Origin of the sequence: Elizabethkingia miricola, assembly GCF_001675285.1 — a bacterium.
Classification (GTDB): domain Bacteria; phylum Bacteroidota; class Bacteroidia; order Flavobacteriales; family Weeksellaceae; genus Elizabethkingia; species Elizabethkingia miricola.
Genome location: NZ_LSGQ01000030.1, coordinates 460587 through 518257 on the forward strand (window position 1 = coordinate 460587; position 57671 = coordinate 518257).

The following is a 57671-nucleotide window of genomic DNA, read 5'->3' on the forward strand; positions in this document are numbered from 1 at the left end:
TATCTTCAAATATCATTTTCATTACCGCAGGATCAGAAGAATTATGATCTCCATATTTCTTCAGTACTTTGCTTTTAATGTCAGGACTTGTATCATGGACAATTTCATATATTTTAGGCTCCTGTCCGAAGATACGGGCATAAACGATTAATTTTCCATCTATACCAGTAAAGCCTTCTTCCATCTGGTTGAGATTAGTATAGGCATCCGATGCCAGGCTGTTATTAGCAGCCATATACACCATTACGGTGCGGGTGGCAACGGCATTGTTACCTGAAGGACTGTCATCATCTCTTGAACAACTTGTTACAACAAGCAGTGTAAAGAAAAAATATATAAGTTTAATTGTACGCATAATTCCTACAAAAATAATAATCTACTTTAATTCCTTTACCAAATAAATAAGCGTAGGGAAATGGTCTGAAAATCCATTCTGGAATACATTTCCTGAAAATGTACGGAATGGATAGCCTTTATAACGCCCTTCCTGTGTAATCAGAAATTCGGGATTGAAGATTTCAGATTTCCAGAATTTAAGAGACGTTTTATCTTCTCCTAACAAAGGCTCCGAAACGATAATCTGATCAAAAAGATTCCATTTTCCCTGATATCCCAACGAACCTATACCACGGTCATAGTGCTGCCACATGGTATTAAAAAGCCCGCCTTTTTCTACTTCATTCTGGTATTTTTTTGCTCCTAATACTACACGAACGCTTTTATCTGTCGGATCATCATTTAGGTCACCCATAATAACAACCTTTGCTTTGTCATCCGCTGCATATAGAGAGTCAACAACTTTGCGCACTATCGTTGCAGCATGTTCTCTTAGCTCAGAAGATTTGCCACCGTAGCGGGATGGCCAGTGATTGACAAGCACATGCAGATCTTCACCTGCTAATTCTCCTTTTACCAAAAGAATATCTCTTGTTCTGTACTCTGGTATATCTTTAATATGGTAAGCAAATGTTTTTGAATCCTTTACTTTAAACAATGCAGGATTATACAATAAAGCAACATCTACCCCGCGTCGATCCGGAGAATCGTAATGAACAATACCATAGCCTGTAGCTGCTAAAGCCGGCTGTGCTACAAGATCTTCAAGAACCCTCCTGTTCTCCAGTTCACACAAACCTATAAAAGCAGGTCCTGTCTGACTGTACTTTTTGCCCAGACGCGAAATTACTTTCGCCATATTTGCCTGCTTTTTATTGTATTTTTCAGTAGTCCATCTGTTAGATCCTGCAGGTGTAAACTCTGTATCATTGATTGCAGGATCAGCTTCTGTATCAAAAAGATTTTCCAGATTATAAAAAGCCGCAGTGTATACCTGATACTGTTTTTGCTGAGCAGTCATCAGATTTGACTGCACCAGAAGAATCAGAAAAACTAATGCTGCTTTATATGATTTAGTCTTTATCATTGTTATTCGTCTACTTTGTTGGCGTTACAATAATAGGCCCACCGGGATTACCACCATTGGAAGAACCTCCGGTTAATTCAATATTATCCAGCCTGAAACCTACTTTGTTAGAGTCTGCTGCAGAAATAAATTCAAGTGTCAGATTTGCTGCCTGAGCAATTCCCGGTATTGTTACCGTATAGAATTTACTGTTATCTCCACCAGCATTCGTCAACGGCTGATTTGGCAACGCTACAACTACTCCATTTACTTTTAGCTGAATATTATTAATATTTGCTGCACTTCCGGCATCGAATAAGTTGGCTGCCAACTGGAAGCTCAAACTTACATCACCTTTATTCTGAGTATTTATTCCCGTTACTTTAATTATAACATCTTTGGTGGCCGGAAGCCATATATGTGCACCATTATCCCCAGATACACTACGAATATCTGCCACACCGGAATCATCTGTATAAACAACAGGCGCCTTCATATCAAAGTCTTTGAATTCATTGATTTTCGGTCTGTTTCCCGACGGATATGTTCCTGTACCAAATGTTTCTTTAAAGAATGATCCTGTCTGAGGTTTTTCAGGCTCAATAGGCTTGCCATCGAAGTTTTTAACGTCTGCTTTTGTACGCAGTGTCAGCTGCCATGTTCCGTTATAACGTCCCAGCATTCCGACAAGTGTTCCTTTACCTACCGGAAGTATATCTTTTGCAAAATCAGAGAAATTACTCGTACGTACATCCAATGTCGTTCCGGATGCATCTTTTACCTGCTCACTTGTAATAGCATCTCCGGTTGTAAATGCATTTTTGCCTCCTTTCACAAAGTATACACCTCTTATCTCTACCAGTTTATACACCATATCACTGGTTAGTTTATTCAATTCTACTATTTGTGGTGTTGCATTTGCTACATTCGGCCAAGAATTGCGGAATGCTTTCGCTTTAAACATTTCCCAGCTTATACGGTTTGCATTAGTAGATCCCATACCTATTTGCAGTTCACCACCGTATTTAACCATGAACAAGTCTTTCAGCTGAATGTAGACTTCCTGCCCTACCTGATAGCTGGCATATATAGAATTCTGGTCTACTCCCAGGTAAATGCCACCGGAAGCATCCTGTACAAAAATCTGTTTATATATATTTCCGGACTCATCGTTCCCCGTAACAATTCCTTTGATAACAAGGTTATCTTCGATTAGCTGGGGTGTTGTAATATTAGTATAACGTTGTTTTAGTTGTGCAATGGAAATATTATCCAAAGGACCTGTATACTTAGCCTCATTAAGTGGTGGTGGTGTATAATCCCGCTCGCACGATACATGAAGTACCAGCATACATATTGCAAAAAACAAATATTTTATCGTTTTCATATTCATAGCGTATTAAAATCTATAACTTACATTAAAAAATACATTGATTCCCTGCATATAGAAATAGCGGGAAGCGAAGCGATTCGGATAGGTTACATCCAAACGCCCCTGTTCATATCCGCCTGTACGGATATTTTTGTTATTCAAAAGGTTCATCACCGACAAGCTTAAGTTAAGAGCCTGCTTGTTTTTAAGGTACACCAGCTTTCCAATAGAAGCATCCATTGTTACAGCATCACTCAGGCGTTCCTGAGTTGTAAGCTCTTTGTAAGCATTGTAGCTGGCATCGTCATTAGGGTTCACGTTTTCATAGTTAGATGCCAACCTGCGCATTGCTGAAGCCGATATATAATTTCTTGCAACAGCATTAGCACTTAGCTCAAAAAACCAGTAATTATGAAAATAACGTGCAGACAATACGCCGGCAAATTGTGGTGTTCCGGATACATGAAGGTTTTTCATGTATACTTTTTCTTCTGCATCTACTACTTTTCCATTCTCTGAGTTCATAATACCCGTCGGATTATTATTGTAATAATATTCCGCCATTGTACCCATAAAATCAAAGCTCCAGTTATCATTTAGTCGATACGTGGCAGCGGCTTCGATACCATGATGCACTTTGTCTACTCCTACAAGGTTATGGTATACAAACGTACGCTGAGAATCGTGATAAAAAGCCATACGCTCCAATTGGTTATAGAAATTGGTCTGGAAAAGTGAAACCCTTCCCGATAAACGCGGCATAGAGAATACATAGTTAATATCTGTAGCAAAAATTTTAGAACTACTTAGTCCTTTAACAACCTGTTCTGTAACCCTTGGCATAACATAAGCTCTGTCTGGTATAGGAGCCTCTGTTCCGTAACTAATGTTAGCCGTTAAGAAATGTCTTCCGTTAAATTTGTAAGTTGCTCCTCCTTTAAATACAAAGTCCGTAAAGCTATATTTAGCCCCTTTTCCGTAAGAAGTATCTGGAAAACGTCCGTTCATCATATTTCCCTGACGCTGAAAATCTGTATAAGTGAATTTTGCACCATAAAAGAAATCTAAAGCATGTGTCTGGTAACTGTTCATTACCCAGGCATTAACAGCATTAATATCCAGGTTGAAATCGTAGCCAAAAATATCATCTACATAGGCTTTACGATCCGGAAACAACAAATCATTTTGCTTTGTATCATTATTTCCCGGAAAATCTCTTTCTGCAAACTTATCCCTATCCAGTACATAGTCTGCTCCAAGCAGATCAGCTACTGTCTTATATTGATACGATCGGGACCTGCGGGCTTCTACTCCCGCTGTAAGACGCATATTATTATCGTACAACTTATTGAAAGTTGAACTGATCGTTCCTTCCAGTAAATCTGAATGACGTTTCTCTACCATATAAAGTGCAGCGCCATTATATTTTCTCCTGTTCTCAGGATCCATATTCTGGCGGTACATTTCTGCCCAGTTTACCTGTGTTACATTCGGATCTTTAGATCTCCAGAGATTCTGATAATAATCGAATGTTGTTGTATCTGTTTTAGAGGCATCCATACTAAAATAAGATGGCAGATACCTGTAATAATCCGGACGGGGATCCATAGCATTATACCAGTTCAAAGCCGAACCTGCATAACGCCCATAATGAACTAAAGCTCCGGAAGTAAGAGATGTTTTCTCATCGATTTTCCATATGTGTGAAAGAACTGCAGTAGGATCATAAGCTGTTACTATACGTGAGTTTCTAACTTTTCCGTCCTGATAACCCCAGTTAGGGTTATACAGGTTATTACCTGTCAGGTCATAAGCTTCCTGAAAAGAAGCTCCTTGCTGTCCTCGTACTACAGGAGATCCATAAGTAACAAGTGACAGGGAGTGCGCACCTTTTGCCCACTGTTTTTCTATAGATAAAGCATAAGATATATTCTGATAAGATGTTCCGTCTATAAAACCTTCATCGGAATAACGCCCGCCAATAGCACCTGTAAAGGCCCAGCCGTTATCCATAAGCCCTGTGGAATAGCTGAACATTGTACGGGCATAGTAATTTCTGTTGGTATAAGATCCTGTCACCTTTCCACCTTTCGCATAAGAACTGGCGCGCATATTAATATTTTCTGCTCCGCCAATAGCTCCGAAAGTATAACTTCCACCATTATTATAATTAACCGCATCTCCGTTGCGTGTAAGATCATTCAATGCTCCGATAGAAGCATAATTGAATACTCTGCGGTATTGATCATTTGCTACGACTCCATTTACATAAGTCTGCTCAAATAAAGGTTCATAACCTCTTACCCTGAAACGAAAAGGAGAAAGTTTAAATCCTGCTTTGTTCAGATAAAGATCATTTGACATAATAACTGTTGACCGGATATCCTGACCGTTAACATCTTCATCGTCCCTTAGCACATCATCATTAATAACCCCTAAAATAGACTGTACATCAATTTGGTTTTCCTGCACCAAAGATATTACAGGTAATTTTTTAGATTCTCCGGTATTTATCGTTATTGTCGTCCTGTATGGCCTGATGCCTGCTGAGTTCACCACAAGCTGGTCTTCTCCGGCATCAAGATTTACAAAAACAAATCCGCCATCGGATCCAGTTGTGGTTCTCTGCTTGCTTTTTTCAAGCGAAACCACTGCTCCGATGATCGGTGTTTTACTCTTTTCATCCACCAGCGTCCCGGACAATTGCGCTTTTTGCTGCGCATAAGCCATCTGAACACAAATGGGGAGAAGAGACAATACGTATAGTTTTTTACGCATAGTAATTGTTTAAGATAAAAATACAAGGGAGTCTAAAAGAACCTTTAAGATTTTCATCAACACTGTTTTCAGATGTATCAGAAGTAATGGTTCTCTTTAACCCCCTTGCAAAAATGTTATTAATCTTCTCTAATAATGATTATTTTGTACCTAGTACTTTTATATCGTCTATACGATAACCAGCTGTATTATCTGTTGCCGTTGAATAGAATTCTATAGTCAGACTGTTGCTGTTAGCAATTCCTGTAAGATTAACTGGAACATATGTATTAGACGTAGTTATTGTTCCTGTAGGTAATGTCTGATCTACACCATTTACTTTAACCTTAACTGCAGCGATTGGAACAGCGCTACCGTTTGCAGTAATATTATAGGATAATTTAAGATTAGTTGCACCTGTTGTATTAATTCCTTCAATTTTAAATCCTGTTGTTTTACCTGAAGGCAGCCATACATGTGAGCTCATCGTTGCACTACTACGAATATCTGCAAAATCAGTATAAAGATCTGAATAAGTAACTCCCTTTTCAGAGAAATCAGTATATGTTCCCATTCTTGCTCTAGGATTAGCTGTTGGTCCAGAGTTACCAAACGTTTCTAAGAAAAGCGTTTGTTCAGTACCCGTTCCAGGTCCTGGCCCCGGATCTGTTCCGCCATCTTTATCTACATTAACTGAACCTCCTGGTACATTCGTCCAATCAGTGATCGTACCAGCTCCTGTTACTGCTACCTGATTACCTGTAGATGATGTTTGTAATGTAATGTCAAAAGTATATTTTTTGTTTACATCAAACGTTGTATTTGCAGGTAAAGTCCATGTATATGTTCCTGAAGCTAATGTAAATACTACTGTTTTTGCAGAGTAATCTCCCGGAAGCAATATAGCTTCTACAAACTGACCAGGAGCTTTTGCTGTAGTTTTAGCCGTTACATCTTTTGGAGTAGCTGCACCACTTAATGTTCCTGTTGCAAGATCTAATGAAGCTGTTGTATTTACATTTTTGTAAGCTACAGACAGCCCATTAACATCCGCTACTCCGTTTCCGGCTTTAACCGTAAACTCAATTTTAGCTAATTTGTGAGCGAAGTTCAGGTTAGCTGTTCCTGAAGCTTTGTTTAAACCTGTTGCATTGTTGGAATACAATACATCGATAGCAGAAAGATTGGTTTGTGTAGCAACAGAAACAGGCAATGTAGTACCTGATAAGTTTGCAGTATACGGATAGTATGCAATAAAGTCTACTGATCCTGTATCAGGGTAGTTGATAACTTCTGATCCGTCTCCGGAGAAATTACCATTCCCTTCTGTTGTATATTTTTTATTTGAAGCCAAAACATTGGATAAACCAGTTCCTTGCTTCATAAAAACACCAATAGCATCTTTACTATCCCAGGTATTACCTGTTACACGTGTTGTAGGGGTTCCTCCGATAGAAGAAGTAAACTGAGCTTTCCCATTTCCTCCCATTCCCGGACCCTGATCACGATAGTCATCATTCTTACATGATTGCACAAGAAGTGCCAGGGCAAAAGCTGTGCTTAGCCCCAAAAGTTGATTTTTTCCCATTTTTAAAGGTTGATTGTTACTAAATTTATTATTTACGCCAGATCTGTGTATTTATCGTTCCTTTAACATCCTTACTTAGTGCCGGGAAGAAAGTAAATCCTGTTTCTTCCTCTAGCGCACTAACAGTTGTTGTGTACTGCATGTAATCCGAATTAGCCGGTGCTGCATTATCCATTCTGAAGCCTATGGTATAATAGCTCCCTCCCTGCTTCATGGCCAGTACTTTATAGTAATATTTAGGCTTTGCAACCTGTTTGTTACTATTATCCATTACGAAGTCAACGTTTTTATCCGTCTTTGTTGTAACCATAGCACCTGTTACAACATATAGTGTGTCGGTCTGTGCAGACCATACTCTAATCTTTCCTTCAAGATTTGCCCAGATTCCTTGATTCAAGGTACTGTTTTGCGGAGTCATGTTCGTATAGTAGAAAGTTGTTGCATTTTCAGCAGTACTTGCCGTACGGTCAGCACTTGGCATTTGATGCCCACGGTCTAATCCTTTAGTAGGATATCCTTTAGATAAGTTTGCCTGATAAATAGGATTAATAGATGGGTCATACCCCCATGCATCTGTTCTTTTCGCAGATCCTAAATAACTACTGCTTATTGGATAAGCCACCCAATATGCAAGTTTATAGTTAGTATCATATAACATTGAAAAGTTTCTTCTTCCCGGAGAGAACATTTTCAGATTGTATTGTATATTTTCTCCTGCAGTGATAACGGGTTGTTCCATATATTTCACAGTAGGAACAGGATCTACTCCATCTTTTCCTAAAGTTACATCATACTGATAACGGTAGCTTTTCTGGAATGCGGTATTCGCAGCAAGCTGCCATGTATAAGTTGATCCGTCTGCTTTGGTAAATACTACTTTCTGTTGTGCACTTATTGCGCCCGGGAATAATGTCCATTCAACAATAGTTTCATTAGATGCATTTAAAGAAACTTTCGCAGGAATATCTTTCACATCAGCTTTAGGCTGTAATTCTCCTGATGAAAGGTTAAAAACTGCTGAAGTTGGCATGGCAGTGAAAACAGCTTTCAATCCACTAAGATTAGTTCCTTTTATTTTAAGTTCCAGTTTAGCCATTTGTCTGTCAAACGCCAATTTCACAGGTCCCTGACCTGCTTCGGACCCCGTTGAATTTTTAGCATATATAAAGTCGAGAAACTGTTGATCTTTCTGATCGGAAACATCAAGATTCAGTGTTAATCCACTCGTATTTCTATATGGATAATAAGCTACAAAATCAGCTTTTACTCCTGTCGTAAATTCCAAACGGTCTGTTGCCTTCTTTGGAGAGAAGTTTCCATTACCCGATGTAATAAATGACTTATTAAATCCGTTATTTATAATAGATGATTCATTTAGTGTACTTCCGTTTTTAAACATAAAAATACCAATAGAATCGTTCTGGCTCCATTGTGTACCCTGAGCTTTCGTATTATATCCTCCGGCTATCGAGCTCGAAAAATAAACACCCTTTTCCGTATTACCATTATTAGAAACGGCTTCATATTCTTTACTACAGGAATACAGAGATAATACTAAACCACCCAGCATACAAAGCCATCCTCTTTTCATCAGCTTTTTAAAATCACTAAATAAACTATTCATTCTATTTATAAAAAATTATCATAATTAACTCAGCGAAAATAAGCCAAAAAGAAAATATGCATGTTAACTCTCTATTACAAATGTGTTAACAAAGAAAAAAAATACACCAATAAGCAATTTAAGTTTACATAAATTAAAATATTGAACCATAAACGAAAATAATTACATCATTTTCATTTTACCAACTCTAGAAGGGATTTCAGAATATTCACAATTAAAATAGATAATCCACTTGTGAGTGAAAAAAACCAATGCATTTTTCTTGTTATAAAAATTTAATATTGGTTGCCCTGCCAAAGACCGATTATGAAAGATTAGAAAATTTTAATATTAAAACATTTGCAGTAAAACGCAAGAAATTTTGTTTTTTTGCGTTAAATTTATGCTAAAATTATTGTAGCAGGCAGAAAGTCTGCTTGTTTAATTTGTATCTTTGTCAACTTAAAAATCAGAAGAAAGAAATGGGTTTATTTGATATGTTCACGCAAGAAATTGCTATTGACCTTGGGACAGCGAATACGCTGATCATCCATAATAATAAAATTGTAATCGATCAGCCCTCTATCGTTGCAATAGAGCGATCCACCGGAAAGCCAATTGCCGTTGGAGAGCAGGCTAAGCATATGCAGGGTAAAACCCACGAAGATATCAAAACTGTCCGCCCACTTAAAGACGGAGTTATTGCTGATTTCCAAGCTTCTGAACATATGATCAAGGAATTCATCAAAAAAATTCCCGGAATCAAAGGAAAATTATTCCAACCAGCTTTACGTATCGTAATCTGTATCCCTTCTGGTATTACTGAAGTTGAAAAACGCGCTGTAAGAGATTCTGCCCAAAAAGTGAACGCTAAAGAAGTTCGTCTGATTTATGAGCCAATGGCCGCTGCAATAGGAGTTGGTATTGATGTACAAAAACCTGAAGGTAATATGATTATCGATATAGGTGGTGGTACTACCGAAATTGCTGTTGTTGCATTAGGAGGTATTGTTTGTGATAAATCTGTAAAAATTGCAGGTGATGTATTCACTAACGACATTGCATATTACCTGAGAACTCATCACAATTTGTATATTGGTGAAAGAACCGCTGAAAGAGTTAAAATTGAGGTTGGTTCTGCAGTTGAAGAACTGGATATGCCAATTGAAGATATTCCGGTACAAGGTAGAGACCTTATCACTGGTAAGCCTAAAGAGATTATGGTAGGTTACAAAGAAATTGCACGTGCATTAGACAAATCTATTATCCGCATTGAAGATGCTGTAATGGAAACGCTATCTCTTACTCCTCCGGAATTGGCTGCTGATATCTACAAAACTGGTATTTATTTAGCTGGTGGTGGTGCCTTACTAAGAGGCCTAAGCGACAGAATTCACAGAAAAACAGGTTTACCTGTATTCGTAGCAGAAGATCCGCTTAGAGCTGTAGTTCGTGGTACTGGTATCGCGTTAAAAAATATGGATAAATTTAACTTCCTGATTAAGTAATTATAACCCTATATTCCCTCTGAAAATTAAATGAGCTTTCTGATAAGATTATTTTCGAAGAATGGATTCTTCGTCTTCTTTATCGTCTTGCAGATTATTGCTGTAATCTTAATTTTCAGAAAAAATTCTATGCAGCAGTCTTTTATTGCTGCACAAACTTCTGCTTTTAACTCCAGGATTTCCGGATATATAGACGAAGGAACCAATTATCTGAAATTAAAACAGATAAATGAAGATCTCGTTGCCCAAAACAAAGCCCTTATGATAGAGCTTTACGGAAAAGATTATTCGGGTCCTGCAAAACTTACAAAAGTAAATGACTCTGTAAAAGGAGAGCAGGTTTACACATTTGTAGATGCCGATGTTGTCTTTAACTCTATTAACAGGAGTGACAATTATTTTACAATAAACAGAGGATCTCAGCAGGGAATTGCACCAGAAATGGGTGTAATTTCACCACAAGGGATTGCCGGAATTGTTATTAATACAACGAGCAATTATTCTCTTGTACAATCTGTACTGAGCATCCACAAAATAAGAATTAATGCCTCTCTTAAAAACTCGGGGTACTTTGGTACACTAACATGGAGAGGTGAAGATTCCAGAACGATGCATCTTTCGGATGTACCAAAATATGTTCCGCTGAAAATTGGAGATACCGTTGTTACCGATGGTAAATCTTCTATTTTCCCGAAAGGCATTATGATTGGAAAAATTGCCGGTTATGATGTAGATCCAAAAACCGGTTTCTGGGATATCTCAGTAGAGCTGAGTGAAAAACTGGGGCAGACCCAGAAGGTGTTCATCGTGAACAACCTTAAAAAAATGCCTGCAAAACAAATTCAGGATACTTTAATCAAAGTGCAGAATGGTAAGTAGAAATGTTATTACAGACCTTTTAATGATTGCATTGCTTATTGCGTTGCAGATATTTCTGTTTAACAGACTTTCAATTTCCGGATATATCCCCGTGGTATACCCTATTTTTGTAATGTTCTACCCATTCTACCGTAATAATTATATTTATTTATTTTCAAGCTTTTTATTAGGCCTTGGTATTGATGCTTTCCTTGGAACATGGGGAATTAATGCATTTGCTACATGCCTTATAGCTTATTTCAGAACACAATTATTTCAGTCTTCTATATCCAATGAAGCTGATAGCTTTTCTTTTCAGTCCATCCAATGGACACAATTTTTGTTTTTTATATTTATCAATATTTTTATCCATCAGCTATTGGTACAATATCTTGAATTTTTTAAATTGAGCAGAATTCTGGAAGTCTTTATAAATGTTATTTTTACTACAATTATTTCATTTGTATTTATCCTCCTGTATGCCTTAATTTTTAGAATCAAACAAAAAGTGTGAAACCGTACTTCAGAATATTGGCCTTTATTAGTATTATCGCGTGCATTTTCGTAGCGCGCTTGGCCTATTTACAGTTGTTTACCGACAGGTATGCATTGAATGCAGCCAATACCTCTATTAAAATCGAATATGTTATTCCTCAGCGCGGTGTTATATTTGACAGAAATGGAAAAATTATGGTAGGCAACCAGCCTTCCTTCGAAATATCTTTTACCCAGGCACTTATGAAGCCTGATTTTGATACTATTTCTTTCTGCACTCTGGTAGGAATGAACAAAACACAGTTTATTCAACGTATAGAAGAAGTAAAAGCTGAAAAATATTATTCGAAGCTCACTCCAATGACCTTTATCAAGGATTTAGGAAGAGAGGACATTGCCAGAATTCAGGAGCGTATTTTTAAATATCCCGCATTTTCAATTGTTTCGAGGCCACAAAGACAATATGAAATAAATACTTCTGGAAACCTTTTAGGTTATACCAATCAGGTAAACCCTTCTTATATCAAAAGAGACTCTACCTATTATCTTCCGGGTGATATTGCCGGTATGACCGGAGTCGAAAAATCTTATGAAAAGCAGCTTCGTGGTGTTAAGGGGATGAAATATATCCAAAAAGACATCCGTCTGAGAAATATTGGTTCTTATAAAGATGGTAAACTGGATAAACAAGTTGTTCCCGGAGATGACCTAACATTAACCATAGATTATGATCTTCAGAAAATAGCTGAAGAAATGCTGGTTAACAAACATGGTGCTATTGTCGCTATAGATCCTAATAACGGAGAAATTCTGGTTTTAGCTTCCGGCCCGGATATCGATCCGAATCAGTTTACAGGTCCTGAGAAAAATAAAAATCTGTACAGACTACAGGTAGATACACTTTACGATAACAAACCAACCTTCGACAGATCATTACAGGCAGCTTATCCTCCGGGGTCTACATTCAAACTGCTTACAGCTTTGGCCGGGATGCAGATGGGTGTAATGGATGAAAAGACAGTATACCCTTGTGGTGGAGGCTTTAATTACAGAGGTCTTAGAATTAAGGGACATGGTGGTGCAGATCCATTGATTCCTGCAATACGGGTTTCCAGTAACTGTTATTTCTCCTATGCTTTTATTTCAATTATGAATAAATATCCGGGAGACCCTACCAAAGGTGTTGACGAGTGGAAAAAAATAATGAATAGCTTTGGCGTTGGTGAATTCCTGAACAATGACTTAGCCGTTGGTTCCAAAGGGCGTATTCCATCCGGAGAGTTCTATGAAAAAAGAAGCGGTACTAAAAACTGGTTCTCTGATATTACCAGAAACGGAGCTATATTCAATGGTATGGGACAGGGAGATGTACTTCTTACACCTCTTCAGATGGCAAATGCAGTTGCTGCAATTGCCAACAAAGGCTGGTATATAACACCACATATTGTAAAACTTGTTAACGGAAAACCTAATCCAGACCCTCGCTTTAAGGAAAAGCACAAAACTCTTGTAGATCCTAAGTATTTTGAACCAATTCTGAAAGGTATGGAACAGGTGGTATTAGCAGGTACTGCAAGAAGTTTGAGATCTTCGGACTTTACACAGCTGGCCAAGACAGGTACTGCACAGGTTCCACAGGGTAAGGATAATTCTATTTTCGTTCTGATTGCTCCTGCTGATAAACCAAAAATTGTAGTCGCTGCGGTAATGGAGCATGCCGGATTCGGTGCCACATGGGCAGGTCCTGCTGCAACAGTGGTTGCTGAAAAATATATAACCGGTGAGCTTAAACGGGAACATCTGTATAAAAAAATGATAACTTCCAGCTTTATGCCGGAGTATAAAAGACAATGGATTGTTGACCTGAAGAGAAAAGGCCTTTATGTAGAGCCAAGCAAACAGGATTCTATCCAGAAGAAGAAAAAAACAGAAGACAGCCTGAAGGCATTGAGAATATCAGCGGAACAACCGAAGCCGCAACAACAACAAAATAAAACCAAAAATTAGTATGAAGTGGGCCGAAGGAATTGATAAGCTGGGACTAGGACTATACTTCCTGCTTTGTATTTTCGCTATTGCAAATATCAATAGTGTAGATGCTGAATTAGGTAAGAAGCAATTGATATTCTTTGGTCTTTCAGTGTTTGTTGGTATTATCATATTTTTTACCCGGAATAAGTTTTTCGAAAACATGGCTTCTATTATCTATGTTGGTGGGGTATTACTACTTATTGGATTATTCCCTTTCGGAAAAGAGATTTTAGGACAGAAAAACTGGTATAAATTCGGGAGTTTTACCATGCAGCCCGTAGAATTTGCCAAAATTGGTACAGCACTTATGCTGGCCAACTATGTTGCCGGGCCCGATTTTAATATAAAAAATAAGAAATCTCTGTGGACAGCTCTTGCTATTATTGCTATTCCTGCTGTTGTCGTTCTTGCGATTCCGGATGTAGGTTCTCTTTTGGTATTTGGTGCTTTTTTTATTGCTTTATACCGTGAGGGGCTTAGTGGATGGCTTTTTGGCTTAGGTTTCCTTTTTGCTGTGGTTTTCCTCGTATCACTTGCCATAAATCCACTTTATGTCGTTTTAGGAATTCTTATTATTACCGGATTACTCATCTTCTTTAATTATTACAAAATCCCATGGAATATTATTTCCATTGGTTCTATTGTAGGCTCAGTGCTTATTCTTAGCGGATTGGCTATGGCTTCTCCAAAAATCCTTGAAAAACTGCCTAAGCACCAGAGAGAAAGAATTGAAGTGCTTTATAAGGGTGAAAGAATGTTTCGTGATACCTCTGGTTACAACCTTTTATATTCCAAGACCGCTATAGGTTCTGGTGGACTATGGGGCAAGGGTTACAAGGAAGGTTCTGTAACTCAGGGTAAGTTTGTACCAGAACAGCAAACCGATTATATCTTCTGTACAGTAGGTGAAGAATGGGGCTTTATAGGAAGTGCTACGCTTATTATTTGTTATGTTTTGTATATCGGACGGATATATTATCTGGCAGAAAAGCAGAAGAGCACCTTTAACAGGGTTTTTGGCTACAGCTTTGCCTCTATACTTCTTTTACACTTTTGTATCAATTTAGGCATGGTTATGGGCTTATTTCCGACGGTTGGTATCCCTATGCCCTACTTCAGTTATGGAGGCAGTTCCTTATTGGCCTTTTCTATGATGACATTTATATTCTTCAAACTGAACTACGCAGACCGCAATAGTCTGGTATAAATCATTTTATTTCAAGCTTATATTACATTCCTCGACAATCGGAATTAGCTAATCCTGCTTACATATGCAGGATCATGGCTGTCTGTTAATATACTTTTGTAAAGAATTCTAGTTATTCGTTAATCGCCAAATGAGTATATTAAGATTATGACCTATAATTATCTCAAAGCTTAATGACGAACATAAAAGCCATTTACAATCAATAACATTGTTTTTCTGGGAGAAATATCAACTATAAAGATTAGAGCTTAAATACACCCCATAAAAAACAAAGCCTTTAGAAATCTAAAGGCTTTGTTTTTGTTATTTTCATTTATTCTACAAAATACTAGTTCTCTGCAATAATTCTTTTTGCTGATCTGTATTTTCCTCTCCAATATGAATCATCCAGTGAAGATACCATTACTCCTCTTGATGTAGAAGCATGGATAAACTTGATTTCACCAGAAGATGTTACTTCTTCAACAATTCCTACGTGAGAAATTCTTCCTCTTCCTGAATGTGCAAAGAAAATAAGGTCTCCCTTCTGTAAGTTTTCTTTTGCTATAGCTTCTCCTTCATGAGCCTGAGATGCCGCTACTCTTGGTAATTCTACACCTGTAGCTTCTTCATATACTGACAAAACAAAAGCAGAACAATCTATTCCGCTTCTAGTTGTACCGCCTAAACGGTACGGTGTACCAAGGTATGTATATGCCTGCTTCAGGACATTATCGATTGTATTATTTCTTTTTACTGATGCGTTTAATGCTTCTTCCATTCCCGCCTTCTCTAAGCTCGCAAATGTAGCCACAGATTCGCCTACATTTTCTTTGATTTCTTTTTTAGCTTCCGCTATTTTTTTCGGGCTTAGTTTCGCCAGTTTGGCATCGGTTTTGTATTGTACAGGGCTGGAAACAACATAATTAGAAACACACGATTGTAGTGACATAGCTCCTACAATTGCTATTAAATAAAGTGAAATTCTTTTCTTCATATATATTTAATTACTGTGTTAAAATGTACTCTTTTTTTGAAAATTGCTTCACAAATTTAGACAAAGGTGTTTTTCGAGCACTGCTCAACCACCATGCACCCTGTACATTTTAACACTTTTTAACGTTTATATAGAGAGTGTTAAAAAAAAAGAAACCGCAAACTGCCTTTTTTGGCGATTTGCGGTTTCTTTTTATTAAGATTCTTTAACAAATTTATTCCAATCTGTCTATAAATACCATTGATACTAGAAATTAAAGGTATATGAAAGATTAAATGTTCTTCCTCTTCCTTTATAATAGAATAAGTCCGGAACACCGTAAGCGCCATACAGAATCTGCGAACGCTTGCTCCATATCGTTTGATAATCGGTATTGAAAAGGTTCTGAATACCGAGGTTAAATTTACCCCATGGCAGCTGATAGCCAATCATAAGATCTGCTGTATCGTATGCGTCGATCACATTTCCTAGATCGTCTTTAAGTTTAAAGTTTTGTAAATGCTGGTATCTGAAGTTCCAGTTTTTAATCTGATAGCCTATATAAGATACCATTTTGGAAGGTGAAGCATTGTAAACCTCTTGTTTGTTCCACGCTCCTTTGTTATCTACTTCAGACTTTATTAAAAGTCCACTGGCTCCAAAATATACTCCGTTAGGCATGTAATAAGATATTTCTGCCTCTATTCCCATATTTCTAAGCTTCAGATCATTGACAATTAACTGAAATGTTTGTTTGTCTACTGTTATGCTTTTATCGGAATTGCTTAGGAACCCTGAAACCTGGGCTTTAAAGCCATTACTGTTAATACGGTAACCAACTTCATACTGATTTGTTTTAATGCCCTGTAATGGTTGCTCTTTAACGTTAATACTGGATACTACATTCCAGTTTCCCGTTTTCTGATCCAGAGCGTAAGTTCCGGCACCATAATACTTGGACGGGTCAGCAAGACTCACACCTTGAGAGAAAGTTCCCCATACCTGATTCTTTTCATTAATCTTATATAAGAGTCCTGCATTGGCAAGCGTCATATTGTAATCGCTTTTCCCACCAGGAATAGCTGAAGCAGATTTACCATAGCCCATTGCTACCTGCACTTGCTGCGTTGCACCTACAAAATCGTCTACCTCTACATTAATTCTCTGATAACGCACCCCTGCATTAAGTTGTAATTTAGGAATGATATCATATTTTACCTGAGCATATCCTGCATAACTTCTGGAATGGTTAGTTGGATACCTGCCAAGCTCGTATTGCGTTGTGTTAATTAACCCGCCGCTTGACATTGTTTTTTCAAGATTGTATACCGACTGATTTGCATCGAATTTTTCAAAATCTATATCAACCCCGTAAGTAATATTTAGCTTATTCCAGTTTTTAGAAAGCAATGCTTTTATACCTGTATAATAAGTATTCTGTTGGGAAGACGACATATAGCTTATTGTACCCGTCTGTAACTTCAGATTACCCGGAAAAGGGTAAAAGCCTAATTTCTCACCTCTTGTAGCAACCTGCACATAAAGGTCCTGCCCTCCTAATATATTGTTTCCGGTATACGCTAAAGTTCCCATATAACGTTCCGTTCCGATATTTTTATCTGAAGAGAATCCGTCTCTCATAGATAAGATTTTAGGATCTCTTTTTGTAAAAGCACTAAGATTCTCACCCAGAAAAACACTTCTGTCACCATTGAATTTGGAATTATAATACTGTACAGATGCTGTAATCTTATGCTTGTTGTTAAATTTGTAGCCTCCTGTTGCAAGGATGTCTATTGACTGGTTATACTGTAAATCTGTCTGGGTGATATCAGTAATCAGCTGCTTCTGGTCGGCTCCATATACACCACCATTCTGCTGGTAGGCAACACCAAGTCTTCCAAATAACTTTTCGCCTTTCCCTGCGATAGATTGAGCAGCACGATAATCGTGATCATATTTCCCCATAAACCCGGTACGCACTCCTAATTCAGTCTCACCACTTAAGCCTTTTTTAGAAGGCGTTTTGGTAATAATATTAATAATACCACCGGTTGCATTACCTCCGTAGATTGCACTTGCTCCAGAAAGAACCTCAATTCTTTCGATATTAAAAGGATCTATAGCATCCAGCTGACGGCTGATTGTTCTTATACTGTTTAGAGAAACCCCATCAATCATTACCAATGCCGAACGGCCACGCATATTTTGACCGTAATTGGTTCTACCCTGTGGACCTATGTCTAAACTCGGTATGAGAATAGAAAGCATTTCTTTAATAGGAACTCCGTTTTTAGCCTGTAGTTCAATTTTATCTTTTGGCACTACCCAAACTGTTCCGGGAATATCCGATATCTTCGTCGGCTTTCTGGAGGCTACAATTACAACATCATCTATATTCTTAGTATTTCCGGAATCTTTTACACTTTGTGCATATCCCGGGAAATAAGCCAATACAGCTATAGCAGGCAATATTATTTGTTTTTTCATAAACAGAAATAAATATATTTTAACTGGCAGCAAATATAGTTTTTATTAATTCTAAATTAAAACAAAATAATAGTGAAATTTGTCAGGAGAACTATTCTAAGAATAAGAAACAAACCGATAACATCAGTTAATTAGATTCTGAAGCAATAAGAACAGAAAGGTTAAAGAAATACAGAGCATAAAAAAAGCACCTACATTTCTGTAAGTGCTTTATAAGAAGCTCCTCCTGCTGGGCTCGAACCAGCGACCCTCTGATTAACAGTCAGATGCTCTAACCAACTGAGCTAAGGAGGAATGTCCTTTGTTTTAAGTGGTGCAAATATACACACATTTTATATTCACTGCAAATATTTTTTTACATTTTTTTGCAATAAAATCTCTATCAATTGAAAATCAGCTTATAAATATCACTACCGAATATAAGAATCATAAGCCCTAACAGGAATATCACCCCTATCATCTGTGCATTTTCTAATACTTTCTGAGGGACAGGCTTTCCTGTTACCATTTCCCAAAGTGTAAATAAAACATGGCCTCCATCCAATCCTGGAATAGGAATAAGGTTAAGGAATGCCAACCATACAGAGAACATTGCCGTAAACGACCAGAATGCAACCCAGTCAATCTGTGCAGGCATTTGCTTTATAATACCTATAGGCCCTGAAACTTTAGTATAACCTTTTGTTTTTTGGTTAAAGATAATTTTAAACTGCTTTATCTGCATTACCAGTACATCTATAGTTCTGGTAAATCCTCTCGGAATAGCCTGAAGGAATCCGTATTCTTTTGTTACACTAGTTTTTTCAAAAGAAGCCATCATTACTTTAAAATCTGGTGTAAAGCCTATTTTTCCTTTAGCATCTACATTTACCGGAAGTTCAAGCTTTTCACCTTTTCTCTCTACTCCTATAGTAATAGTTTTGTTTTTGTTAGCCGTTACCTCTCCCGAAACTTCATCGAAGAAAGGAGCTGGCTTTCCGTTTACAGAGATAATTCTGTCTCCTTTTAATAATCCAGCCTTTTGTGCCCCCATATTTGGTGCAACAGAATCTATAACGGCAGGAAATCTTGGAGAGAAATAAGCTTTTGCTTCGTTAGATTTAATAACTTCTGCAACTCCGTTCTCATTAACCGGAAAGGTTACTTCTTTTCCATTACGCAATACAGTAGCCTCATTCGCGAAAAGCATATTGATCATGGACGTCTCCATTCTTTCAGCAGGCTTTCCGTCAATTTTCAGGATTTTATCACCTGTTTCAAGTCCCATTTTGCGGCCTTCTTCGGAAACAGCTATACCGTTTTCAAATTTAGCATTATCATGGTAAGTTTCTCCATTAAAGAAAGAAAGACATGAATATATTAACCAGGCCAAAAAGAAGTTAACTGTTACCCCGCCAAGCATGATAATAAGACGCTGCCAAGCCGGTTTAGATCTGAATTCCCATGGTTCAGCAGGTTTCTTCAATTGTTCAGTATCCATACTTTCGTCCACCATTCCGGCAATTTTCACATAACCACCGAAAGGAAGCCAGCCTATACCATATTCTGTTTCTCCGATTTTCTTTTTTACTAGAGAAAACCAAGGGTCAAAGAAAAGATAAAACTTTTCAACTTTGGTCTTGAAAAGTTTAGCCGGAATAAAGTGCCCTAATTCATGTAGGATCACCAAGATTGATATACTTAAAACGAATTGAAATATCTGATTAAATAACTCCATTTGTAATATTTGAAATGCAAAAATAGGAATAATATTCGAGCCTGAGGGGAAATAAAAAAGTTGCCTTATAATAAGGCAACTGTACTATTTTTTGTTGTTTATGGATTACAATGTAAACTTGAATCCAAATCCGAATCTACCTACATTAGAATCTCCACCATTTGAAAGCCAGAATGCTGGTCTCCAGTCGAATGAAAATGCAATAGGTGCTCCGTTAATCTTGTACTCTAAACCTGCCATCGGACGGATTGCAAACTGAGTATCTCCACCTTTAACAAAACCTAAAGCCGGTCCGATACCTAAATACCAGTTAAGACCTTTAGCTCCGGAAATACCTTTGTTGTAAGAGTACATTGCCTGTAGCATAGTAACGTGGTTACCAAATACTACTTCTGCCTGTCCGGCATTGTTAGCGTCGAAGAAGTGCTTTACAGCCGGCCCTACCAAAGTAGATCCATCTCCAAAATCTACAGAAAGCCCTAAGCTCGTTTTGTAGATCTGTGCCTTTGCCTGAGTTGCTCCAATTGCTAAAAAAACAACAGCAAATAAAGATTTCAATAAATTTTTCATAATCGTCAATAGTTTATATTTATTTGTTTTTACTTTTCTTTTTATTATTTCAGGTTGAATACTACACCGATCCCACCTCTGTTACCTACTTCAGCAAAAGCTCCGATCGTAGGTGTAAAGAAATATCTGAATCCTATATGTGCTCCAAAATCAAATGTATCACCAAGAACTCCCATTGTTATACCTGGATAAATATCGAATTTATCCGGAAGCTCCAATACATCCTTCAGATGGTAATTTGCGCGTGCATATACAGATATCGCTGTTTTTTTATTTCCGTCAACCGTTTTACCTTCAGAATAAATACCAACTCCGGCACCTATAGAGATTGCATCAGCAATTCCGTAATCATAAGACCCTTTAACACCAAAACCTCCTTTTCCCCATACATTCATGCCTGCTTGTATTTTTTGGTCACCTTGCCCATTCCAAGCCTGAGCACTGGTCATCTGAATAGCAAACATTCCTATTATAGAAAACAATACCTTTTTCATAAAATAATCTTATATTCCTTTATTATCAATAACTTTACTAACGCAATTTTAATAAATTTATTCTTACTGTTTATGAAAAATTTAAAAATATTGGGCTTACAGCATGATATTCAATGGAAAAATAAAGTTAAGAATTTTGAAATAATCGAAAATCTTTTGCCAAAAGAAGATAAACCGGATATTTTTCTTCTCCCTGAAATGTTTGCTACTGGCTTCTGTATGGATGTAGAAGAAATTGCCGATCAGGATGGTGAAGTTCTGAACTGGATGACATCTTTAGCTGTAGATAACAATATTGCTGTAGGCGGAAGTGTTGCTGTAAAAGAGAATGGCAAATTCTACAATCGTTTTTATTTTATAGAAAAAGATGGAACTATACATCATTATGATAAAAGACATCTTTTTTCCTATGCAAAAGAGGATCAGTTTTATACACCGGGAACAGAAAAAATAGTTATTGAATATATAGGCTGGAAAATCTGTTTGCAGGTTTGTTATGATCTTCGCTTTCCTGTCTTTGTAAGAAATACGGAAAATTACGATCTGATCCTGAATGTTGCCAGTTGGCCATCTTCCCGAATAGATGCCTGGGATACACTGCTAAAAGCAAGAGCAATTGAAAATCAGTCTTATGCTTTTGGCCTAAATCGTGTAGGAGATGACGGCAATAAGCTACATTATAACGGATCCTCTCATTGCTTCTTTGCAGATGGTTCAGAAATAGCACTTCTAAAGGATAATCTTATTTATGCCGAATTAGATAAAGATTTATTAACTGAATTCAGAAATAAGTTTCCGTTTTTAACCGATCAGGATATTTTCAGCCTTTCTTTATAGGGCGAAACCATTTATTATAATAATTTACTGAAAATCAATTTAATAAAACCCGTGCTATCAACTTGATTGTGCTATAATTTTCTGATTATTAACTGAAAAATAGACAAAATTAAATTAGCCTATAAAAGTGATAGATTTTTTCATTGGATTTTGTTTATAATCGTTCTAAACAATACCGTTTTCTTCCCGTTTGTGTTAAGAAAATTTAATATTTTTGCATCATAAATAAAATGAAATGGGACTTATTCTTAAACCGATTGATGTTGTAGACGACATTTCACAGGAAGATTTCCGCGAAAAATATCTAAAGCCACGTAAGCCAGTGGTAATAAAAAATATGGCTAAAAAATGGCCTGCTTATCAGAAGTGGACCATGGAATATATGAAAGAGGTGGTTGGCGATGTAACTGTTCCTTTATATGACAGCTCAAAAGCTGATCCTTCTGCACCTATTAATTCATCAGCTGCAGAAATGAAATTTGGCGATTATATCGACCTTATTCAGAAGGAACCTACTGACCTCAGAATTTTCCTTTTTGATCCGATAAAATTCGCTCCGAAATTACTGGATGATTATATCTCTCCAAAAGATTTAATGGGAGGATTCCTGGATAAATATCCAAACATGTTCTTCGGAGGTAAAGGTTCTGTAACCTTCCTACATTTTGATATCGATATGGCTCATATCTTCCATACACACTTTAACGGACGAAAACATATTCTGCTTTTCGACTACAAGTGGAAAGAGCGTTTGTATCAGATTCCATATGCAACATATGCACTGGAGGATTATGATATTGAGAATCCTGACTTCAGCAAATTTCCGGCATTGGACGGTGTAGAAGGAATTGAATGTTATCTGGAACATGGAGATACTTTGTTTATGCCAACCGGATGGTGGCACTGGATGAAGTATCTGGATGGTTCATTTTCTATTTCACTTCGTGCATGGGATAAGAGCTGGGGTGTAAAAGCCCATTCTCTTTGGAACCTTACCGTTCAACGCAAGTTTGACAACTTCATGAAATCGCGTTATAAAAAACGTTATATGGATTGGAAAGAAAAAAAGGCTTTCGAAAGAGCGAATACCGCACTGAAAAGAGGCCTTCCGAAATAAAATAAAAATCCCAGCAATGCTGGGATTTTTTTGTTAGTTTTATTATATGAAAATTTTCCGGATTCTTTTACTTTCAGTCTTATTTCTTCAATGTAAAAAGGAAGAAAAAATTTCTGACGGAGTTACTTTTCAATATGATAAAAGTGTTCCCATGAAATTTCAGGATTTTAATGAAGGGCTCGATGAATATAATGGCTCGGTAGTATATATAGGTCATATGCCGAAAACTATTTTTATAAAATACTATTCAAAAGGTATTATGATTCCCCCTCCTCCCTCTCCGATAGAAAATAATTTTCAGGAAAAAAAATACAAACAGGACGAAAGAAAATATGATTTAATAAAGCAAAAATACTTCAACGGCTACCTCCCTGTATTTATATCACAAAAAGATATAAAGAAAGATTCTATTGGAAACCATAATATAAGGATTGAAGCAAATACACATGATACAATCCCATTTTACTCAATTCCATTTAGCAATTATCAAATAAAAGCTTACAAAGCCTTCCCTGTTTATATAAAAAATATTTCCTCCCATAATTTGATACTTCCTGTTGGGCGCTTAGGATTATCATATGAAGTTTTAAACCTGTCTAATAAATGGCAAATATTATATAATAATAATTGGTTTATTTGTGGTACCGGCTCACTTCCTAAAAGGTATTACTTCTTTAAAAAAGAAGATATGGTAATTTTCGGAGTTCCATATCTTAAAGGCAATTTTAAAACAAAAATGCGTATCCGATTTGAATACGCAATTTCTAATGAATTCGATGCTTCTGTTAATCCTGAAATTTTCAAAAAACAACGCTAATCGATTTTATAAATCAGTCATTATAATATCCTGTAAATCGGATACTGTCTGTGAGTTTTTTTCTCGTAATAAGGAGAGTTTTCATACACCCAATCCAGCTGTGCCTTTCCTTCTTTCGCAAAGTCCTTATCTATTTTCTTTTTAGCTTCGAATGCTGTTCTTAATGCCAAATCATTTTTCATAAGCTCTGCTGCTGTATCTTCAAATATATACGCAGAATAATATTCTTTTTGTCCCAGCATGGCATCAAAGAAATTCCAGTTAAAGAAAGAATCTAAAGCTTCAGGCTCTAATGTTTCTAATATATATTTCACGCCTGCCTGCTGTGTTGGCACCACATAATCTCCAGCCAAAAACTTAATTTGTTTATTGGATTTCCCTACAACTGTTTCATAATGGGTATAATGACCTTCGTAAGGATTCTTCACTGTTTTAAAATCATTGATTTTATATGTCTCTACAGTAGCTACACTATCACGCTTCAGTACATTCATGCGGATATGATTTCTTTTCAACTCTTCTATTACACGGTATTCCGATTGTGGAATTACATAATACCTCGGGATGCTTACAAATCCGGTTGGGGCATAGGTATTGAAGAGTTTTATCTTTTTTGTAAAAGGCTTATTCCGGTCATAGTACAACCTTTTCTGTCCGGAAATTCCACTTGGTTTATACCCTGCCTCAAAACCTTTAAAATCCATTGTTGAATACTTAGTAGAATCTACTTTCCAACGAATAGGATATTGTTTCCCGGCTGTATATTGCTTAAGATTTTCTTTACGAAGCTCTTTTATTTTCTTATAATTATTATCAAGATTTTCAAGATTTACCAGCATATATTTGTAGGTAGCATCTACTCTTTTATCATAAGGCTTTAGCATATGGGTTTCCACAACCGTTCCGATAGAGTTAAATAAGCTGGTATATCCTGTTGCATAACGGGGAGAATCTTCGAAAGAAGCAAAGCCAATTTCCGGAACATCTCCATGAATATTAACATAAGGAGTGCTTTCGTATCCCAATGCCTGCATTTGCTTTAGATTGTCAGCCTGAAATTCGTTGAAAAAATAATCACCAAGTGATTTTCCAAGCCTTTCTTTATGTGTGGAAATATAAGTGAAAGTATACTGATAATCGGCTCCGTTGCTTACGTGATTATCAATAAATACATCGGGATTTAGCCATTGGTATATCTGCTGGAAACTTCTGGCATTTTTTGTGTCTGCTTTTATAAAATCCCTGTTCAGATCATAGTTTCTGGCATTTCCGCGGAACCCATATTCTTCCGGTCCGTTCTGATTTGCTCTGGAATAAGATCCTCTGTTCAGCATTCCGCTAACATTATAAGCCGCAATAGCTGCTATAACAACGTTCTTAGGAGCCTTTACCTTCTGCATTGCCAGATCTCGCATCAGCATCATGGTAGCATCTATGCCATCGGGTTCTCCGGGATGAATCCCGTTATTAATCATCAGGATAGTTTTGTCCATACCTAACTTTTCTATTTTCTCCTTAAATGGATTAAAAACAACCACATAAATTGGCTTTCCATTATCGTCTTCTCCCTTTTGCAGGTATTGAATATTTTTGAAATTTTTAGACAAATCCCTGTAAAAAGTATTCATCTCATCATAAGTAACGGACTGGTTACCGTTTCCTTTTTCATAAGGTGTGAGGTAAGTATTCTGTCCAAATACCAACCCTGAAAAGCAAGACAATAAAAGAAATTTAAGCTTCATGAGTTTATTATTTTTCAAAACTTAAATTTACAACATTGTCATCATAATTTATTTACAGATCAGGGATTTCTTCCCTTTTCATACGGATATAGATCCGGAAGTAGCTCACTTTGCCAAAATTCCTTGGTATCGATATCCATAATAGATACAGCTCCGGTAAAAGCTGCTCCAGTATCTACATTCCAGATATTAGCCTTATTCAGAGGATATGTTACTCCTAAATGCAATGTAGGTGTATGGCCTATAAAGATTTCGCTGAATAAAAGTAATCGCTTTGGATACTGCAAAGAGTCTTTCTCAATTCTTGTATCCAAAGCTACAGCGGTCTCCCACAATGTTCTGTCCCATCTGTAATTACTGGAATGCATTTCTTTCTCGGGTCCATGCATAGAAGAATAGCCTGCATGTATAAAAAGCCGGTTCTGTTCATCTGTATAATAATTATGCATCTGTCCAAAAAATTCCAGATGCTTATCAATTTCTTCGTCAGAATAATCAGCATAGCTTTCCATAGTTGTTACACCACCGTTTAGCAGCCACATTTCGGGTTTATGACCAAAGCTTAACCATTCTTCACAATAAAGATCATGATTACCTTTAACAAATATACATTCCTGTTTCTGTGAAAGCTCTATAAGAGCATTGATTACTTGTGAGGATTCGCTCCATCCGTCTACATAATCTCCGAGAAAAATCAGTTTATCTTTATCTGTAACGTTTGCACGTTCTAATACTTGTTCCAGAGCCTTAAGCCCACCATGAATATCTCCTACAACTAATGTTCTGCTCATTTATTTCGAAATGTATTTTGTACCAACACTATTATTCGGCTCTTTTGCCCTTGACAGTACGTTCTGTAACGAAATTAAGCAAAATATGATAGCTATAAGACTAATCTTTTTCTATTGTATCTATATTTGTTTATAAATAAAAGACATGATTATAAAAAGAGTTAATTCAACTGATAAGGACTTTCAAAACCTTGTCAGGTCATTAGATGCTGATTTAGCCATTCGCGATGGTAATGATCATGCTTTTTACCACCAGTTCAACAAAATAGATTTACTAAAAAATTGTGTTGTAATCTATATGGATAAGCATGCCGTAGCATGTGGAGCCTTCAAAGCATTTTCTGAAGACAGTGTGGAAATAAAAAGGATGTATACCAATCCTGAAAAGCGGAAATCCGGATTGGCTTCCAGAATATTATATGAGCTGGAGATTTGGGCTAAAGAAAACGGATATAAAAAGTGTGTATTGGAGACAGGAATAAAACAACCTGAAGCAATTGCTCTTTATCAGAAAAACGAATACTATAAAATACCTAATTATGGCCAATACATAGGTATTGAAAATAGTATATGTTTTGAAAAACAATTATAATTATTTAATAAAAAACAGACTCAAATTTTATATAAATTAAATAAATAAACAACTTAATGATAAAAATTCATAATTTTAATATTGAAATATAAACCTTTTAAAATTAAACAATTATGAAAAAATTATTATTGATTTTTGGCACAGCAATGCTATTTATTGCCTGCGATAAAATGAAAAATACCAGCGAGAAGGAAAGTGAGAAAACTGCCCCTTCTACAGCAAAATCTGACTGGAAGCCTGTAGATTCTGCTACAGCAAATAAAGCATGGATGGAATATGCTGCTCCCGGCGAACTGCACAAAGTACTTGCAAAATATGTTGGAAACTGGACTGGTGAAACAACTACATGGATGGAAGAAGGCGGCCAGCCTGTAAAAAGTACTTCGGATTGTACTAACAAAATGATTTTTGGTGGACGCTACCAACTAAGCAATTACAAAGGAAATTTCATGGGAATGCCTTTTGAGGGGATGAGTATTATGGGATACGATAATGCCAAGAAAAAATTTGTAAGTACCTGGATTGACAATATGGGAACAGGAATGATGACGGCTGAAGGAGAATGGAATTCTTCAAAAAAATCTATAGAATTTAAAGGGAAAATGACTGATCCTACACAGACTAATAAAGAATGTGAAATAAGAGAAGTCTACACCTTTAATGATGACAATACACATACTCTGGAAATGTTCGGACCGGGATCTAAAACTGGTAAGGAAATAAAAACAATGGAGATTAAATTTGTCCGCAAGAAATAACAATAAATAAAAAGACCGGAACTATTTCCGGTCTTTTTTTATATTTAGTCATTAAGCTTTAATACTGCCATGAACGCTGATTGTGGCACTTCTACCCTACCAATCTGCTTCATTTTCTTTTTACCCTCTTTCTGTTTTTCCAAGAGTTTACGTTTTCTGGAGATATCACCACCATAACATTTTGCTGTTACGTCTTTTCTAAGCGCTTTAATCGTTTCTCTTGCGATAACTTTAGTTCCTAATGCTGCCTGAACCGCAATATCAAACTGTTGTCTAGGGATCAGTTCACGCAACTTCTCACACATTTTCTTTCCGATGTGGTATGCGTTACTATCGTGAATCAATGAAGATAAGGCATCCACCATATCACCATTGATCAGAATATCCATTTTTACAAGCTTAGAAGCTCTGAATCCAATTGGATGGTAATCGAATGAGGCATAACCTTTAGAAATTGATTTCAGACGGTCGTAGAAGTCAAATACAACTTCTGCCAATGGCATATTGAAGATTAGCTCAACTCGCTCTGAAGTCAAATAACTTTGGTTAACGATTTCACCTCTTTTCTCAATACATAGAGTCATTACTGAACCTACAAAATCCGATTTAGTAATGATAGATGCCTTAATATAAGGCTCTTCTACCCTGTCCATAATCGATGGGTCCATCATTTCTGAAGGGTTATTAATCAGAATCGGAACTTCAGGCTCCTTTTTAGAATATCCAAAATAAGACACGTTCGGAACCGTAGTAATAACGTTCATATTAAACTCCCTATCCAAACGCTCCTGAACAATTTCCATGTGCAGCATTCCAAGGAATCCGCATCGGAAGCCGAAGCCTAATGCTGCTGAACTTTCTGGTTCAAAAACCAGAGAAGCATCATTAAGCCTTAATTTTTCAAGTGAAAATCTAAGCTCTTCGAAATCTTCAGAGTCAATTGGGTAAATACCCGCAAAAACCATTGGTTTTACTTCTTCAAATCCTTCAATCGGTCCTGATGCAGGTCTGTCAAAGGAAGTAATGGTATCTCCTACTTTTACCTCTCTTGCGTCTTTAATACCGGAAACCAGATAACCAACATCACCACACTGAATGGTTTTCTTTGGTACCTGTTTTAGTTTCAAAGTTCCTACTTCATCTGCACCATATTCTTTACCAGTAGCAAAGAATTTAATTTTTTCATTTTTAGAAATACTTCCGTTTACAACTTTAAAGTAAGCTTCAATACCTCTGAATGGGTTGTATACCGAGTCAAAGATCAATGCCTGAAGTGGTGCTTCCGGATCTCCTACAGGTGCAGGAATTCTTTCAACAATCTGCTCTAACAGGTTATGAACTCCTTCTCCTGTTTTACCTGAAACACGAAGTACATCTTCATATTCACAACCGATAAGATTCATAATCTCATCCGTTACTTCTTCAGGGTTTGCAGAAGGAAGGTCTATTTTATTAAGAATAGGAATAATTGTAAGATCATTCTCCAATGCCAGGTAAAGATTGGAAATAGTCTGAGCCTGAATACTCTGTGCAGCGTCTACAATAAGCAATGCTCCTTCACATGCAGCGATTGAACGGGAAACTTCATATGAAAAATCCACGTGTCCCGGAGTATCAATAAGGTTAAGGATAAACTTTTCCCCCTTATACTCATAGTCCATTTGAATTGCGTGGCTTTTAATAGTAATTCCACGCTCTTTTTCCAGGTCCATATCATCAAGAGTCTGCGACTGCAATTCTCTTTGTGATACAGTATTTGTATATTCTAAAAGCCTATCAGCCAAAGTACTTTTACCGTGGTCGATATGGGCGATAATGCAAAAATTTCTTATATTCTTCATCGAATCTATTAGTATCTGCAAAGATATTGATTTTGAACCAAAAACCTAAAAATAAAAAACCCTGCCGAAGCAGGGTCTAACACTAAAACTACTATTAATGAAAAATGCTATTTTACAAGCGTTTATCCAATTTTTAAGGAGGATATCTTAGAGTCATTCCTCATTGACTTAGTATATTTACTTTTTCTCTTCTTCCTGATGTTTTTTATCCATTATCCTCCGCCCCATTCTTTTCTCCATTTCAAACATTTTTTCAAGTTGTTTAGGAGTCAGAACCTTCAAAAAACGATCAGCGTATGTTCTTTTGTTGTTTAATAGTTTCTGTGAAACATCAAACCCTGTATAAATTTTTTCTTTTGTTTCTTCTTCAGAAAGTTCCGGTTTGTTATATTTTTCCTTGAACTCCTTCATTACAAACATCTGGCTTACCTCATAATTATTGTAAACCTCTCTGAAAGCTTTTTCCTGATTTTCATTCAGTCCAAGATTTTTAACAAGAATATCAACTCTTGCCTGATGGTAATCGTTCATTCTTTCCTCCTTTTTTTCTGTATTTCCACCAGAAGAAAGGTTGCTTTTAATCTGAGCATGTGTTGAAGAAAACATTCCTAACAATACTAAGAAGCTTAATATTTGTGCTGTTTTTATCATTATTAATATAAGTCTAAATAAGTATCAATCTCATATTTTTTACTCTGCTCAGCCAACTCCTGAGAGCTTAAATTGCTTATTGCTTTGTCAAATTTTTTATCAACTGCATTAATAGCTTTTGGTCTGCTGTATGCATTTTTAGAATCTGTAAGCATTGCTTTCTTAGAGTTAGATGCAGAATTTTCAGCAAAGTTAAATCCATCATCGGATTTTTTTTGATTTTCTGCAATTCCTTCACCAGAACCTTCATCAGAAGGCTGTTTTTTATCATCAGAATTTTCTGCAATCTTAGGCTGAATATTCTCTGCCACTATTTCTCTGTCTACTATTTTCTCCTGTGTCTGTACAGCACCGTTATTTGTATAGTAGAATAAAATAGTTCCTACAATAAGAGCCAAAGAAGCTGCAATACCGGACAGCATCCTCATAGGAAGTATTTTTCCCTTAGGCTTTTTGTGTTCTGCCACTCTTTCAAGGACATTACTTTGCATATCTTTGAAAAAGCCTTCAGGAACATCGTAAATATTACGGCGTTCAAAATCTTCAATATCTGTCTTTTTCATCTTTATTTATTTCCTTTTTTATTCAAATTCTTCAATGTTCTGCCGCAAATAATCTGTTACTTTTTCTTTTGCGTAATGATAGTTTGTTTTTAATGTTCCAACTGACATATCCAATATCTTAGACATTTCTTCATAAGGAAGATCGTCATAATACTTCAGTGTGAAAACCAATCTTTGTTTTTCAGGCAGACATTGGATTGCCTTCTGCAGCATAATTTCTAATTCTTCAGCATCGTGCTTTGCATTTTCTGCAACAGCATTCTGCAGATAATACTCCGCCCCCTCGTCAGTCACCTTCATTTTTTTCACCTTATTCAGATGCTGCAATGCTTCATTTGTAGCAATCCGATAAAGCCATGTATACAGCTGGCTTCCTCCTTTAAATTTATCAAAATTATGATAAACTTTCACAAATGTATCCTGCAGCAAATCCTGAGCATCATCATGCTGAACCACCAGCCTTCTAATATGCCAGTATAATCGACTCTGATAGGCACTCATAAGCATCCGAAGTCCCTCTTCACGGGTCTTCGGAGACTTCATTTGTTCAATAATGAGCCCCTCATCGATTTTCATTCCTATGTTGGATATCAAATTCTATGAAAAGTTAAATTATTTTTTTCTTACAGATGCTTATTTTATAAAAAAGCCCTGGTCATTGTCTGACCAGGGCCTATAAATTCAATATAAATTTTTAATACTAAGTGCCTGAAATTACTACTCTGTCAGAAATTCGGCTTCCTGAATTTTATGATTACAATTTTGTTCTCTGTTTTTCTTCAGATAAGAGTTAATAGCAAGAATAAGCAGAGAAATAATACCAAACGCTGCTCCTATCCACGGTGTAACAGAAATTCCTTTTGAAACAATAATCCACCCTCCTATTGAGGTCCCTAATGCAACACCAAGGTTTCCTGTTGAGTTTTGCAAACTGTTGGCAAACTCTAGTGCATAAGAAGGTGCATTAGAGACCATATAAACAACAGCTATCATTACACATGGACCATACCAGAATCCCCAGATAGAAATAATACTAATTGTAAGTACCGGATTGGTATTGAAATTTAATAAAAAAGGAAGTACAATAGTTCCTAAAGAAAACAATACTACTGCCGGCATCATTTTCTTGTTAAGCATTTTCCTGGCAACCCAATTAGAAGCAACACCCATTACCCCAAATAAAAAGATCATATAGCTGGTTGTTTTTTCATCCATTGCCAGACTTTTTTGAAGATATTCCGCAATATAACTGTAAGTGCAGAACCAGGCAGTGATAAGAAACAAGTTAAAAGCCATACTTAGTAGAAATATGGGATCTTTAAGAATAACCAACTGTTTCTTTAGTGAAGTTGTTTCTTTAGGCGCGGGAACCGATGGCAGCATTTTATAAATAATGACAATAGTAAGAAGACTAATAATTGCCTGTAAAACATAGGCAGCCTGCCATTGCTGAAAAACCCCCGATACATAGCCTGAAAGCGGAACAGTAATTACTGAAGCAACAGCAATTCCACTTATAACTATACCTATAAGTTCATTCTTATACTTATCGTCTCCTAAAGCCACTGCTGCATAAATAGCTGCAGCAATACAGGTAGGCTGTAGGAAGGCAGGCAACATTCTGACAATGAGTAAAACCCCAAATGGAGGGGCCATAATCGATAAAATATCCGATAATAAAAATAAGACCATCGCGACTAGCATTATCTTTTTCCGGTTAAATCCTGAGGTAAGAAGTGTAATTATAGATCCGGTAACTGCTATTGTAATCGAAAAAATACTCAAAAGACTTCCGGCTTTATCTATAGAAACTCCATAATATTCTGAGATCTGAGGAAGTATGCTGATAACTCCAAACTCTGTACTAATAATTCCAATTAATGTGAGGCACCCTATATAAGCTGCTTTTTTCATTCTGATTTTTCTTTCAAAATTAGATTTATACGTCTAAATTTGCATATAGTACGTTAAATTGTATGTTACTGTAAAAAAAGTAAGTAATGGGGAAAATAAAAGAAACATCAACCAATAACATAAATAAACAATACATTATAGAATGTGATACACCCTATGCTATCTCACAGATTGGAGGGCGGTGGAAACTTCTTATTTTGTGTCAGTTAGAGGGTGGAAAAAAGCGCTTTGGGGAGCTTCATAAGAGTATTTGTAATATTACCGAACGAATGCTTACCACACAACTTCGTGAACTGGAAAAAAGCAGTATTATAAAAAGAACAGTATATGCTGAAGTTCCGCCACGGGTGGAGTATGAATATACTGAAATGGGCTTGGAGCTGGTTCCTATTTTAAAGCAATTAGGCTGTTGGGGCGCCAGAATTCGCAAAATTACCAAAGAAGATTCTTCAGAAGAATAAGACCATATCCTAAAATCTTATACCTATATTTGTAGTATGACGACAGTAATAATAGGCTCAGGGAATGTTGCCTGGCACATGGCTAAAGCCTTTAAAGAAGCAGGAATAGATCTTATTCAGCTTTATGGAAGAAATGAACAGGATCTAAAAAAATTATCTTCGGAAATCAATGTTGAATATTCTACTGATCAGCTAAAACAGGCAGATTTTTATCTGATATGTACAAGTGATAAAGCAATAGCCGAAGTTTCTAAACAAATACCATATGAACAAGCTCTTGTAGCACACACATCAGGATCCTTATCACGTGATGTGCTGGAAGGACCGTACCGAAAAGCCTGTTTTTATCCACTGCAGACCTTCTCTAAAAGCAGAAAATTAGACTATTCAAAAATTCCGCTTTTTGTAGATGCAGGGTGGGAGAGTGACAATATACTTTTAACTGATCTGGCAAATAAAATCAGCACCAATGTGATGCGCATTAATCATGAGCAGAGAAAACAGATGCATCTTTCTGCTGTATTTGCCTGCAATTTTGTTAACCATCTCTATGCTCAGGCCGAGATAATCTGTAAGCAGAATGATATTCCTTTCAATTACCTTTTACCACTAATAGAAGAAACTGCTGACAAAATAAAAACAATTTCTCCTAAAGATGCACAGACGGGTCCTGCCGTAAGAAATGATCAGAATGTAATCCGGTTCCAGGAAAACCTGATTGACAATGATAATCAGCTTAATATTTATAAAATACTTACTGAATCTATAACCAAAATGTATGAGCTATAAAGAGAATCTGAAAAATATAAAAGCATTTGTATTCGATGTAGATGGTGTTTTTACGGATGGATCAATCATCCTTCAACCAGATGGTAGCATGAGCCGTATTATGAATGTTCTGGACGGATACGCAATTGTAAAAGCTATTAAGGAGGGTTTTGTAATCGGTATTATTACTGGTGGGAACGATCCTATGGTAAAAAACAGAATGCAGTATCTGGGAGTAACGGATATTTATATGAAATCTCATGATAAAATGGAAGACTTCGACGATTTTGTTTCAAAATACCAGTTTCAGAACTACGAGATTTTATTTATGGGTGATGATATTCCGGACAAATATGTCATGGAAAAGGTAGGAATTGCAGCATGTCCAATCAATGCAGTCCCGGAAGTGAAAGAGATCTCTCATTATATTTCCAATATCCACGGAGGAAAAGGATGTGTCCGTGATGTTGTAGAACAAGTAATGAAAGCTCAGGGAAAATGGCATGATGATAATACCCAAAGCATCTGATAAAGTACGAAGTTAGAAGTACTAAATCAGAAATAATAAACACGAAAAAATAGAGAATAAGAAATATGAAGATTTTATTAGCTTCACAATCTCCGAGAAGAAAAGAGCTTATTTCGGCTCTTGGCTATGATTTTAGCACTGTAAAAATAGATTGTGAGGAAATCTATCCGGAATCTTTACCGGTTGCTGAAATACCTGCTTATTTGTCTGAATTAAAGGCTAAAGCATATACTGCCATAAAAAATGACGAAATCCTGATTACTGCAGATACTATCGTAGTACAAGATGGGGAAGTACTGGGAAAACCAAAAGGGGAGGAGGATGCGAGAGAAATGTTGAAAAAACTTTCTGGAAAAACACACCAGGTAATTACAGCTGTCCGTATTTCATCCGGTGAAAAATTCTTTACATATACAGACATTGCCGATGTTGAAATGGAAGATATTTCGGATGAGGAAATAGATTTCTATATCAGGAATTACAAGCCAATGGATAAAGCCGGAGCCTATGGAATACAGGAATGGTTGGGTATGGCTAAAATAAAGCGTATCAATGGAAGTTTTTATACCATAATGGGACTTCCAACACATTTGGTATATAAAGGACTGAAGGAATTCGGTTTATAATTCAAGATTTTATACAGATTCCGCTCCATAGGAGTGGTTCTGTAACGCTTTTCGTTGTTTTGATTTTATGTTTTTAAAACGATTTATAAAATTACAATACTCCAACGCAAAAGTACAATTTATCAGCCTTGGCAAAGTTTGAAACCATGCCAAGGCTACAAATAAACGATTTTACAATTTTTCAGTTTGGGTAACATTAATTACCAGCTGATTTTTTCTTTACCCCTTGAAAATCTTTCAGATAAAAAGGCTCAAAATAAGCGATATCTTCAAAGTTTTTATTTTTTACAGCTTCTGATCCCTTGCGTACAAGATGTTGAGCAGAAGGATAGATTTCATCTTTGTATTCCGCTTTTAAAAGCTTTAGTATTTCCTGGGACTTTTTTGCACCATCTCCAACAAACAGGACTTTATAATCCTGATACTCTGAAAAGCTGTTTTCATCCAGGATTTTGGCTTCAGTAGGAGATACTTCTTCTCCTTTCTGGTTAAACACCTTGGTATAAACTTCCATTCTGCGGGCATCCATCATAGGAATGATATAATCATATTCACCATTGAAATATGGCTCAGCCATTGCATCAAGAGAGTTAACAGTTACCAAAGGAATATTCAAACCGAAACAGAAACCTTTAGCTGAAGCTGCTCCAATACGCAAACCGGTATAAGAACCTGGCCCTTTGCCCAGACATACAGCTTCAATATCTTTCAGACTAAGCTCAGCTCCTTCTAATGCCCATTCTACAAAAGTATGCAGACTTTCAGATTGTTTATAATTTTCAGAAGTTTCCTCACAAAGGCTCAACAATTTCTCATCATCCGAGATTGCCACTGAGCAGTTTTTAGAAGAAGTTTCCAGGTACAAAATTTTCATGCTGCAAAGTTATAAAAAGTTAAGAGGTTATGAGAACACTGTAATCCAATATCTATTTTCTGAAAATCTGAGTAGGAGAAGCCTGTGCAGAAGGGTAGATGGTCATATCAGCAATTGTTACATGCTTTGGAGCATTTACAACATAGGAAATAACATCTGCAATATCTTCGGCTTTCAGCGCTTCATATCCTGCATAAACTGTTGCTGCTCTTTCTTTATCTCCTTTAAAGCGAATTTCTGAAAATTCTGTTTCTACAGCTCCTGGTGCAAGATCAGTTATTTTAATTCCAAATTCTGTAAGTTCCAGACGCATACCTTCACTTATTGTTTTTACTGCTTTTTTGGAGGCACAATAAACAACTCCATTTGCATAAGTCTGCAATGCTGCTACAGAGCTAATGTTGATGATATGTCCGGAGGCTCTTTCTTTCATCCCGGGAATAATGCATTTAGACACATATAAAAGTCCTTTTACATTCCCATCCATCATCATATCCCAATCAGAAACTTTACCCTCTGTAAGCGGTTCTAAACCGTGTGCATTTCCGGCATTGTTAATCAATATATCTATAGCTTTCCATTTTGCAGGAAGGCTTGCGATAGCATTCTGTACTTCTTCAAAATTTCGAACATCGAAAGTAAGTGTATATACATCCGTTTTCTGAGCTAATTCTCCTGCAAGCTCTTCAAGAATTTCTTTTCTTCTTCCACAAAGAATAAGTCTGTAGTTTTCACCAGCAAGTCTTGTCGCTGCTGCTTTTCCTATTCCGGATGTTGCTCCGGTTATGAATGCTGTTCTCATAAATAAATGTAGCAATGTAATAGTCTGACAGCCCACCATTTGGTATATTTTTACACTGTCAGATGGTTAGTATAATATTCAATCGATGCTTTCGAAAGCATCATCTATATATTCAAGAGTATATTTTCCGTTTTCAGACAGGATACTGATAATATCAAATTGGACTTCTACTTCTTCATCCAGATTTTGTACAAATTCATTGGCTGCCATAATCAGTAATTTTCTCTTTTTCCGATTAACAGCTTCCTCAGGTAAGATAAAGTCATCTGAAGTTCTGGCTTTTACTTCTACAATATGGATTACATTGTCCTTCCTTGCAATAATATCTATTTCCGCTTTTTGCCAGTACCAGTTTCGGGCTAAAATCCGATAATGATTTTGCTTTAAAAAAATGACAGCCTGTTCTTCTGCCAGCTTCCCAAAATCATTATGTTCAGCCATTCGTTTTATTTAAAAGTAATTTGTGCTTTATCTTTTACATTCATTTCTACTTCAGCACCTATTATCAGAGGCTGATTATCGAAAATGTGTCCGTTTGGCAATCCGTATGCAACCGGAAAATCGTATTTATCTAATTTCTGAGCAATAATTTCATAAGCCATAGGATCGAAAGAAGATTCATAATGCTCATTGGTTTTCTCATCGCCCATACCTGTCATTCCACCAACAATTAATCCTTTTATCTTCCCAAAGACTCCGTTTAGTTCCAGATTCATAAGCATGCGGTCCAATGCATAGAACTGCTCTCCGATATCTTCAATGAATAAAATTTTGTCTTTGAAATCAAAAGAATATTTAGATCCCATAACACTGTAAATCATTGCCAGATTTCCGCCTACAAGCTGAGCTTTAGCTTTGCCTTTCTTATTTAAAGAATTATTCTCAATAATATATTGAGTTTTTTTACCACTCAGAATATTAAAAATTCCTTCATAAGAAGCTTCGGAAACACCCTGAGAAGATGTTTTGATACTTTGCCCGTGAACAGAAGCAAAACCATTTTTCAGTAGATAACTCTGCAGCACAGTAACATCAGAGTATCCGATAAGGTATTTAGGATTCTTTCGGTATTTTTTCAGATCTATTTGCTGTAGAAGCTGTGCACATCCATATCCGCCGCGCGTAGTCCATATGGCACCAAAATCACCATCTAAAGCCCATTGAAGGTCAGCTAATCTTTCTTCAGGAGTTCCTCCGTAGTTATAACCATTACTATACTTTGAATAGACATTTGAGCCTAAAACAGGTTCGAAACCTTTGCTTTTTATAAGCTCTAGCGTTTTATCCAGCTGTCCCGGCTCTATAGCGCCTGCCGGAGTTATTACCGCGATAGTACTTCCTTTTTTAATCTTATTCGGAAAAACAATTTCTTTCATTATTTTTTCTGATCTGTGTTATGGTCAAGTTTATGGTAACCGCTTTCCTCTAATTTCTTATCAAACTGATTGAATTTTTTAAAACTCTGTAGGAAGATAAATACGCTGAAAGCAACCAGAATGAAGCCTACCAGTTTCCTTATTTTATTCGCAACTTTATCATTCAGTTTATTATGAAACTGTTTTGCCAAAAGAATTTTAAAGACATCAATACTGAGATAGGTAAGGATTACAAGCCCTATATATAGTAAAAATTCATCTGCACTTGGATAGTTTTTTCGTACTGAAATTACCGTTACAAGCCAAAAAAGTACTACTCCTATATTTAGAATATTGAAAAGAAAACCATTGATAAAGGTTTTAAAATAGTTCTGGCTAATAAGTTTTTGCTCTCCTTCCACATGCATTTTTGTCTTCGTGAGGATCATAAAAACAGCATACATAAGGACAATAAAGGCTGTAATTCTGTAAAAACTAGGATGCCGGTCTATAATTGTTACCAGATCGTGACTGCTGTAATATGCCGCAACAATACAGGTAATATCAGCTAATATAACACCCAGATCTAAAGCCAATGCATGTCTGGGACCCCGTGTAAAACTAGTTTCAATCAACAGGAAAAATATAGGTCCAATAAAGACCAGACTAAGCATAATGCCTAACCCTACAGCAGATAAAATTAGTTCTAACATAAATTTTTATTGAATCAGTTTAAAATCCAGCTGCTTGGCAATTATATTCGCTTTTACAACCTTTATCTCTACTTCGTCTCCTAATTGATATGTATTTCCGTGCGTCATGCCTACAATAGCATAATTCTTTGCATCAAACATATATGAATCATCTGTAAGATCACGTAATCTTATGAGTCCTTCGGCACCATTTTCAGGAATTTCTACATAAATTCCCCAATCGGTAACACCAGAAATAACTCCTTTGAAGGTTTCTCCCACATGTTTCTCCATAAATTTAACCTGCATAAATTTGATGGAATCTCTTTCAGCATCGGCTGCCAAACGTTCCATTTGGCTGCAATGCTTGCACTTTTCCTCGTATTCAGCCACATTCGGAGACTTTCCTCCGTCCAGATAATGCTGCAAAAGTCTGTGAGCCATAACATCCGGATAACGACGAATAGGGGAGGTAAAATGCGAATAATATTCAAAAGCTAACCCATAGTGCCCAATATTCTCGGTAGAATAAACGGCTTTACTCATACTACGCATAGCAAGGGTCTCAATCATATTTTCTTCTCCTTTACCTTTTACTTCGGAAAGAAGTTTATTCATTGATTCCGAAATTTTATTCCGGTTAGAAATATTCATTTTATATCCGAAAGTATGTACAAAATCTCTTAATGAAGCCAATTTTGTAGGATCCGGATCATCATGAATACGATAAATAAATGTATTGTTTGTTGGTTCGTTCTTTCTGGTAAGAGAAACAAACTCTGATACTTTTTTATTAGCCAGAAGCATGAATTCTTCAATCAGGTGATTAGCATCTTTACTGATTTTGAAATAAACACCAATTGGCTGACTTTCTTCATTCAGGTTGAAGCGTACTTCTGCTCTGTCAAACGCAATAGCTCCATGCTTCATACGATCTTTGCGAAGTATTTTTGCTAGAGAATCCAAAAGATTTATCTCTTCTGCAAGATCTCCTTCTTTAGTCTCAATTCTTTCTTGTGCTTCTTCATAGGTAAATCTTCTGTCCGAATTAATAACTGTTCTACCGAACCATTCTTTTTGAATTTCGGCTTTGTCATTTAATTCAAAAACAGCTGAAAAAGTAAATTTATCTTCATTTGGTCGAAGAGAACATAACTCATTACTCAATACCTCCGGAAGCATAGGTACCACTCTGTCTACAAGATATACAGAGGTAGCTCTGTCATAAGCCTCCTGATCCAATAATGTTCCGGGTTGTACATAGTAAGATACATCTGCAATATGAACTCCTACTTCAATATTACCATTTTCAAGTTTACGCAGTGAAAGAGCATCATCAAAATCCTTTGCATCCTTTGGGTCTATTGTGAAAGTAAGTATATCGCGCATATCCCAACGTCTGGCAATTTCCTGCTCCGATAATGTCCGGTCAATTTTTTGAGCTTCAGCCTCAACTTCAGGCGGGAAATTATAAGGAAGTCCGTATTCGGCAAGTATGGAATGGATCTCTGTTTCATGATCTCCCGGATGCCCGAGGACTTCAGTAATCTCTCCTTCAGGATTTTTACTTTTGTCATCCCAACCCAGCATTTTAACAATAACTTTGTCTCCATCTTTTGCACCGTTAAACTTAGTCTTAGGAATAAAGATATCGGTATTAATTATTTTTTTATCAAAAATAACAAAGCCAAAGTCCTTAGAAGCAATGTATTGGAATGTACCTACAAACTGAGTACGGCTTCTTTCAATAACATCTACTACCGCACCTTCCAGTTTTTTTCCTTTAAAATGAAACGGAACAATTGTAACTGTATCTCCCTGTAGAGCATTCTTTACATTTTTCTGATGCACAAATACATCATCACTAACACCTTCTACTTTTACATAAGCATTACCTGATTGGTTAAAATCTATTACACCGGTAAGAGTATCGCTTATTTCTATATTCAGGATATATTTACCCTTTTCTACTTCTTTTATTTTATTTTCTGACAACAAAATATGCAATGTCTGTATAACCTGCTCTCGCTGCCTTGGGTTTTTAAACTCTATGCCTTCAGCAATCTGTTTATAGTTATAGATTTTAGAAGTTTTCTTAGACATAAACCTTACAATCAATCTTCCTATATCATGTAATTTGTCATTATTTTTTTTACTTAAATTTCTCTTCTTCCTAGGCATAGTATAGTGTTTAAAAATTATAAACTATAAATATAGTTTATTAACAGAATTTGATTTTATTAACTCTGTTTTGGTGTCTCCCTCCTTCAAAATTGGTTGTAAGAAAAGCATCTACCATTTGCTTTGCTAAATCTTCAGAAACAAATCTTGCTGGGATAGACATCATATTTGCATCGTTGTGTTGTCTTGCTAATTCCGCTATTTCTACTTCCCAGCATAATGCACATCTGATTCCCTGGTGTTTGTTAGCAGTAATCTGAACTCCGTTTCCGCTTCCACAGATCAGAATTCCTAATTCGAATTCTCCGTTTTCAACAGCAGAAGCTGCAGGATGTACAAAATCCGGATAATCTACACTTTCAGTAGAGTAGGTTCCGAAATCCTTTACCTCGTATTTTCCATCAAGGTATTTCTTTATGATCTCTTTATATTCGAAACCAGCGTGATCCCCTGCGATAGCAATCTTTTTCATTTTCCTTTTTATTCTTTATTATTAGTATAGATACAAATTTACTCTAAATTTAATTATAAAGAACGAATTACAAAATATGAATTGCAGGACACCTGTCCGTTTATAATCAAATTCGGCTCAACTTATCAACTATATATTAATATAGGTAATCATTACAGAAACGCATCAGTAAAAGGTTTCCATAAATACGCCAATAAAATGTGGGAAAGTATGTTAATAACTATGGAAAACTATCCGAGAACTTTATTTTCTATTTTAAGAAAAATTAACTAATGAGAATTTTTAGTGAAATAAAAAAAACTTTTTTCATTTTCTTTTCAGAGGTAAAATAAAGAAGTTATACCCAGAGAAAAATAGCAACTTTATCCCTATTCATAGTTATCCACAGAGTGTGGATAACCTTATAACTCATTGATTTTTATATATTTTTAGTGTTAATAAAGTATTAGTTATGTAAAGATTAAATATGAGTAAAAATGAGCTTATTTTTTTTCCACAATTCCTAACACTACAACAGTATAACACATTCTTTTTTTTTCTTTTATAAAATTTAATTGTTAAAATCTGTGAATGCATTGTTGATTTCTCGTTTGCCCTTTTTCTTTTTTTTTCGCTGAGATGTCCTACATTTGTGCAAATAAGTTTTGTATATGAAAAGCATTAATGAATTTAATTTTTCAGGAAAGAGAGCATTGATCCGTGTTGATTTTAATGTTCCCCAGAATGAAGAAGGCAAGGTTACTGATAACACCAGAATTGTAGCGGCCAAACCAACTATTGATAAAGTCCTGAATGATGGAGGATCTGTTATATTGATGACACACCTTGGAAGACCAAAAGGTCAAAAAGATCCTAAATTTTCTCTTGAAGCAATTGTAGATGAAGTTTCTTCTGTTTTAGGAAGACCCGTTAAATTTGCAAAAGACTGTATTGGCAGTATTGCTGAAGAAGCTGTAGCTGAATTAAAGCCTGGAGAAGTTCTTCTTTTAGAAAATCTAAGATATTATAACGAGGAAGAGGAAGGAAATAAAGACTTTGCTGGTCAGTTGGCAAAGCTTGGTGATATCTACATTAATGACGCTTTTGGTACAGCTCACCGTAAACATGCTTCTACAGCTGTTATTGCCGAATTTTTTCCTGAAAACAAAACTTTTGGCTTCTTAATGGCTCAGGAACTTGATGCCATTGATAAAGTTCTTCATAATGGTGAAAGACCTATTACTGCAATTTTAGGTGGATCTAAAGTTTCTTCTAAAATCACTATTATCGAAAATATCCTTCCGGCTGTAGATAATCTTATTATTGGTGGTGGTATGGCTTTTACTTTTATTAAAGCAAAAGGAGGACATATTGGTAATTCTCTTGTAGAAGATGATAAACAAGAACTGGCTCTGCAAATTTTGAAGAGTGCTGCAGAAAATAATGTTAAGGTTTATCTGCCGATAGATGTAGTAGCTGCTAAAGAATTTAATAACGATGCTGAATCAAAGCAATTTGATGCATATGATATTCCAGAAGGATGGATGGGTCTTGATGCTGGAGAGAAAACTTCTGAGAAATTTAATGATGTCGTTCTTTCTTCCAAAACAATTTTATGGAATGGTCCACTTGGAGTTTTTGAAATGCCAAATTTTGCAACCGGAACAATCAAATTAGGAGACAGTATTGCTGAAGCGACAGAACTTAATGCTTTTTCTCTAGTAGGAGGAGGAGATAGTGTTGCCTTTGCTAAACAATATGGATATGATGAAAAAGTTTCTTACGTTTCCACAGGAGGTGGAGCAATGTTAGAAAGCTTGGAAGGAAAAGAGCTTCCTGGTGTTGCAGCTATTAAAAATTAATTTATAAGATTTTTTGCAATCTGCTAAGTATTGAATCCTTCTTTACTGAAGGATTCATTTTATACAAATATTTTGTAGTAATTATCTATTTCTTCAGATTAGATTTTTTTCTGCAGTTTTTTTGGTTACGCAGTAATAAAATAATTTCAACAGAATCTCTTTTTTCGAAATTTGTTGAAAATACCCAGATCAATAAAATGACTGTTTAGTTTATTATAAATTATTTTGATAATAGAGTAGGGGAGGATTATTCTTATTCAGGAATCTTAGTTTTAAATTTTAACTCTGTTCCTGGAAATGGAAATCTAAAATTTATTTTTCATTCGATTATTGAATTTGTTCCACACGAGTTAAATTTAGTAATGTGTTGGATTTTATATTTCTGAAGAACTGAGAATATAAATTGGAGGATCTGAAAAACTTTAGGATTTCTAAATTTTGATAAAATAAAAGAGCAAAAACTGATGTTTTGCTCTTTTTTGTTTAAAATCGACCTTCAGAAACAGGCTTTATTTCTATTTTCTATATTTTTTCGATAATATATATCAACGAGGAAAAATCACCGGTTTTTGATGCTTTATTGTTAGAAATTGCTCCGCGAATTCCACCTTTTAGCCATGAAAAGGAATTTTTCTTATACTTTTCACTTATTATAGAGATATAATAAGAGTCGAGTAGGAGAGGGCTAATTTTTTTTAAAGACCATCTTTCATTATTAAAAATAGATTTTATCCCTTCTTTAGAAAAATGAAAGATGTGACGTGGAACATCATAAGCTGCCCAGTATTCTTTGTAATACTCAGCATCGTGACTTTTATAATTGGGAACAGCTATTATTAATTTTCCTTTTGGCTTAATTTTTTTGTAAACTTCCTCCAGGAATTCTTCATAGTTGTCAATATGCTCAAAGACATGCCATAAGGTCATTGCATCTAAAGAATAATCTTCTATTTCTGAAAGGTTATTTTTGATATTCGCTTCTCCAGTTTTTTGTTTTGCTGCATTGCGGGCACTTTCATTTGGTTCTATGCCGTATACTTCATAACTGCTTTTTATAAAATTCAGAAATTCTCCAGCTCCACATCCGTAATCCAGGATCTTGTTTCCAGTTTTTACTTCTGTATCTAAAATAGATTTTTTGTATTTTAAATTGAATTGTTGAAAGAATTTATAAATCTTTGTTTTTAAAGATTTGTCTTCCTGGTGATGCGAAATGTAGTCTTTACTTTCGTAATATTTTGATAGATTTTCGGGAACAGGGAATGTTTTTAGAATTCCTTCCGAAATTTCTTTTACTTCAAATTCTTCCTGAGTGAGGAATAAATCTTTTATTTTCATCTAAAAAATCTTCTTTATACAAACATATAGAAAAAATTAAAACAACCATAACTTATGATTGTTTTAATAGTATTTTTCGTTAATGTTTCACGTGAAACATATATAATTATCTACCAAGAAAAATAAGCAGAATATTTATATCGGCAGGGGAGACCCCACTAATTCTTCCTGCTTGTGCAATTGTTTCCGGACGAACAGAAGATAGCTTTTGTTTAGCTTCTGCTGAAAGACTGTTTACTTTAGAATAATCGAAATTTTCAGGAATTTTTATGTTTTCAAGTCTATGAAGTTTGGCAACATTTTCCTTTTCTTTATCTATATATCCCTTGTATTTTATATTGATCTCGGCCTGTTCCCGTACTTCGTCTGTATACTCCGCAACCTTATTTTTGATTTCTTCTATAGCACAAAGTTTATTAAGGTCTATATTAGGTCTTGTCAGTATTTGTGCTGCTCTAAAGCTTTGATTTACAGGACTCGAACTGTTTTCTTCCAGAATTGGGTTTATGTCATCTACTTTTACAGATGTAGCCTTCAGGAATTCTTCCAGCTCTGAACTTTTAGTTATCTTATTTTCAACCTTTTGAAGCCTTTCATCGGAAGCTAAACCTAGTTTATGAGCCTTTTCTGTAAGCCTGATATCCGCATTGTCCTGGCGGAGCAGAAGACGGTATTCAGCACGAGAAGTAAACATCCTGTATGGCTCTTCAGTCCCTTTTGTAATAAGATCGTCTACTAATACACCTATATAAGCTTCATCTCTGCTTAATATAAATTCTTCTTTATCAAAGACTTTGTTATGGGCATTTATACCAGCAATTAAACCTTGTCCTGCAGCTTCTTCGTAGCCTGTAGTACCATTGATCTGACCAGCAAAATATAGGTTGTCAATTATCTTTGTTTCTAAAGTATGCTTTAACTGGGTTGGTGGAAAGTAGTCATATTCAATAGCATATCCTGGTCTGAATACTTTTACATTCTCAAATCCTGGTATATGACGCATTGCTTTAATCTGTACATCTTCCGGTAGGGAAGAGCTGAAGCCATTCACATATATTTCTATAGTATTCCAGCCTTCAGGTTCTACAAATAGTTGATGCCTGTTTCTTTCTGCAAAACGGTTAATCTTATCCTCGATACTTGGGCAGTATCTCGGTCCTATACTCTGAATTGTTCCGTTGAACATCGGAGATCTGTCAAAACCAGATCTTAGAATATCATGAACAATTTCGTTAGTATAAGTAATATGACAGCTTCTTTGTTCTTTTAATTTAGGAGTATCCAGATAAGAAAATTTCTGAGGGTTTTCATCGCCTGGTTGCTCTTCCATTTTAGAATAATCTAAGCTTCTTCCATCTATACGGGGTGGGGTACCGGTTTTCATTCTTCCGGCATCAAATCCTAAGCTTTCTAATTGCTCTGTAATTCCGAAAGCTCTTGGTTCGCCCATTCTTCCACCACCTAGCTGTTTGTCTCCAACATGAATTAATCCGTTTAGGAAAGTTCCGTTGGTTAGAACAACTGCTTTTGCTTTTATTTCTATTCCTAAAGAAGTAACAACACCTGCTACTTTGTTATTTTCAATAATCAGGCTTTTTACCATATCCTGGAAGAAATCCAGATTTGGTGTCTGCTCCAGCATTGATCTCCATTCTGAAGCAAAAAGCATTCTGTCATTTTGTGTTCTTGGAGACCACATTGCAGGTCCTTTAGAAAGATTAAGCATTTTGAATTGTATTGCACTTTTATCTGCTACAATTCCGGAGTATCCTCCCATTGCATCTATCTCTCTTACGATTTGTCCTTTGGCTATACCTCCCATAGCCGGGTTGCAACTCATCTGTCCGATGGTTTGCATATTCATTGTAACCAATAAAGTTTTTGATCCTAAATTGGCTGCAGCGGCTGCAGCTTCACTACCAGCGTGACCTGCTCCGACTACTATTACATCATATATTTGATCGATCATTTTTGAAATTGTTTCACGTGAAACATTTAGTATTTTTCTATGTAATAATCCTCCTTAGATCGCATTATTTTTTGCTCTTCCTCTGTTTTGTCTTTATAACCGCAAAGGTGTAAAATACCATGAGCTAAAACACGATTTAATTCTTCTTCCAGCTTTGTTTTGAGCATGGATGCATTATCTAAAACGCGCTGCAAAGATAAGAAAATATCACCGGATATTATTTTGCCTTTACAATAATCGAAAGTAATAATATCAGTATAATAATCATGATCTAAATACTGGCGGTTTATCTCCAGAAGATATTCATCATCACATAAAATATAATTAATATCTCCTGGTTTTTTACCTTCTTCCAGGATAAGTTGTTCTAACCATTTTGCTCTCTTTTCTTCATCCGAAACAGGAGCTACGTTTTCATAAAAATAATTTATCATAAATTTTTGTTGACAGTTGAAAGGGGTAGGGTAGGGGTATTTTCAATTATATAATATCTTAAAACCAATGTCCTAAAACTACATTGAAGATTCCCTTGCCTCCCTGATTAAGTGGTTGGCTATAGTTAAGCTTAATTTGTCCGAATGGAGAACTGTATCCTGCAGTAAGTCCTACAGAGTTATTTCTGAAACTTAAGAATTCTGTATTCTTAATATTCGGAAAAAGACTCGCTGTATTATAACTGGCAATAAGATAATAATTCTTCAGTATTCGGTACTGAAAACTATTTGTTATCCGAAGTACATTGTTATCTGTTTTTTGTCCAAACTGATATCCATCGAATGAAACAAATGAACCTAGATTTTGTTCAAATATTCCACCCAGTCTGTACTTGTAAAATTCCGGAACTTCTCCGAATGTTACACCCATAAATCCGGAAACTCTATAAGTAAGTCTTTCCGAAAATTTAATATTCAGTTTTACATTTCCGGAGACCTGCGCTCCTTTATCTTCAAGTTGTTTGTCTTTGAATAAGTCTAAAGCTTTTGCCTGTATGTCAATATATATACCTCTTGTTGGAAATTCTGTATTATCCTGCGTATCACTTTTAATAAAGATATAGGGATTGTAGTAATGGAATGTATTTTTATTGGTTCCCATTTTCTGATTGAATATATCGTAACTCAATCCACCACCGATAGCATATCTGTCTTTCCATACGGACTGAATATAAATTTCATTCCGGAACCAATTCCAGTTTTGATATACATTTGCATCCTGGTCTTTTAAGTCAAGTTTCATTCCTGAAGAAAAAATACCAAAGCCGGGAATATATCCGTTATCCATTAGATAATTGAAATAATAACGAGGCTTGTCTCCAAATACGACATCTAAACTTGCATTGGAATTTTTGAATAATGCTCTTTTCGCAGTAAGATTTGCCAAAAGCCCGGTTTTGAAAACTTCATCATAGTGAAGTCCAAATTTCATAAATATTCGGTTTTGGTCTTCTGCTACATTTAACTTCAGAATATTTCTTCCGTTGTCATTTACTATGTCATAATTGATGAAGCTATAATTGTTTGTGGCGTACAGCTGATCAATCTTATTATTGATGTTACTATAGGTATAGCGGGAAGGGATTTTAAGCCCCATTTTACCCTTGATATAGTCTTTGTTATATATATTATCGTTTTCTATCTCGAAACCATCTATTTTGTATACTTCTGACAGTATTATCTTTTTGTTTGTTACAACCGGGGCATCCTTTTTTGGTAACTGCCTCAGAATACCGGAATAACGTAAGGTTTCTTCATAACCTGCTTTAATGGTTTTATCTTTTTCTTCAAAGCTGGTTACATTGACTCCGGTAAGAACAGGCTGAATATTGATATCTGTATAGGGTAATTGTTTTCTGGTTTCTTTAGAAATACCAAATGTGATAATCTGATTGAGGATAGATACAATATTGTTTAACTGGTCTCTCTTTTCAAATCCCTGGTCAAGATTTATTCCAATTACAATGTCCATTCCTTTCTTTTTTAGTGGACCGGAAGGATAATTAATTGTTATACCGCCATCAACATAAAGACTGTCTCCGATTTTTACAGGATCCAAAAGTCCGGGAAAAGCAGAACTTGCCATAATAGCCTGAGATAAATCTCCGGATTCAAGTTGCTTTACGCCGCCGGTTTCAATATTGGTTGCTATACAAAAGAAGGGGATAGGAAGTTTGCTGAAGTCCTGAACGGAAGAATAGTTCTGAAATAACTCTTTGAACATAGCCAGATTTTTCTGACCTGAAGAAATACTTGAAGGTAATACGATTTTTCCCTTCTGTATTGGGATTTTCAAAAGATACTTATCTACATTTTTACTGAAAAAAGAGGTTTGCTGGCGTGGACTGGAACTGCTCAAGACATTATAAAAGTCTGTATTCAGGATAATGTTTTCAATATCTTTTCCTGTGTATCCGGTTGCATATAATCCTCCAATAATTGCACCCATGCTGGTTCCGCCAATATAATCTACTTTAACCCCCATGGAATCCAAAACTTTGAGAACTCCTATGTGGGCAAAACCTTTTGCACCGCCACCACTTAGTGACAATCCTATCTTTGGATGCGGAGGGATGACTAAGTTTTCTTTAACCTGAGAATAGCTAAAGATGCTTATAATAACCCCAAGAAAAAGAAATAGTTTTTTCATCCCTATATTGTATTTAATTTTATCGATGAAATAGAGAAAAATAGTATTTTATTTCATCAGTCTTTTATATATATTCTTTTTACACGTCTAGAAACTGAAGTTAGCACTTCGTAAGGAATCGTCTGACAATATTCAGCAAATTTTTCCAGACTTGGATTTCCATTAAAGATAATGACATCATCACCTTCTTCTATAGGATCATTGCCAATGTCTACCATCAGCATATCCATGCATACATTTCCCTGGATGGGATAAAGCTTTCCTTTAATGCCAACAAAGCCTTTTCCGTTACTTAGTAATCGTGGTATACCATCGGCATATCCAACAGCTATTGTAGCAATATTAGTATCATTTGTAGCTTTAAACCTTCTGTTATAACCTAGTGATTCTCCGGGGTGTAATGGAGAAATCTGAGTAATAACTGTTTTAAAACATACAGCACTTTGTAATAGAGGTTGTATAGCTGGGTTTGTTGTATGACCAATCATTCCGATACCAATTCTTACCATATCAAACTGATATTCGGAATAATTTGTAATTCCCGGTGAATTTAGACAATGTCTTAATGGTTTATCTTCTATTCTGGCTAATATATAGTCTGAATTATCTGTGTATAGTTTAATCTGGGCTAAAGTATATTCTCTTTCTTCCGGATCGTCAGCCGAAGAAAGATGAGTGAAAATACTGGCTATTCTGAGGTTGTTTTCCTTAATTTTGAGAAGAAGTTCATCCAGGTCTTCTCTGCGGAAACCCAGACGGTGCATACCGGTTTCCAATTTTATGTGGATAGGATACTTTTCGTGGATTCCTTTTTTTCTTAAAGCTTTAAGGAAAAGATCTAAAACTTTAAAACTATAGATTTCCGGTTCCAGTTGATAATCGATAATGGTATCATAACTATTGAGCTCTGGATTCATTACCATAATAGGTAAGGTTACCTTATTTTTTCTTAGGTCTACACCTTCATCTGCATAAGCAACGCCCAGATAATTGATATTATGATGTTGTAAAAACTCTGCAATTTCATAACCGCCTAATCCATAAGAGTAAGCTTTTACCATAGCCATCATTTTGGTTTCCGGCTTTAAAAAATTTCTGTGAACATTAATGTTATGTAGAATAGCATTTAGATTTACTTCCAGAACAGTATCATGAGACTGAAGCTCTAACTCTTTTTTTAGATTTTCAAGCTCAAATTTACGAGCCCCTTTCAATAATATCAATGAATTTTCAATACTGTTAAATTCTTGATCTTCAATTAATTCCTGAATATTATCGAAAGAAAAGGTTTTAGAATTAAATAGATGAGCAAACTTTGTTATTTCTGTTCCTATCAGGTATATTTTACCTAACGAATGTTCGTTAACTAAATCTGAAACGGTATGATACAGATGTTCAGAATTATCTTTTACATCATGTATATCTGTAAGAACCAATACCTTTTGTGATTTATTTCCATACTGGTTTAATGTACTCAATGCTATTTTTAGAGAATCGAGATCCAGATTATAGGAGTCATTAATAATAAGGTTGTCTCTTTCTCCTTTAATGCTCTCCATACGCATTTCCACAGCCTGCAAATTGTTGATTTTGTCTACAATTTTTGAATGTGAAATTTTTAAAAAGTTAAGAACTGCAATAACAGCTAATGCATTGTGCAGAGTAGCCTGATCCCGATTGGTAAAAGGAATCTGAATATGTCCATCTAAAAGTTTGATATTAAAGGCCTCTTTCTGATCTATAGGGCTTTCAATTAAAATATCGTTTGATATGTCTAACCCGTAAGAAATCAGAGTTTTATTATTGTATAAACTCTGTATTTTGGATTTTACCAAAAGGTGATCTCCGTTATAAATAATAACTTCTGATTTTTCAAAAAGCTTTAGCTTTTCATTCAGAAGCTGTTCTTCATTCTCAAAATATTCTGAGTGCGCCGAACCAAGATGTGTGAATACTCCAATCTGAGGTGAAAACACTTCAGATTGTTTTTCCATTTCGTGAGGTTTGGAAATTCCAACTTCAAAGATTCCAAGTTCATCATTATTATTAGCCTGCAGTATAGATAGGGGAAGTCCTATCTGGGAGTTATAACTTTTTGGACTTTTTACAACTCTCATTTCATCCCATAAACATTGATATAACCATTCTTTTACAATAGTCTTACCGTTACTTCCGGTAATACCAATGGTTTTAATATTTAGATTTTGAAGATGATGATGTGCTAACTGTCTAAGAAAATTCTGCGTATCAGAAGTTATGATCCAGGTTATATCCTGTCCGGAAGATTCATATATTTCATCGGCTATAATTACCTTTATTCCTTTCTCTATAGCTTCTTTAATATATTTGGAACCATTACTTTTCTGAGTCTTCAGAGCAATGAAGGCATTATTTTTTGAAGAAAAAATAAGCCTGCTGTCGAAAATTAATTGTTCAACAACTTCATTTTTATTTCCGGTAATCCGGGAGTTGGTCATTGAAGCTAACTCCTGTGCAGTATATCTCATTTATTTTTCTCTTGCTTTTGCATCTCTTCCCAAAAGATACGGCGGCTAACAGCTTCATAGCTGTCTGTTTCTCCTAGCTGAACCAAATCTTTGCTGGCAGATGTTCTTAATGAATAATTGGCTAAATTTCCTGTTCTTTTACAAATGGCGTGAACTTTTGTAACATATTCGGCTGTTGCCATAAGATTAGGCATAGGACCAAAAGGGCGACCCATAAAATCCATATCCAGCCCGGCAATAACGACTCTTGTTCCGCTGTTGGCTAACTGATTGGCAACTTCTACAACGCTTTCATCAAAAAATTGTGCTTCATCAATACCCACAACGTCACAATTGGATCCCAGTAACAGAATTTCATTAGGAGTATCTACAGCTGTACTCCGGATCTTGTTATCATTATGCGAAACGATATCTTCATCGGAGTAACGAACATCAATTTTTGGTTTAAAAATTTCTACTTGCTGACCTGCCATTTCTGCTCTGCGCAGACGCCTAATTAGCTCTTCCGTTTTACCGGAAAACATTGAGCCACATATCACTTCCATCCACCCGCTTTGCTTGGCGTGGTTAATTGTATTTTCTAAAAACATTTGTTAACTTAGCACATATTATTCCACATCAAAATTACATAAAATAATGATGCAAAACTCTCATGACATTCAGGACAGGATCCTTGAAGACGTAAAAAAAATTGCCTCTGATATCGCTTCTGTTGAATCAACGGCAGGATTAATTACTAATTATCAGAAAGTTCAGGAGCTATATGAAAAAGTAGCTTTTCTGAAAATGCTGGAGGTAGAAAGTATTGATATCCATCAGAGAAAAAATGAATTGGAAGCTATGATTGAGGCTAATCCTACTCATGATAAATCTGAAGAGGCTCTTGAAAAAGAAAGAGAGGTAGAAGCTGAATTTGAAGAAGATCTTACCAAAGATGAAGCTTCTGTAGAAATTGCAGAGATTACCGATGAAGAAATACCAGCTGAAAAAATAAATGCAGTAGTTCCGAAAACAGAGAATATCATAGAAAATGATTATTCTGAGGAAGAAGAATATGTAAATACTTTGGAAGAAGATCAACATGAATTTCCTGAAGAGATAGTTGCAGAAGAGGAACAAACTGAACCTGTTGCTGAAACTGAAGAAATCTCTGAAGAATCTAAGGAAGATGTATCAATAACTGAGACTGAAGCAGAACCTGTGATTATGGAAGAGGAAACGGTTGTAGCAGCAGCAGCAGAAGAAGAAGAAGAAGAAGAAGAAGAAGAAGAGGTTATGAATGAAACAGAGATCACTGAGGAGACTGTTTCAACAGAAGAAGAGCATGCTGATGAAGAGAAAGAAGTTACAAAAGAACCGGAATATCAGATCAAAGAATTATTTATAAGGGAAGAGGAAGATTCCTCACATTTGGATGAAGAAGCTGCTCATAAAGTCAAGCTAGCTTCCATCAAGGGATTGAAACCAATTTCCAGAGAAGAAATAACAAATACTACAGAAAATAATGAGGTACCTGAAAAGGTAAATGAGTATGTAAATACAGAAGAAAATACTGCGTTTATACCAACAAATACTAATACCTCAGTTCAAACAGGACAATTCAGACTGGACCTGAACGACAGGATGGCGTTCCTGAAAAAATTATTCAATAACGATGAAGTAGAAATGAAATACGTATTAGAAAGATTAAATGAAGCCCGGACTTTAGATGATGCAAAAGAATATCTTAGCGATCTGTACTATGACAGAGATTGGAAGCCGGTAGACGAGTATGCGCAAAGATTATGGTCACTAGTAGAAAGCCGTTTTAGATAATGAGTGGCATATTATACTTTGTACCAACACCGGTAGGTAATCTGGAAGATATGACTTTCAGAGCAATAAAAGTTTTAAAAGAAGTCGATTATATACTCTGTGAAGATACCCGTACTTCAGGGATTCTTCTTAAACATTATGAGATATCAAAGCCTCTGAAATCATATCATTTGCATAATGAACATCAGGCTACAGAGAAAGTTGTTCAGGATCTTAAAAATGGGCAGAATATAGCTATTATTACTGATGCCGGAACTCCCGGAATATCGGATCCTGGTTATCTTCTGGCAAAAGCAGGTCGGGATAATGATATTGAAATGATCTGTCTTCCCGGAGCGACAGCTTTTGTTCCTGCTTTAGTTGTTTCAGGACTTCCTAATCACGATTTCTATTTTGCCGGGTTTTTGCCACAGAAAAAAGGGCGTCAGACGAAGCTAAAACAATTGGCTGAAGAGAAGAAAACAATTGTTCTTTATGAAAGCCCGCATAAGATTAATACCACACTGGAACAGATAAAAGAATTCTTCGGAGAACAGACGCAGGTAAGTCTAAGTCGTGAGATTTCCAAAAAATTTGAAGAAACTAAACGCGGAACTATTGATGAATTAATAGAGTTTTCTAAAAGCAAAACGCTAAAAGGAGAAATTGTTCTGATTGTAAATAATTCGGTATAAATGTGAGAAAGAATTTATCTTTTATTTCAGCATTCTTCTGGTTGATTGGCTTTTCTCAAAGTGATCTGAAGTTACAATATGATTTAAGAGATAAATTAAAACTCGATATTGACCGGTTTGATGGAGGATATGCTGTTTTCAAAAAAGCAAATTTTTCAGGGATAATAGACTCTACAGGAACTATAACGCTGCAGCCTGTAAATGGATATTTAGTACCCTTTAGAAAAGGATATTTTTTTCATTATACCGGGGGAAATAATAATAGAAAAGTCGGATTGATAAATTTCAAAGGGGATTATAAAATTCCTTTGAGCAATTATGATTTTGGTTTATCCTGGAATAGTGAGAATGGTTACCTGGTAGTCTCCCAAAATAAAAAGTTTGGATTAGTCAATTATCTTAGTGATAAATCTGAATTAGATTTCCTTTACGACTCCATTGAATATGCCGGAGAAAGCATGTTTTTTGTGAAAAAGGGCAATAAATGGGCTATTTACAATCCTGAAAAAGGATTTGTTTCTGATTTCGTTTATCAAAGAAATTCATATTATACAAAGGAAAAGTCTTGTGTGGAAGTTGGCAGAAATCAATATTTTTTAGTTGATAAAGAGAATAGAATTCTTTTAAAATCAAAATATGAGCTAATCAATACTGAAGCAAGTAACGATTACTTTGTAAGCCTGGACAGAAATATAGATAAAGAAGGGCTAATAGATTCCGAAGGAAAAGAAGTTCTGCCATTGGAATATTCGCATATCACTATTTATGGAGATTATGCCATTATGGATAAAAACAATACCCAGTTTTTTCTATTCAATTTAAAAACAAAAGAGAATAAGAAAATAAAAGAAGGGAGTATATCTTTTTTGTTTGACGGATACTTCTTATTGAATGTTAAAAATCAGGAATTTATTATTGATGATTCCCTGAATAAGACTGTTAATGAAAGCTTTGACAGAGTCACTTTTATTTCAACAGATAAATTACAATATCTTATTACCAAGAAAAATAAAATAAATAACCTGCTGAATAAGAATTTTCAACAGGTTTTCTCTGATGGTTTTACTATTTACGCATTGGATGAAAATCAGCTGGTGGTTAAAAACAAAAACGGTTACCAACGTCTGGAATGGAATACATGGAAAATGGAACCTTTAAATTTTGATGAAGTTTTACCAGCATCTGACCCTTTCTTTTTTCGAGTACAGAAAAATATAGGCTTAATTGCTAAAAAGGGTGGGAAATATGGCTTTATTGAACCCAGTGGGAAAGAGGTTTTACCTTTTATATATGAAGAAATTGCCGGCTTTAGGAATAACATGGCTTTTGTAGTCAAACTGAACGGTAAATACGGTCTTGTCAACAATAGAAATGAAATCGTAAGGCCTTTTGTATATGATTCTTACGGATTTAGTAAAGAATATATGTACCTTTCGGATAAAGGAAAAAAAGAAATAATATCTACTTTAAATTAAAATAAACACAATTATTTAAAATGAAAGTTGCCACTATTCGCAGTCTTAAAAATTGAATAGTAATTCAGAAAAAAACTAATACCAAAAGCTATGCTAAAAAAAACATTATTAACAGTATTACTGGGAAGTTCACTTCTTGGCTTTTCCCAGCAGAAGTATCAGCCAACACAAGCCAACTTAAAAGCGAGAACCGAATTTCAGGATGAAAAATTCGGAATGTTTATTCATTTTGGATTATACAGTGAATTGGGAAGAGGAGAATGGGTCATGAATAATGATAAAATTCCGGTTAATGATTACGCTAAACTTAAAGACTTTTTCAATCCTATCGGTTTCAATGCTAAAGAATATGTTTCAATGGCTAAGAATGCCGGGATAAAGTACATTACTTTGGTTACACGCCACCATGACGGATTTAGTATGTGGAATACAAAGTATTCGGATTTTAATATTATGAATACCCCTTTCAAAAGGGATTTGGTAAAAGAATTGGCCGATGAATGCCATAAGCAAGGAGTGAAAATAGCATTCTATTATTCGCTTCTGGACTGGACAAGAACAGATTATTCATACTGGACTGGAAGAACAGGAAAAGGAACCGGGCGTACTGAAAAAGGAAACTGGAATGATTATATTCAGTTTATGAAAAATCAGCTGACAGAGCTTTTAACCAACTACGGAGAAGTTTCAGGAATTTGGTTTGACGGTTACTGGGATCAGATGGAAGAAGAAAAAGCTGGCAGAAGTGAGAAAACATATCTGGACTGGAAAATGCCTGAGATTTATGAGCTTATACATAAGATTCAGCCACAATGTCTTGTTGGAAATAACCACCATATTACACCATTGGAAGGTGAAGATTTTCAAATGTTCGAAAGAGATATTCCGGGACAAAACGAGCATGGGTTAAGTTTCCAGAAACCTTCCCAGCTTCCCTTGGAAACCTGCGCAACACTTAATGATTCATGGGGATTCGATTTGAAGGATAACAAAAACAAGACATTCAAAGAGTTCCTGAATCTGTTAGTAAATGCTGCAGGAAGTAATGCCAATTTACTTATGAATATAGGGCCTATGCCTAATGGTAAAGTTCCACAGCCATTTATCAATTCTTTTAAAGAAATGGGTGAATGGATAAGAGTTTATGGAGAGAGTATTTATGGAACAAGAGGAGGCTATCTTCCACTTCAAAAATGGGGTGCTGTTACTCAGAAACCCGGAAAAATATACGTTCATATACTTAAAAATAATGAAGGTAAAGCAATTACTCTCGAAAAATTTCCATTTAAAAAGATTAATTCCGCATATTTGCTGAAAGATAAAAAAACTGTAAAGTATACTTTAAAGAATAATACTTTAACGTTTGACAGCCATGCAGTGGATGATCAGAATCCCGATGCTGTGATTGTTTTTGAAGGAAAATAAACATACATTAAATATGAAACTATTAGAAGGAAAAGTAGCCCTTATTACAGGAGCAACCCGTGGAATCGGGAGAGGTATAGCAGAAGTTTTTGCTCAGCAGGGAGCAAAAGTTGCTTTTACCTATGCAGGATCTGTAGATAAAGCGAAAGAATTAGAAGCAGCACTAAGTTCTGTTACCCAGATAAAAGGATATCAGTCGGATGCTTCTGATTATGATGCAGCACAGAAGTTGGTAGATGATGTAATGGCGGAATTCGGACAGATAGATATCCTGATTAATAACGCAGGAATTACAAGAGATAACCTTATGCTTCGTATGTCTAAAGAAGATTGGGATACAATTATCAAAGTAAACTTAGATTCAGTATTTAACCTTACAAAGGCTGTTATTAAGCCAATGATGAAGGCTAAAAGCGGATCTATTATCAATATGTCTTCTGTAGTAGGTGTTAAAGGAAATGCAGGACAGGCTAACTATGCGGCTTCTAAGGCAGGAGTTATTGGTTTCTCTAAATCTATTGCATTAGAACTTGGTTCCAGAAATATCCGTTGTA

General features: G+C 35.8%; 51 protein-coding genes and 1 tRNA gene (2 of these 52 cut by a window edge). 20 read left to right on the forward strand and 32 right to left on the reverse strand.

The window, feature by feature from the left end; genetic code table 11:
• The 6 genes from ATE49_RS16605 to ATE49_RS16630 form a co-directional block, all read right to left on the reverse strand.
• Positions 1-355 carry the start of a clostripain-related cysteine peptidase gene (locus ATE49_RS16605; protein ID WP_065083003.1) on the reverse strand. The gene continues 785 nt to the left of window position 1, outside the view, so the window shows 355 of its 1140 coding nt (coding positions 1-355); it begins with the start codon at positions 353-355; its stop codon lies beyond the left edge, outside the window.
• A 21-nt stretch (positions 356-376) separates the two neighbouring features.
• Complete coding sequence (locus tag ATE49_RS16610; RefSeq protein ID WP_065083004.1) at positions 377-1423, reverse strand: endonuclease/exonuclease/phosphatase family protein; 1047 nt, start codon at positions 1421-1423, stop codon at positions 377-379.
• 10 nt (positions 1424-1433) lie between these two features.
• On the reverse strand, positions 1434-2789 hold the full coding sequence (locus ATE49_RS16615; protein WP_260256193.1) for a DUF5689 domain-containing protein: 1356 nt from the start codon (positions 2787-2789) through the stop codon (positions 1434-1436).
• 12 nt (positions 2790-2801) lie between these two features.
• Positions 2802-5552 (reverse strand): TonB-dependent receptor, encoded by a 2751-nt coding sequence (locus ATE49_RS16620; protein WP_065083006.1) that lies wholly within the window; start codon positions 5550-5552, stop codon positions 2802-2804.
• Between the two features lie 139 nt (positions 5553-5691).
• On the reverse strand, positions 5692-7119 hold the full coding sequence (locus tag ATE49_RS16625; RefSeq protein ID WP_065083007.1) for a fimbrillin family protein: 1428 nt from the start codon (positions 7117-7119) through the stop codon (positions 5692-5694).
• Positions 7120-7147: 28 nt separating this feature from the next.
• Entirely contained in the window at positions 7148-8743 is a 1596-nt protein-coding gene (locus ATE49_RS16630) for a DNA/RNA non-specific endonuclease (protein ID WP_081278498.1), read from the reverse strand.
• Positions 8744-9204: 461 nt separating this feature from the next.
• Between ATE49_RS16630 and ATE49_RS16635 the strand changes: the two genes are divergently transcribed.
• The 5 genes from ATE49_RS16635 to rodA are packed head-to-tail and all read left to right on the forward strand — an operon-like array spanning position 9205 to position 14821.
• On the forward strand, positions 9205-10230 hold the full coding sequence (locus ATE49_RS16635; protein ID WP_009089961.1) for a rod shape-determining protein: 1026 nt from the start codon (positions 9205-9207) through the stop codon (positions 10228-10230).
• A 30-nt stretch (positions 10231-10260) separates the two neighbouring features.
• Positions 10261-11109, forward strand: a complete 849-nt coding sequence (gene mreC / locus ATE49_RS16640; protein WP_034871861.1) for a rod shape-determining protein MreC — start codon at positions 10261-10263, stop codon at positions 11107-11109.
• A complete protein-coding gene (gene mreD, locus ATE49_RS16645; protein ID WP_059156113.1) occupies positions 11099-11602 on the forward strand; it encodes a rod shape-determining protein MreD in 504 nt (167 codons plus the stop codon). Before mreC ends, mreD begins: the two co-directional genes overlap by 11 nt.
• Complete coding sequence (locus ATE49_RS16650; protein ID WP_065083008.1) at positions 11599-13590, forward strand: peptidoglycan D,D-transpeptidase FtsI family protein; 1992 nt, start codon at positions 11599-11601, stop codon at positions 13588-13590. Before mreD ends, ATE49_RS16650 begins: the two co-directional genes overlap by 4 nt.
• 1 nt (position 13591) lies before the next feature.
• Positions 13592-14821: a rod shape-determining protein RodA gene (gene rodA / locus ATE49_RS16655; RefSeq protein ID WP_059156115.1), complete on the forward strand. Its 1230-nt coding sequence runs from the start codon at positions 13592-13594 to the stop codon at positions 14819-14821.
• A gap of 328 nt (positions 14822-15149) precedes the next feature.
• On the opposite strand, the gene ATE49_RS16660 is transcribed toward rodA, so the two are convergent.
• The 6 genes from ATE49_RS16660 to ATE49_RS16685 all read right to left on the reverse strand — a co-directional run bounded on the left by ATE49_RS16660 (position 15150) and on the right by ATE49_RS16685 (position 21047).
• Positions 15150-15797 (reverse strand): C40 family peptidase, encoded by a 648-nt coding sequence (locus tag ATE49_RS16660; protein WP_065083009.1) that lies wholly within the window; start codon positions 15795-15797, stop codon positions 15150-15152.
• A 246-nt stretch (positions 15798-16043) separates the two neighbouring features.
• Positions 16044-18266, reverse strand: a complete 2223-nt coding sequence (locus tag ATE49_RS16665; RefSeq protein ID WP_065083010.1) for a TonB-dependent receptor — start codon at positions 18264-18266, stop codon at positions 16044-16046.
• A 220-nt stretch (positions 18267-18486) separates the two neighbouring features.
• Positions 18487-18560 (reverse strand) — tRNA-Asn (locus tag ATE49_RS16670).
• Between the two features lie 88 nt (positions 18561-18648).
• Positions 18649-19983: an RIP metalloprotease RseP gene (rseP, locus tag ATE49_RS16675; protein WP_065083011.1), complete on the reverse strand. Its 1335-nt coding sequence runs from the start codon at positions 19981-19983 to the stop codon at positions 18649-18651.
• A gap of 105 nt (positions 19984-20088) precedes the next feature.
• Complete coding sequence (locus ATE49_RS16680; RefSeq protein ID WP_034871910.1) at positions 20089-20553, reverse strand: hypothetical protein; 465 nt, start codon at positions 20551-20553, stop codon at positions 20089-20091.
• 44 nt (positions 20554-20597) lie between these two features.
• Positions 20598-21047, reverse strand: a complete 450-nt coding sequence (locus ATE49_RS16685) for a DUF6646 family protein (RefSeq protein ID WP_045182743.1) — start codon at positions 21045-21047, stop codon at positions 20598-20600.
• A gap of 72 nt (positions 21048-21119) precedes the next feature.
• Between ATE49_RS16685 and ATE49_RS16690 the strand changes: the two genes are divergently transcribed.
• The 3 genes from ATE49_RS16690 to ATE49_RS16700 all read left to right on the forward strand — a co-directional run bounded on the left by ATE49_RS16690 (position 21120) and on the right by ATE49_RS16700 (position 23818).
• Positions 21120-21884 (forward strand): amidohydrolase, encoded by a 765-nt coding sequence (locus tag ATE49_RS16690; protein WP_065083012.1) that lies wholly within the window; start codon positions 21120-21122, stop codon positions 21882-21884.
• A 235-nt stretch (positions 21885-22119) separates the two neighbouring features.
• A complete protein-coding gene (locus tag ATE49_RS16695; protein ID WP_065083013.1) occupies positions 22120-23001 on the forward strand; it encodes a cupin-like domain-containing protein in 882 nt (293 codons plus the stop codon).
• A 151-nt stretch (positions 23002-23152) separates the two neighbouring features.
• Positions 23153-23818: a hypothetical protein gene (locus tag ATE49_RS16700; protein WP_260256194.1), complete on the forward strand. Its 666-nt coding sequence runs from the start codon at positions 23153-23155 to the stop codon at positions 23816-23818.
• 20 nt (positions 23819-23838) lie between these two features.
• On the opposite strand, the gene ATE49_RS16705 is transcribed toward ATE49_RS16700, so the two are convergent.
• Complete coding sequence (locus tag ATE49_RS16705; RefSeq protein WP_065083015.1) at positions 23839-25560, reverse strand: M14 family metallopeptidase; 1722 nt, start codon at positions 25558-25560, stop codon at positions 23839-23841.
• 59 nt (positions 25561-25619) lie between these two features.
• Positions 25620-26351: a metallophosphoesterase gene (locus ATE49_RS16710; RefSeq protein WP_065083016.1), complete on the reverse strand. Its 732-nt coding sequence runs from the start codon at positions 26349-26351 to the stop codon at positions 25620-25622.
• 145 nt (positions 26352-26496) lie between these two features.
• Between ATE49_RS16710 and ATE49_RS16715 the strand changes: the two genes are divergently transcribed.
• Together ATE49_RS16715 and ATE49_RS16720 are read left to right on the forward strand one after the other, a co-directional pair.
• Complete coding sequence (locus ATE49_RS16715) at positions 26497-26943, forward strand: GNAT family N-acetyltransferase (RefSeq protein WP_065083017.1); 447 nt, start codon at positions 26497-26499, stop codon at positions 26941-26943.
• 113 nt (positions 26944-27056) lie between these two features.
• On the forward strand, positions 27057-27701 hold the full coding sequence (locus tag ATE49_RS16720; RefSeq protein ID WP_065083018.1) for a DUF1579 domain-containing protein: 645 nt from the start codon (positions 27057-27059) through the stop codon (positions 27699-27701).
• Positions 27702-27745: 44 nt separating this feature from the next.
• Here the strand turns inward: ATE49_RS16720 and lepA are convergent, their stop codons facing one another.
• From lepA to ATE49_RS16745, 5 genes are all read right to left on the reverse strand, one after another.
• Positions 27746-29542 (reverse strand): translation elongation factor 4, encoded by a 1797-nt coding sequence (lepA, locus tag ATE49_RS16725; RefSeq protein ID WP_034871934.1) that lies wholly within the window; start codon positions 29540-29542, stop codon positions 27746-27748.
• A 177-nt stretch (positions 29543-29719) separates the two neighbouring features.
• Complete coding sequence (locus ATE49_RS16730) at positions 29720-30193, reverse strand: hypothetical protein (RefSeq protein WP_185154906.1); 474 nt, start codon at positions 30191-30193, stop codon at positions 29720-29722.
• A 2-nt stretch (positions 30194-30195) separates the two neighbouring features.
• On the reverse strand, positions 30196-30756 hold the full coding sequence (locus tag ATE49_RS16735; protein WP_059345795.1) for a hypothetical protein: 561 nt from the start codon (positions 30754-30756) through the stop codon (positions 30196-30198).
• A gap of 18 nt (positions 30757-30774) precedes the next feature.
• Positions 30775-31332 carry an RNA polymerase sigma factor gene (locus tag ATE49_RS16740; protein WP_065083020.1) on the reverse strand — a complete coding sequence of 186 codons (558 nt, stop codon included), beginning with the start codon at positions 31330-31332 and terminating at the stop codon, positions 30775-30777.
• A gap of 141 nt (positions 31333-31473) precedes the next feature.
• A complete protein-coding gene (locus ATE49_RS16745) occupies positions 31474-32670 on the reverse strand; it encodes an MFS transporter (protein ID WP_065083021.1) in 1197 nt (398 codons plus the stop codon).
• Between the two features lie 86 nt (positions 32671-32756).
• Here ATE49_RS16745 and ATE49_RS16750 point away from each other — a divergent pair, with 86 nt between their 5' ends.
• From ATE49_RS16750 to ATE49_RS16765, 4 genes are all read left to right on the forward strand, one after another.
• Positions 32757-33131: a winged helix-turn-helix transcriptional regulator gene (locus tag ATE49_RS16750; protein ID WP_065083022.1), complete on the forward strand. Its 375-nt coding sequence runs from the start codon at positions 32757-32759 to the stop codon at positions 33129-33131.
• 36 nt (positions 33132-33167) lie between these two features.
• Positions 33168-33920, forward strand: coding sequence for a Rossmann-like and DUF2520 domain-containing protein (locus ATE49_RS16755; RefSeq protein ID WP_059345798.1), 753 nt, complete (start codon positions 33168-33170; stop codon positions 33918-33920).
• Positions 33910-34428 (forward strand): KdsC family phosphatase, encoded by a 519-nt coding sequence (locus ATE49_RS16760; protein WP_065083023.1) that lies wholly within the window; start codon positions 33910-33912, stop codon positions 34426-34428. The genes ATE49_RS16755 and ATE49_RS16760 overlap by 11 nt, the downstream gene beginning before the upstream one ends.
• 65 nt (positions 34429-34493) lie before the next feature.
• Positions 34494-35054, forward strand: a complete 561-nt coding sequence (locus tag ATE49_RS16765; protein WP_065083024.1) for a Maf family nucleotide pyrophosphatase — start codon at positions 34494-34496, stop codon at positions 35052-35054.
• Between the two features lie 196 nt (positions 35055-35250).
• Here ATE49_RS16765 and tsaB read toward each other — a convergent pair whose 3' ends face one another.
• The 7 genes from tsaB to rpiB form a co-directional block, all read right to left on the reverse strand.
• A complete protein-coding gene (gene tsaB, locus ATE49_RS16770; RefSeq protein WP_065083025.1) occupies positions 35251-35928 on the reverse strand; it encodes a tRNA (adenosine(37)-N6)-threonylcarbamoyltransferase complex dimerization subunit type 1 TsaB in 678 nt (225 codons plus the stop codon).
• A 52-nt stretch (positions 35929-35980) separates the two neighbouring features.
• Positions 35981-36730 carry an SDR family NAD(P)-dependent oxidoreductase gene (locus ATE49_RS16775; protein WP_065083026.1) on the reverse strand — a complete coding sequence of 250 codons (750 nt, stop codon included), beginning with the start codon at positions 36728-36730 and terminating at the stop codon, positions 35981-35983.
• A 78-nt stretch (positions 36731-36808) separates the two neighbouring features.
• A complete protein-coding gene (locus tag ATE49_RS16780; RefSeq protein WP_059345803.1) occupies positions 36809-37171 on the reverse strand; it encodes a YraN family protein in 363 nt (120 codons plus the stop codon).
• Positions 37172-37176: 5 nt separating this feature from the next.
• The gene (locus ATE49_RS16785; RefSeq protein ID WP_065083027.1) at positions 37177-38106 is read right to left on the reverse strand and encodes a S66 peptidase family protein; all 930 of its coding nucleotides are present in this window, start codon (positions 38104-38106) and stop codon (positions 37177-37179) included.
• Positions 38106-38798, reverse strand: coding sequence for a LysE family translocator (locus tag ATE49_RS16790; protein ID WP_034871950.1), 693 nt, complete (start codon positions 38796-38798; stop codon positions 38106-38108). Before ATE49_RS16790 ends, ATE49_RS16785 begins: the two co-directional genes overlap by 1 nt.
• A 6-nt stretch (positions 38799-38804) precedes the next feature.
• A complete protein-coding gene (rnr, locus tag ATE49_RS16795) occupies positions 38805-40958 on the reverse strand; it encodes a ribonuclease R (protein WP_045182708.1) in 2154 nt (717 codons plus the stop codon).
• 40 nt (positions 40959-40998) lie between these two features.
• Positions 40999-41430 (reverse strand): ribose 5-phosphate isomerase B, encoded by a 432-nt coding sequence (gene rpiB, locus ATE49_RS16800; RefSeq protein WP_065083028.1) that lies wholly within the window; start codon positions 41428-41430, stop codon positions 40999-41001.
• 650 nt (positions 41431-42080) lie between these two features.
• Between rpiB and ATE49_RS16805 the strand changes: the two genes are divergently transcribed.
• Positions 42081-43271 carry a phosphoglycerate kinase gene (locus ATE49_RS16805; RefSeq protein ID WP_065083029.1) on the forward strand — a complete coding sequence of 397 codons (1191 nt, stop codon included), beginning with the start codon at positions 42081-42083 and terminating at the stop codon, positions 43269-43271.
• A gap of 522 nt (positions 43272-43793) precedes the next feature.
• Here the strand turns inward: ATE49_RS16805 and ATE49_RS16810 are convergent.
• The 6 genes from ATE49_RS16810 to ATE49_RS16835 form a co-directional block, all read right to left on the reverse strand.
• Positions 43794-44609, reverse strand: coding sequence for a class I SAM-dependent methyltransferase (locus ATE49_RS16810; RefSeq protein ID WP_065083030.1), 816 nt, complete (start codon positions 44607-44609; stop codon positions 43794-43796).
• A gap of 106 nt (positions 44610-44715) precedes the next feature.
• Positions 44716-46578 (reverse strand): tRNA uridine-5-carboxymethylaminomethyl(34) synthesis enzyme MnmG, encoded by a 1863-nt coding sequence (mnmG, locus tag ATE49_RS16815; RefSeq protein WP_065083031.1) that lies wholly within the window; start codon positions 46576-46578, stop codon positions 44716-44718.
• Positions 46579-46604: 26 nt separating this feature from the next.
• Entirely contained in the window at positions 46605-47012 is a 408-nt protein-coding gene (gene ybeY, locus ATE49_RS16820) for an rRNA maturation RNase YbeY (protein ID WP_065083032.1), read from the reverse strand.
• Between the two features lie 58 nt (positions 47013-47070).
• Positions 47071-49221, reverse strand: coding sequence for a patatin-like phospholipase family protein (locus ATE49_RS16825; RefSeq protein ID WP_065083033.1), 2151 nt, complete (start codon positions 49219-49221; stop codon positions 47071-47073).
• 56 nt (positions 49222-49277) lie between these two features.
• Positions 49278-51728 carry a bifunctional UDP-N-acetylmuramoyl-tripeptide:D-alanyl-D-alanine ligase/alanine racemase gene (locus ATE49_RS16830; protein WP_065083034.1) on the reverse strand — a complete coding sequence of 817 codons (2451 nt, stop codon included), beginning with the start codon at positions 51726-51728 and terminating at the stop codon, positions 49278-49280.
• Positions 51725-52318, reverse strand: coding sequence for a thymidine kinase (locus tag ATE49_RS16835; RefSeq protein WP_024563852.1), 594 nt, complete (start codon positions 52316-52318; stop codon positions 51725-51727). Before ATE49_RS16835 ends, ATE49_RS16830 begins: the two co-directional genes overlap by 4 nt.
• A gap of 46 nt (positions 52319-52364) precedes the next feature.
• Between ATE49_RS16835 and ATE49_RS16840 the strand changes: the two genes are divergently transcribed.
• From ATE49_RS16840 to fabG, 5 genes are all read left to right on the forward strand, one after another.
• Positions 52365-53543 (forward strand): hypothetical protein, encoded by a 1179-nt coding sequence (locus ATE49_RS16840; protein WP_065083035.1) that lies wholly within the window; start codon positions 52365-52367, stop codon positions 53541-53543.
• The gene (rsmI, locus tag ATE49_RS16845; RefSeq protein ID WP_059345814.1) at positions 53543-54217 is read left to right on the forward strand and encodes a 16S rRNA (cytidine(1402)-2'-O)-methyltransferase; all 675 of its coding nucleotides are present in this window, start codon (positions 53543-53545) and stop codon (positions 54215-54217) included. The genes ATE49_RS16840 and rsmI overlap by 1 nt, the downstream gene beginning before the upstream one ends.
• A 2-nt stretch (positions 54218-54219) precedes the next feature.
• Positions 54220-55692 (forward strand): WG repeat-containing protein, encoded by a 1473-nt coding sequence (locus ATE49_RS16850; protein WP_065083036.1) that lies wholly within the window; start codon positions 54220-54222, stop codon positions 55690-55692.
• 90 nt (positions 55693-55782) lie between these two features.
• A complete protein-coding gene (locus ATE49_RS16855; RefSeq protein ID WP_065083037.1) occupies positions 55783-57117 on the forward strand; it encodes an alpha-L-fucosidase in 1335 nt (444 codons plus the stop codon).
• A 13-nt stretch (positions 57118-57130) separates the two neighbouring features.
• Positions 57131-57671, forward strand: the 5' portion of a protein-coding gene (fabG, locus tag ATE49_RS16860) for a 3-oxoacyl-[acyl-carrier-protein] reductase (protein ID WP_024563849.1). The gene runs 203 nt beyond the window's last position; only the first 541 of its 744 coding nucleotides appear in the window; it begins with the start codon at positions 57131-57133; its stop codon lies beyond the right edge, outside the window.

Coding starts and splice junctions, on each gene's coding strand:
- ATE49_RS16610 (WP_065083004.1), bottom strand. CDS start 1,423: ATGATAAAGACTAAATCATATAAAGCAGCATTAGTTTTTCTGATTCTT.
- ATE49_RS16615 (WP_260256193.1), bottom strand. CDS start 2,789: ATGAAAACGATAAAATATTTGTTTTTTGCAATATGTATGCTGGTACTT.
- ATE49_RS16620 (WP_065083006.1), bottom strand. CDS start 5,552: ATGCGTAAAAAACTATACGTATTGTCTCTTCTCCCCATTTGTGTTCAG.
- ATE49_RS16625 (WP_065083007.1), bottom strand. CDS start 7,119: ATGGGAAAAAATCAACTTTTGGGGCTAAGCACAGCTTTTGCCCTGGCA.
- ATE49_RS16630 (WP_081278498.1), bottom strand. CDS start 8,743: ATGAATAGTTTATTTAGTGATTTTAAAAAGCTGATGAAAAGAGGATGG.
- ATE49_RS16635 (WP_009089961.1), top strand. CDS start 9,205: ATGGGTTTATTTGATATGTTCACGCAAGAAATTGCTATTGACCTTGGG.
- mreC (WP_034871861.1), top strand. CDS start 10,261: ATGAGCTTTCTGATAAGATTATTTTCGAAGAATGGATTCTTCGTCTTC.
- mreD (WP_059156113.1), top strand. CDS start 11,099: ATGGTAAGTAGAAATGTTATTACAGACCTTTTAATGATTGCATTGCTT.
- rodA (WP_059156115.1), top strand. CDS start 13,592: ATGAAGTGGGCCGAAGGAATTGATAAGCTGGGACTAGGACTATACTTC.
- ATE49_RS16660 (WP_065083009.1), bottom strand. CDS start 15,797: ATGAAGAAAAGAATTTCACTTTATTTAATAGCAATTGTAGGAGCTATG.
- ATE49_RS16665 (WP_065083010.1), bottom strand. CDS start 18,266: ATGAAAAAACAAATAATATTGCCTGCTATAGCTGTATTGGCTTATTTC.
- rseP (WP_065083011.1), bottom strand. CDS start 19,983: ATGGAGTTATTTAATCAGATATTTCAATTCGTTTTAAGTATATCAATC.
- ATE49_RS16680 (WP_034871910.1), bottom strand. CDS start 20,553: ATGAAAAATTTATTGAAATCTTTATTTGCTGTTGTTTTTTTAGCAATT.
- ATE49_RS16685 (WP_045182743.1), bottom strand. CDS start 21,047: ATGAAAAAGGTATTGTTTTCTATAATAGGAATGTTTGCTATTCAGATG.
- ATE49_RS16690 (WP_065083012.1), top strand. CDS start 21,120: ATGAAAAATTTAAAAATATTGGGCTTACAGCATGATATTCAATGGAAA.
- ATE49_RS16695 (WP_065083013.1), top strand. CDS start 22,120: ATGGGACTTATTCTTAAACCGATTGATGTTGTAGACGACATTTCACAG.
- ATE49_RS16700 (WP_260256194.1), top strand. CDS start 23,153: ATGAAATTTCAGGATTTTAATGAAGGGCTCGATGAATATAATGGCTCG.
- ATE49_RS16705 (WP_065083015.1), bottom strand. CDS start 25,560: ATGAAGCTTAAATTTCTTTTATTGTCTTGCTTTTCAGGGTTGGTATTT.
- ATE49_RS16710 (WP_065083016.1), bottom strand. CDS start 26,351: ATGAGCAGAACATTAGTTGTAGGAGATATTCATGGTGGGCTTAAGGCT.
- ATE49_RS16715 (WP_065083017.1), top strand. CDS start 26,497: ATGATTATAAAAAGAGTTAATTCAACTGATAAGGACTTTCAAAACCTT.
- ATE49_RS16720 (WP_065083018.1), top strand. CDS start 27,057: ATGAAAAAATTATTATTGATTTTTGGCACAGCAATGCTATTTATTGCC.
- lepA (WP_034871934.1), bottom strand. CDS start 29,542: ATGAAGAATATAAGAAATTTTTGCATTATCGCCCATATCGACCACGGT.
- ATE49_RS16730 (WP_185154906.1), bottom strand. CDS start 30,193: ATGATAAAAACAGCACAAATATTAAGCTTCTTAGTATTGTTAGGAATG.
- ATE49_RS16735 (WP_059345795.1), bottom strand. CDS start 30,756: ATGAAAAAGACAGATATTGAAGATTTTGAACGCCGTAATATTTACGAT.
- ATE49_RS16740 (WP_065083020.1), bottom strand. CDS start 31,332: ATGAAAATCGATGAGGGGCTCATTATTGAACAAATGAAGTCTCCGAAG.
- ATE49_RS16745 (WP_065083021.1), bottom strand. CDS start 32,670: ATGAAAAAAGCAGCTTATATAGGGTGCCTCACATTAATTGGAATTATT.
- ATE49_RS16750 (WP_065083022.1), top strand. CDS start 32,757: ATGGGGAAAATAAAAGAAACATCAACCAATAACATAAATAAACAATAC.
- ATE49_RS16755 (WP_059345798.1), top strand. CDS start 33,168: ATGACGACAGTAATAATAGGCTCAGGGAATGTTGCCTGGCACATGGCT.
- ATE49_RS16760 (WP_065083023.1), top strand. CDS start 33,910: ATGAGCTATAAAGAGAATCTGAAAAATATAAAAGCATTTGTATTCGAT.
- ATE49_RS16765 (WP_065083024.1), top strand. CDS start 34,494: ATGAAGATTTTATTAGCTTCACAATCTCCGAGAAGAAAAGAGCTTATT.
- tsaB (WP_065083025.1), bottom strand. CDS start 35,928: ATGAAAATTTTGTACCTGGAAACTTCTTCTAAAAACTGCTCAGTGGCA.
- ATE49_RS16775 (WP_065083026.1), bottom strand. CDS start 36,730: ATGAGAACAGCATTCATAACCGGAGCAACATCCGGAATAGGAAAAGCA.
- ATE49_RS16780 (WP_059345803.1), bottom strand. CDS start 37,171: ATGGCTGAACATAATGATTTTGGGAAGCTGGCAGAAGAACAGGCTGTC.
- ATE49_RS16785 (WP_065083027.1), bottom strand. CDS start 38,106: ATGAAAGAAATTGTTTTTCCGAATAAGATTAAAAAAGGAAGTACTATC.
- ATE49_RS16790 (WP_034871950.1), bottom strand. CDS start 38,798: ATGTTAGAACTAATTTTATCTGCTGTAGGGTTAGGCATTATGCTTAGT.
- rnr (WP_045182708.1), bottom strand. CDS start 40,958: ATGCCTAGGAAGAAGAGAAATTTAAGTAAAAAAAATAATGACAAATTA.
- rpiB (WP_065083028.1), bottom strand. CDS start 41,430: ATGAAAAAGATTGCTATCGCAGGGGATCACGCTGGTTTCGAATATAAA.
- ATE49_RS16805 (WP_065083029.1), top strand. CDS start 42,081: ATGAAAAGCATTAATGAATTTAATTTTTCAGGAAAGAGAGCATTGATC.
- ATE49_RS16810 (WP_065083030.1), bottom strand. CDS start 44,609: ATGAAAATAAAAGATTTATTCCTCACTCAGGAAGAATTTGAAGTAAAA.
- mnmG (WP_065083031.1), bottom strand. CDS start 46,578: ATGATCGATCAAATATATGATGTAATAGTAGTCGGAGCAGGTCACGCT.
- ybeY (WP_065083032.1), bottom strand. CDS start 47,012: ATGATAAATTATTTTTATGAAAACGTAGCTCCTGTTTCGGATGAAGAA.
- ATE49_RS16825 (WP_065083033.1), bottom strand. CDS start 49,221: ATGAAAAAACTATTTCTTTTTCTTGGGGTTATTATAAGCATCTTTAGC.
- ATE49_RS16830 (WP_065083034.1), bottom strand. CDS start 51,728: ATGAGATATACTGCACAGGAGTTAGCTTCAATGACCAACTCCCGGATT.
- ATE49_RS16835 (WP_024563852.1), bottom strand. CDS start 52,318: ATGTTTTTAGAAAATACAATTAACCACGCCAAGCAAAGCGGGTGGATG.
- ATE49_RS16840 (WP_065083035.1), top strand. CDS start 52,365: ATGATGCAAAACTCTCATGACATTCAGGACAGGATCCTTGAAGACGTA.
- rsmI (WP_059345814.1), top strand. CDS start 53,543: ATGAGTGGCATATTATACTTTGTACCAACACCGGTAGGTAATCTGGAA.
- ATE49_RS16855 (WP_065083037.1), top strand. CDS start 55,783: ATGCTAAAAAAAACATTATTAACAGTATTACTGGGAAGTTCACTTCTT.